General features: G+C 71.9%; 51 protein-coding genes, 3 tRNA genes and 1 pseudogene (2 of these 55 only partly in view). 31 read left to right on the top strand and 24 right to left on the bottom strand.

Translation table 11 applies throughout. The annotated features are described in order from the left end of the window. Window positions 1-781, bottom strand: the 5' portion of a protein-coding gene (locus ACH4SL_RS19355; RefSeq protein WP_398447008.1) for an FkbM family methyltransferase. It extends 143 nt beyond the left edge of the window; only the first 781 of its 924 coding nucleotides appear in the window; its start codon is at window positions 779-781; the stop codon falls past the left edge of the window. A gap of 105 nt (window positions 782-886) precedes the next feature. On the opposite strand from ACH4SL_RS19355, the gene ACH4SL_RS19350 reads away from it, so the two are divergent. The 7 genes from ACH4SL_RS19350 to ACH4SL_RS19320 all read left to right on the top strand — a co-directional run bounded on the left by ACH4SL_RS19350 (window position 887) and on the right by ACH4SL_RS19320 (window position 9520). Further along, the gene (locus ACH4SL_RS19350) at window positions 887-1462 is read left to right on the top strand and encodes a hypothetical protein (protein ID WP_398447006.1); all 576 of its coding nucleotides are present in this window, start codon (window positions 887-889) and stop codon (window positions 1460-1462) included. A gap of 1396 nt (window positions 1463-2858) precedes the next feature. Then, entirely contained in the window at window positions 2859-3986 is a 1128-nt protein-coding gene (locus ACH4SL_RS19345) for an NADAR family protein (protein WP_398447004.1), read from the top strand. 613 nt (window positions 3987-4599) lie between these two features. After that, window positions 4600-5340, top strand: a complete 741-nt coding sequence (locus ACH4SL_RS19340) for an SDR family oxidoreductase (protein ID WP_398447002.1) — start codon at window positions 4600-4602, stop codon at window positions 5338-5340. A gap of 253 nt (window positions 5341-5593) precedes the next feature. Further along, window positions 5594-5908, top strand: a complete 315-nt coding sequence (locus tag ACH4SL_RS19335) for a hypothetical protein (protein WP_398447000.1) — start codon at window positions 5594-5596, stop codon at window positions 5906-5908. 243 nt (window positions 5909-6151) lie between these two features. Beyond that, complete coding sequence (locus tag ACH4SL_RS19330) at window positions 6152-7012, top strand: DUF1906 domain-containing protein (protein ID WP_398446998.1); 861 nt, start codon at window positions 6152-6154, stop codon at window positions 7010-7012. 229 nt (window positions 7013-7241) lie between these two features. Beyond that, window positions 7242-7766 carry a SigE family RNA polymerase sigma factor gene (locus ACH4SL_RS19325; protein WP_398446996.1) on the top strand — a complete coding sequence of 175 codons (525 nt, stop codon included), beginning with the start codon at window positions 7242-7244 and terminating at the stop codon, window positions 7764-7766. 101 nt (window positions 7767-7867) lie between these two features. Continuing rightward, entirely contained in the window at window positions 7868-9520 is a 1653-nt protein-coding gene (locus ACH4SL_RS19320; protein WP_398446994.1) for a long-chain fatty acid--CoA ligase, read from the top strand. A 24-nt stretch (window positions 9521-9544) separates the two neighbouring features. Here the strand turns inward: ACH4SL_RS19320 and ACH4SL_RS19315 are convergent, their stop codons facing one another. Then, complete coding sequence (locus ACH4SL_RS19315; protein ID WP_398447793.1) at window positions 9545-11104, bottom strand: PLP-dependent aminotransferase family protein; 1560 nt, start codon at window positions 11102-11104, stop codon at window positions 9545-9547. Between the two features lie 83 nt (window positions 11105-11187). Here ACH4SL_RS19315 and ACH4SL_RS19310 point away from each other — a divergent pair, with 83 nt between their 5' ends. Further along, a complete protein-coding gene (locus tag ACH4SL_RS19310) occupies window positions 11188-11697 on the top strand; it encodes a carboxymuconolactone decarboxylase family protein (protein ID WP_398446992.1) in 510 nt (169 codons plus the stop codon). Window positions 11698-11736: 39 nt separating this feature from the next. Here the strand turns inward: ACH4SL_RS19310 and ACH4SL_RS19305 are convergent, their stop codons facing one another. Together ACH4SL_RS19305 and ACH4SL_RS19300 are read right to left on the bottom strand one after the other, a co-directional pair. Further along, window positions 11737-15591 (bottom strand): PAS domain-containing protein, encoded by a 3855-nt coding sequence (locus ACH4SL_RS19305; protein WP_398446990.1) that lies wholly within the window; start codon window positions 15589-15591, stop codon window positions 11737-11739. Between the two features lie 346 nt (window positions 15592-15937). Next, window positions 15938-16363: an SSI family serine proteinase inhibitor gene (locus tag ACH4SL_RS19300; protein ID WP_398446988.1), complete on the bottom strand. Its 426-nt coding sequence runs from the start codon at window positions 16361-16363 to the stop codon at window positions 15938-15940. Between the two features lie 303 nt (window positions 16364-16666). On the opposite strand from ACH4SL_RS19300, the gene ACH4SL_RS19295 reads away from it, so the two are divergent. From ACH4SL_RS19295 to ACH4SL_RS19285, 3 genes and pseudogenes are all read left to right on the top strand, one after another. After that, window positions 16667-16760, top strand: a tRNA-Ser gene (locus ACH4SL_RS19295). A 204-nt stretch (window positions 16761-16964) separates the two neighbouring features. Further along, window positions 16965-17037 (top strand) — tRNA-Arg (locus ACH4SL_RS19290). A gap of 155 nt (window positions 17038-17192) precedes the next feature. Further along, a pseudogene (locus tag ACH4SL_RS19285) lies at window positions 17193-17528 on the top strand (CPCC family cysteine-rich protein); the annotation flags it as partial. 109 nt (window positions 17529-17637) lie between these two features. On the opposite strand, the gene ACH4SL_RS19280 reads toward ACH4SL_RS19285, so the two are convergent. Beyond that, window positions 17638-18705 carry a hypothetical protein gene (locus ACH4SL_RS19280; protein WP_398446986.1) on the bottom strand — a complete coding sequence of 356 codons (1068 nt, stop codon included), beginning with the start codon at window positions 18703-18705 and terminating at the stop codon, window positions 17638-17640. A 52-nt stretch (window positions 18706-18757) separates the two neighbouring features. Further along, window positions 18758-19483 (bottom strand): flavodoxin family protein, encoded by a 726-nt coding sequence (locus ACH4SL_RS19275; RefSeq protein ID WP_398446984.1) that lies wholly within the window; start codon window positions 19481-19483, stop codon window positions 18758-18760. Window positions 19484-19677: 194 nt separating this feature from the next. Here ACH4SL_RS19275 and ACH4SL_RS19270 point away from each other — a divergent pair, with 194 nt between their 5' ends. Next, window positions 19678-20571, top strand: coding sequence for a LysR substrate-binding domain-containing protein (locus ACH4SL_RS19270; protein WP_398447791.1), 894 nt, complete (start codon window positions 19678-19680; stop codon window positions 20569-20571). Between the two features lie 57 nt (window positions 20572-20628). Here ACH4SL_RS19270 and ACH4SL_RS19265 read toward each other — a convergent pair whose 3' ends face one another. The 3 genes from ACH4SL_RS19265 to ACH4SL_RS19255 all read right to left on the bottom strand — a co-directional run bounded on the left by ACH4SL_RS19265 (window position 20629) and on the right by ACH4SL_RS19255 (window position 23552). Continuing rightward, a complete protein-coding gene (locus ACH4SL_RS19265; protein ID WP_398446982.1) occupies window positions 20629-21702 on the bottom strand; it encodes an alpha/beta hydrolase in 1074 nt (357 codons plus the stop codon). Window positions 21703-21897: 195 nt separating this feature from the next. Further along, window positions 21898-22482 carry a DUF4291 domain-containing protein gene (locus tag ACH4SL_RS19260; protein ID WP_398446980.1) on the bottom strand — a complete coding sequence of 195 codons (585 nt, stop codon included), beginning with the start codon at window positions 22480-22482 and terminating at the stop codon, window positions 21898-21900. 158 nt (window positions 22483-22640) lie between these two features. Continuing rightward, on the bottom strand, window positions 22641-23552 hold the full coding sequence (locus tag ACH4SL_RS19255) for a class I SAM-dependent methyltransferase (protein WP_398446978.1): 912 nt from the start codon (window positions 23550-23552) through the stop codon (window positions 22641-22643). Between the two features lie 96 nt (window positions 23553-23648). Between ACH4SL_RS19255 and ACH4SL_RS19250 the strand changes: the two genes are divergently transcribed. From ACH4SL_RS19250 to ACH4SL_RS19170, 17 genes are all read left to right on the top strand, one after another. Beyond that, on the top strand, window positions 23649-24296 hold the full coding sequence (locus ACH4SL_RS19250; protein ID WP_398446976.1) for a TetR/AcrR family transcriptional regulator: 648 nt from the start codon (window positions 23649-23651) through the stop codon (window positions 24294-24296). A gap of 755 nt (window positions 24297-25051) precedes the next feature. Then, window positions 25052-25648, top strand: a complete 597-nt coding sequence (locus ACH4SL_RS19245; RefSeq protein ID WP_398447789.1) for a histone deacetylase — start codon at window positions 25052-25054, stop codon at window positions 25646-25648. Beyond that, window positions 25645-26514, top strand: a complete 870-nt coding sequence (locus ACH4SL_RS19240) for a PhzF family phenazine biosynthesis protein (RefSeq protein ID WP_398446974.1) — start codon at window positions 25645-25647, stop codon at window positions 26512-26514. The genes ACH4SL_RS19245 and ACH4SL_RS19240 overlap by 4 nt, the downstream gene beginning before the upstream one ends. Before the next feature lie 5 nt (window positions 26515-26519). Then, a complete protein-coding gene (locus tag ACH4SL_RS19235) occupies window positions 26520-27038 on the top strand; it encodes a GNAT family N-acetyltransferase (protein WP_398446972.1) in 519 nt (172 codons plus the stop codon). A gap of 458 nt (window positions 27039-27496) precedes the next feature. After that, complete coding sequence (locus tag ACH4SL_RS19230; RefSeq protein WP_398446970.1) at window positions 27497-28339, top strand: response regulator transcription factor; 843 nt, start codon at window positions 27497-27499, stop codon at window positions 28337-28339. 188 nt (window positions 28340-28527) lie between these two features. Beyond that, window positions 28528-29973 (top strand): sensor histidine kinase, encoded by a 1446-nt coding sequence (locus tag ACH4SL_RS19225; protein WP_398447787.1) that lies wholly within the window; start codon window positions 28528-28530, stop codon window positions 29971-29973. A gap of 25 nt (window positions 29974-29998) precedes the next feature. Further along, a complete protein-coding gene (locus tag ACH4SL_RS19220) occupies window positions 29999-31609 on the top strand; it encodes a glycosyltransferase (protein ID WP_398446968.1) in 1611 nt (536 codons plus the stop codon). Beyond that, entirely contained in the window at window positions 31606-33753 is a 2148-nt protein-coding gene (locus tag ACH4SL_RS19215; RefSeq protein ID WP_398446966.1) for an ArnT family glycosyltransferase, read from the top strand. Before ACH4SL_RS19220 ends, ACH4SL_RS19215 begins: the two co-directional genes overlap by 4 nt. Before the next feature lie 162 nt (window positions 33754-33915). Continuing rightward, entirely contained in the window at window positions 33916-35544 is a 1629-nt protein-coding gene (locus ACH4SL_RS19210) for a recombinase family protein (RefSeq protein ID WP_398446964.1), read from the top strand. Then, window positions 35541-36110, top strand: coding sequence for a hypothetical protein (locus ACH4SL_RS19205; protein WP_398446962.1), 570 nt, complete (start codon window positions 35541-35543; stop codon window positions 36108-36110). Before ACH4SL_RS19210 ends, ACH4SL_RS19205 begins: the two co-directional genes overlap by 4 nt. 1862 nt (window positions 36111-37972) lie before the next feature. Then, window positions 37973-38245 (top strand): hypothetical protein, encoded by a 273-nt coding sequence (locus ACH4SL_RS19200; protein ID WP_398446960.1) that lies wholly within the window; start codon window positions 37973-37975, stop codon window positions 38243-38245. Between the two features lie 14 nt (window positions 38246-38259). Beyond that, on the top strand, window positions 38260-39126 hold the full coding sequence (locus ACH4SL_RS19195) for a hypothetical protein (RefSeq protein ID WP_398446958.1): 867 nt from the start codon (window positions 38260-38262) through the stop codon (window positions 39124-39126). A 42-nt stretch (window positions 39127-39168) separates the two neighbouring features. Further along, the gene (locus ACH4SL_RS19190; protein WP_398447785.1) at window positions 39169-39507 is read left to right on the top strand and encodes an HNH endonuclease; all 339 of its coding nucleotides are present in this window, start codon (window positions 39169-39171) and stop codon (window positions 39505-39507) included. Window positions 39508-39726: 219 nt separating this feature from the next. Beyond that, on the top strand, window positions 39727-40350 hold the full coding sequence (locus ACH4SL_RS19185) for a transfer protein spdA (RefSeq protein ID WP_398446956.1): 624 nt from the start codon (window positions 39727-39729) through the stop codon (window positions 40348-40350). A gap of 826 nt (window positions 40351-41176) precedes the next feature. Then, entirely contained in the window at window positions 41177-41419 is a 243-nt protein-coding gene (locus tag ACH4SL_RS19180; protein ID WP_398446954.1) for a hypothetical protein, read from the top strand. A gap of 5 nt (window positions 41420-41424) precedes the next feature. Further along, the gene (locus ACH4SL_RS19175) at window positions 41425-41940 is read left to right on the top strand and encodes a DUF6879 family protein (protein ID WP_398446952.1); all 516 of its coding nucleotides are present in this window, start codon (window positions 41425-41427) and stop codon (window positions 41938-41940) included. Window positions 41941-41946: 6 nt separating this feature from the next. After that, entirely contained in the window at window positions 41947-42795 is an 849-nt protein-coding gene (locus tag ACH4SL_RS19170; RefSeq protein ID WP_398446950.1) for a helix-turn-helix domain-containing protein, read from the top strand. Window positions 42796-43078: 283 nt separating this feature from the next. Here ACH4SL_RS19170 and ACH4SL_RS19165 read toward each other — a convergent pair whose 3' ends face one another. The 3 genes from ACH4SL_RS19165 to ACH4SL_RS19155 all read right to left on the bottom strand — a co-directional run bounded on the left by ACH4SL_RS19165 (window position 43079) and on the right by ACH4SL_RS19155 (window position 46519). Then, window positions 43079-43300: a GntR family transcriptional regulator gene (locus ACH4SL_RS19165; RefSeq protein ID WP_398446948.1), complete on the bottom strand. Its 222-nt coding sequence runs from the start codon at window positions 43298-43300 to the stop codon at window positions 43079-43081. 1052 nt (window positions 43301-44352) lie between these two features. Continuing rightward, the gene (locus ACH4SL_RS19160; RefSeq protein WP_398446945.1) at window positions 44353-44814 is read right to left on the bottom strand and encodes a PPOX class F420-dependent oxidoreductase; all 462 of its coding nucleotides are present in this window, start codon (window positions 44812-44814) and stop codon (window positions 44353-44355) included. Between the two features lie 199 nt (window positions 44815-45013). Then, entirely contained in the window at window positions 45014-46519 is a 1506-nt protein-coding gene (locus ACH4SL_RS19155; protein ID WP_398447783.1) for an MDR family MFS transporter, read from the bottom strand. A 265-nt stretch (window positions 46520-46784) separates the two neighbouring features. On the opposite strand from ACH4SL_RS19155, the gene ACH4SL_RS19150 reads away from it, so the two are divergent. Next, window positions 46785-46982, top strand: coding sequence for a hypothetical protein (locus ACH4SL_RS19150; RefSeq protein WP_031512536.1), 198 nt, complete (start codon window positions 46785-46787; stop codon window positions 46980-46982). Between the two features lie 57 nt (window positions 46983-47039). On the opposite strand, the gene ACH4SL_RS19145 is transcribed toward ACH4SL_RS19150, so the two are convergent. The 8 genes from ACH4SL_RS19145 to ACH4SL_RS19110 form a co-directional block, all read right to left on the bottom strand. Beyond that, window positions 47040-47879 carry an RNA polymerase sigma factor SigF gene (locus ACH4SL_RS19145; RefSeq protein WP_031512534.1) on the bottom strand — a complete coding sequence of 280 codons (840 nt, stop codon included), beginning with the start codon at window positions 47877-47879 and terminating at the stop codon, window positions 47040-47042. A 174-nt stretch (window positions 47880-48053) separates the two neighbouring features. Then, window positions 48054-48893 carry an RNA polymerase sigma factor SigF gene (locus ACH4SL_RS19140; protein ID WP_398447781.1) on the bottom strand — a complete coding sequence of 280 codons (840 nt, stop codon included), beginning with the start codon at window positions 48891-48893 and terminating at the stop codon, window positions 48054-48056. 230 nt (window positions 48894-49123) lie between these two features. Continuing rightward, entirely contained in the window at window positions 49124-49417 is a 294-nt protein-coding gene (locus ACH4SL_RS19135) for a Dabb family protein (RefSeq protein WP_398446942.1), read from the bottom strand. A gap of 19 nt (window positions 49418-49436) precedes the next feature. Then, on the bottom strand, window positions 49437-49601 hold the full coding sequence (locus ACH4SL_RS19130) for a hypothetical protein (protein ID WP_398446939.1): 165 nt from the start codon (window positions 49599-49601) through the stop codon (window positions 49437-49439). 256 nt (window positions 49602-49857) lie between these two features. Continuing rightward, a tRNA-Ser gene (locus ACH4SL_RS19125) sits at window positions 49858-49944 on the bottom strand. 42 nt (window positions 49945-49986) lie between these two features. Further along, a complete protein-coding gene (locus ACH4SL_RS19120; RefSeq protein WP_398446937.1) occupies window positions 49987-50433 on the bottom strand; it encodes a nucleoside deaminase in 447 nt (148 codons plus the stop codon). Window positions 50434-50564: 131 nt separating this feature from the next. Beyond that, window positions 50565-51107, bottom strand: coding sequence for a hypothetical protein (locus ACH4SL_RS19115; RefSeq protein ID WP_398446935.1), 543 nt, complete (start codon window positions 51105-51107; stop codon window positions 50565-50567). 303 nt (window positions 51108-51410) lie between these two features. Next, complete coding sequence (locus ACH4SL_RS19110) at window positions 51411-51629, bottom strand: hypothetical protein (protein WP_398446933.1); 219 nt, start codon at window positions 51627-51629, stop codon at window positions 51411-51413. A gap of 156 nt (window positions 51630-51785) precedes the next feature. On the opposite strand from ACH4SL_RS19110, the gene upp reads away from it, so the two are divergent. Then, window positions 51786-52421: a uracil phosphoribosyltransferase gene (gene upp, locus ACH4SL_RS19105; RefSeq protein ID WP_398446931.1), complete on the top strand. Its 636-nt coding sequence runs from the start codon at window positions 51786-51788 to the stop codon at window positions 52419-52421. Window positions 52422-52701: 280 nt separating this feature from the next. Here upp and ACH4SL_RS19100 read toward each other — a convergent pair whose 3' ends face one another. From ACH4SL_RS19100 to ACH4SL_RS19085, 4 genes are all read right to left on the bottom strand, one after another. After that, on the bottom strand, window positions 52702-53370 hold the full coding sequence (locus tag ACH4SL_RS19100; RefSeq protein ID WP_398446929.1) for a LytR C-terminal domain-containing protein: 669 nt from the start codon (window positions 53368-53370) through the stop codon (window positions 52702-52704). Window positions 53371-53391: 21 nt separating this feature from the next. Further along, window positions 53392-53688 (bottom strand): type II toxin-antitoxin system VapB family antitoxin, encoded by a 297-nt coding sequence (locus ACH4SL_RS19095; protein ID WP_398175350.1) that lies wholly within the window; start codon window positions 53686-53688, stop codon window positions 53392-53394. Window positions 53689-53790: 102 nt separating this feature from the next. After that, complete coding sequence (locus tag ACH4SL_RS19090) at window positions 53791-54675, bottom strand: LysR family transcriptional regulator (protein ID WP_398446927.1); 885 nt, start codon at window positions 54673-54675, stop codon at window positions 53791-53793. A 60-nt stretch (window positions 54676-54735) separates the two neighbouring features. Then, a protein-coding gene (locus ACH4SL_RS19085) for a caspase family protein (RefSeq protein WP_398446925.1) crosses the window boundary here: on the bottom strand, window positions 54736-56252 show its 3' end. The gene runs 3166 nt beyond the window's last position; the window shows 1517 of its 4683 coding nt (coding positions 3167-4683); the start codon falls outside the window, past its right edge; the stop codon is at window positions 54736-54738.

Genomic DNA, 56252 nt, shown 5'->3' with positions numbered 1-56252 from the left:
AGACGTGGAAGCCGTGTTCGCGCATGGTGGCGAGCAACTCCTCGACGGAGTCACCGAGCTGGGCCATACGGTCGGGCGTGACCTCGACGGTGATCTCGGCGTCGGGCCGGAGGCGTTCCAGCAGCGGGGCCATGCCGCGTACGACGCTGCCCTCGGCACCCTCGACGTCCACCTTGATGACGCGGGCCTTGGCGATCTCGTCGGCGTTGAGCACGTCGGGCAGCGGGTAGGCCTCGATGTCGAACCGCGACTCCACCGGCCCGTCCCACGGCACGATGCTGTTGGCGCCCATGTTGGCGGAGCTGGCGAGGATGAAGGTCAGTGTCTGCCGCTTGTCGGAGACGGCGGTCTGGACGACGCGGATGTTGCCGCAGCTGTTGATCCGGGCGTTCAGCTCAAGCTGGTCGGTGAAGTCGCGCGAGGCCTCTATCGCGACCACCCGTCCCTGCGGGCCGACGAGTTGGGAGGCCAGGACGCTGAAGTACCCGATGTTGGCGCCGACATCGACGAAGGTGTCCCCGGGGCCCAGCCGGTTGCGCAGCCACTGGGTCATGCGCGGCTCCCACACCCCGAAGAGGTAGAGGTAGCGCTGGATGAGGTCTTGGGTGTCCACGGCGAAGCTGGCGCCAACTGCCGTCGCGGTGATGCGCCTTCGCGGCTCGTCCTTCAGCCGCGGATTGAGGTAGCGCCCGGCGAGCAGTCCCTTCCCGACCGTGCCCGGCGCGCTGCGGACGTACCACCGCCCGAGCGTGACCAGGGCCTCTGATGTGGGGTTGCTCATCCGCTCGCCTCTCCAACGCCGTCTTCGCCGCACCGTAACACCGTGCCCCGCGGGGCCCCCTAAAATCCTCAAGACGTCTTGATGACTCGGGGGCGGGGGAACGCCATGGGCACGTCCGAACAGCTCTTAACGATCGCCGCCGTCCTCCTCGGCGCCATGACCACGTACCTCACCAACTACTGGACCGAGCGCCAGAAGATCCGCCGCGAGCAGCTGACCCGCTGGGACGACCGCAAGCTCGACGCCTACGAGAACTACGTCGACCGCGTCCGCGCCGCCGTCTTCCTCGCGGTCGAGCTGTACGAGCACCGCGAGGGCATCCGCGCCAGCGACGACCCCGAGCCCCAGCTCCGCGCCCAACTCGCCGACGCCATCCGCTTACAAGGCCGCGCCTTCGAACGCATCATGCTCCTGGCCGGCGACGAGGTCATCGAGGCGGCCCACGACCTCAACGCGGCATCCCGCGCGGTCGACTGGCAGGCCACCGGCAAGCAACCCGGCACCCTCACTGACTGGCGCGACCGCAACCGCGAGGTTTTCGCGGCGATCAACGCCTTCCACGAATCCGCCCGTGTCGACCTGGGCGTAAGTGGCTCCGTGCTTGGTGGAGGTCATCAGGAACGTGACCTGCTCTTGCCCCCGCATCCACGCGGAGCCTCAGACGGTGCAGGGCTCGACTAGGTCAGCGCAGTTCACCGGTGTCGTCGTCGCGACACCTTGCGTCTTCGGACGTTGATGGGGGAACTGAGTTACTTCCACGAACCGCTAGTAGAAGCTTTCGCCACGAGAAAATTAACGGAGGGAGTTGGTCCAGGATTCCCTTGAGTACGAAGATCGAGATCGACAGGGCGCCTGACCAGGCAAGAACCCAAAGAATCACGATCGAATCCACTGGTTCGGCCGCCTTTCAGATAAGGAGGGGCCGAACTCAAGCGAGCGCGCTCAGTTCGACCCACTGATAGTGGTTCGAACTGAGTTCCACGCCGACGCCGAAACTCAGGTAGTAAAAATCAACAAAACTACAGGCAAGACATTACTGATCAACTTGCACGCACGTGTCGTGTGCTTGACGGCAAACGTCCCGGGTCGTTGTAAACGGGGCGTGAGCACCACCAATTTGGTCAAGTCGTCGGACCTGAGCCTGGTGGCCGTCTGCATGGACAGGGTAGCTCAACTGTCGCTGACGGAGGTGTAGTTGGACATACCGGCTCGTTGTGTTGTAGATGGCTGACCAACAGGACGGCCCCAGGCGACGCTGTGGGACGGCCCGGCCGTTTCGCGCATGCCATCTATGCGGGGCTGTGAGGAGTCGCGCGCCTGAGTCGACCCTCGAATCGCAGCGCCAGGGTCGGCGGGTGCCCGAGTTGCATGTCGACGGCACTGAATCCATGGCGGTGAGACGGGCCGGGCGCTGGGCCAGTTTATGGTTGCGGCGAATTCGATGGCCCACGGCGGTCCATTTTGGCGACTATTGTACTAGATTGCTGCTCATTTTCCTTTTTGTGGCTTTTGGGTCGAGGATTTTGGTGGGCAGGGACCCGAGTTGGCGGATTTCACGGACAAGCCAATGCACCCCGGTGGTCGCCGCCCAGTGGACCAGGCGTGGACCGTGCAACCGCGTACGGTGAGCGAAAGAGCACTACATCGCAAGTCGGCCCATTAGCGAATCCGTCTTGAAAACCGTCGTGGCAGCGATGTCACCGTGGGTTCAAATCCCACAGCCTCCGCACAGCTAGCAGTACGAGCAGGCCAGAGCGGGTGCCCCGGAGTCCGGGGCACCCGCTCTGTGCGTTCGCCGTCCCACGGCGGTCCGCTGCGGACCGCCGTGCACCACTGCGTGTGGGGACCAGGCGTGGACCGGATTGGTTCGCCCTGTACTCCGGTTAGGGCCCTCGTCTGCGGCAGATGGCGAGAACTACATCGCAGCACTGCGCAACGGCCCCAAGGACGGCGAGTGCGCACACCTTGCTGTGGTCGTGGACGCGGCCGGAGGCGATCAAGTGCGCTGAGCTGTCTGAAATAACCCCAGCCGGAACATCCCGATCTTGGGGGAGTGCGAACAACTACCCTGCTGCGCATGGCGATAGGACAGCGGACATGGCGGAGCGTGGACGGCGAGCGCATTGAGGGCACCTGGCGGCATGCCTTCATTCGCAACGGCGGGAAGTACTTCCTCACCGACCTGCTGATCTACGCCGACGGAATGGTCGACTGCTGGGGGCTGGAGACCCTGGAGGGCTTCGCCGGCAAGCTCGCCTCCGGATGGGTCGCCACAGAGCTACCCGAAGGCGCCCGGGCGTCGGCCCACCACCTCGCCTCGTGGACGTTCGCCGAGCCGAAGAGCTGGCTGACCCCCGAGATGCTGCTCGGCGAGGTCCGCGACGACATCGACAACCTCAACGGCCGTCCGAACTCCACCCGCCGCTGTCTCGCCGCCGTCGACGTCTTCCGCCGGCAGCCGACCGAGGCCAACCGGACCGCTGTTCGCGATGCCTACGAAGCTATCCCGGAACACCTGCGGAGATATGCCCTGGGTGACATGGACCGCAAGGACTTCCCGCTCCGGGTGATCGTGACCGGTCCGGGGAACCAGATCGAGCTGTGGAACGGGAAGACCGTCGATGTCACTGAGGAGATGCACGCCTCCGCCGTGGAGTACTTCGCGGAGCGCGAGCAGCTTCGGAAGCAGCACGAGACAAAGACACCCGCGGACGGCCCGACTGAACCAGTCGAGAGCAGCGTTCATGTCAACCAGGTGGTTTACCCGGGCGGTTGGCCCGAGGACCCGGGCATCCTTGTGCTGCGCAACGAGTTCCCTGCGCCGATCGTCACGGGCGGCCGGACCTACCCCACGGTTTCGCACGCCTACTGGGCGCTGGCGGTTGCCGATGAACACCGACAGACCGAGGTCCTTGGTGCAGAAAGGCCGTATGACGCGCAGAAGCTCGCCGAGGATTCCACCCTGCGCGACGACTGGCCCCAGGTTCGCGTCGCCGTCATGACCCAGCTGCTCCGCGCGAAATTCCAGCAGCACCCCGAGTTCGCCGAGACGCTGATGGCCACAGGTGCCACCCGATTGATCTACACCGAAGTCGGATCGGCCTTTTGGGGGCAACGCGGGCTCGAGGGACGGAACTGGATGGGCCGACTGCTGGAGCTGACCCGCTCCGAACTCGTCGCCGCCAAGCTGAGCATCCTGCAATGACCGATCGGAGTGGCCCGGCTGCTCCCGGTCCCCACCGTCTCGGGCTGCCCCCCGTCCTCCCCGCTCCTGCGGGGCTGTGGTCAACCTGTGGTCCGCTCGCGGCCGGTGACGAGCGGGACGTGCGGTTGGCGAGGCCCACGCGTGCGGGACAGAGCGCGCGGGCCGGTCGGCGTCACAAGTCCTGACGCGTACGCTCCCGCGTTGAGCCAGGCTCCGATGGCGGGGAGTGCTTCCGGGCCGTAGTCGCCGGTCAGCTCGGTGGCGAGGTCGGCGACGGGTTTACCCCGGAGCGTCGCGCGCCACGCCGTGTCCGTGCTCGCCGTCGCGCGGGTGATGGCGTGGGGGCGGGCGCAGGCATCGGTTGCCGCGGCGAGGGGGCCCGGAGCTGCTTGGCGGGATAGCTCGCGAAGACGTCGTGCAGCTCGGCCGGCCGCGCCGCCGGGACGGGCTCGCTCGCGGTCGTCCGCACGACGGAGCAGGGCAGCGCGCCCACTCGGCCCTGGCGGAGATCTTCACGTCCGCCCTTCGCCGCCGTGCGGAGGCGCGGTGCTTCCGCTTGACTCGGACAACGGAGGTCCGAGTCAGTGCGCGGGGCGCGCGAGAGGTGGCAGCGATGAAGTTCACCGTCGTCGGCGGAACGGGGCTGATCGGCTCCAAGGTGGTCGGGATGCTGGCGGACGCGGGTCACGAGGCTGTGGCCGCGTCGCCGTCCACCGGGGTTGACGTGATCACCGGCGAGGGGCTCGACGAGGCCCTGCGGGGGGCCGGGGTCGTGGTCAATCTGACGAACTCGCCGACCTTTGACGACAAGTCCGCCGGGTTCTTCCGCACGTCGGTGGGCAACCTGCTCGCGGCGGGCGAGCGCGCCGGGGTGGGGCACCAGGTGGTGCTGTCGATCGTGGGTGTCGACCAGGTGCCGGGGCTGGACTACTACCGGGCCAAGGTGCTGCAGGAGGAGCTGCTGCGGCAGGGGCCGACGCCGTACTCGATCGTGCGGGCCACGCAGTTCTTCGAGTTCATGGACGCGGTGCTGTCGTGGACCTCCGACGAGCGGACGGTGCGGCTGCCCGCGACGCCGGTCCGGCCGATGGCCGCCGCGGACGTCGCGGCCGCCGTCTGCGAGGTCGCGACGGGGGCGCCGCTGAACGGCGTCCGGAACATCGCGGGTCCGGACGTCTTCACGCTCGACGACCTCGGGCGGCTCACGCTGGAGCTGAAGGGCGACGGCCGCGAGGTCGTCACCGACGGGACCGCGGGGATGTTCGCGGCGGTCGACGGCGACGCGCTGATCGGCGGCCCGGACGCCCGGATCGCGCCCACGCATTACCGCGACTGGCTCCAGAAGAAGGCCTGACCTGCGGTTTCGTTGGATAGAGGGGAGGCGCGCGCCGCGCCTCCGCAGTGATCCGGAAAGACGCATCAGGGGTGTTTGCGGACAGATCGTCACGCTTGGGAGGGAAAAGGAGTACGCGGGCGCATCGGGCGGAGTGCGCTGGGCAATCTGATCTTGGCGACGCCGTCAGAGGGGCGGGAGGAGTGGTCGGCCGGCCGCTCCGCCGCAGACAGCAGGTCCGAGTCGGGAATTCTGTTTCCTGGGAGGGAACACCATGGCAAGCATCCGTACCGTCCGTGTCCTGGCCGCCGTGGCGGCGCTGCCCGTGGCGGCGGTGCTGTTCGCGGCGGGCACCGCCGCGGCGGACGACGGCGCTTTCGCAGGTGGCCAGTCGGCCGCGACGGTCGTGAGCAATTCCGGGGGGAATGTCGTCGGGGACAACTTCGGCAATGTGACGACGACCCAGCAGGTGGCCACCGGCCCCGGCGCGTCGAACCAGGACAACCAGGCGAACGTGGCCGGTTCCGGGTTCACCGCCATCGACCAGGACGCCGCGAACGTCCACTTCTCGCCGCTCTGGTTCGGGTGACCCTCCGATCGACCCGGCCCCGGTGTGCGAGGCGCTCGCCGGCCGGTTGAGTCGGGTCCGGGCGCGCGACGGTCCCCCCGTGCCGTCGCGCGCCCACCGGGGGGCTGTCCACAGGCTGTGGACAAGTAGTGCGGGGAGGGGGTGGTGGGGCCCGAGGGGGCAGGGGGGCGGAATCCGCCGCAGACGGGTGTGCGGCGGCGTGTCTGCGTGTACCGCGGGCCTTGCCCGCGTTGACTCGCTGAAATGAGCGACAGAAGTGGATTCATCCGTTATGTCCGCCGCCTCCTGGTGGCCACCCTGACGATGACCGGCCTGCTTCTCCCCGCGATGAGCGCCGCCGCCGCGCCGGACGCCCTATGGGCGAACCGCGGCGACACCGCGCCCCGGATCTTCCAGGGGCGCGGCTTCGACACCTGCCAGGCGCCCGACCTGGCGACGATGAGCGCCTGGCGCGCCTCCACCGCCTACCGCGCCGTCGGGATCTACTTCGGCGGGCGCGCCCGCGCCTGCAAGAGCCAGCTCCACCTCACGACCGACTGGGTCCGGCAGACCACGGCGGACGGCTGGAGCCTGCTGCCCATCTACGTCGGCTCGCAGAGCCCGTGCGTCAACGGCACCAACAAGAACCCGTACCGCATCGACCCGCTCCTCGCCGCCGCGCAGGGCGGCACCGAGGGCGGGGACGCGCTCGCCGCGGCGAAGGCGCTGGGCCTGGGCAAGGGCAGCCCGCTCTACCTCGACATGGAGGCCTACGACATCCAGGACGCGGACTGCGCCGCCGCGACCCTCGCCTTCGTGCGCGGCTGGGACCGCGAGGTCCAGGCCGCCGGCTACCTCGCGGGCTTCTACAGCAGCGCCGACTCCGGCATCCGGCACATGGAGACGGCCCGCCGGGCGGGTGTCGGCGACCTGCCGGACGTCGTCTGGTACGCCCGCTGGGGCGTGGACGCGACGCTCACCGACGAGCCGGTGCTCGCCGCCGACGCGTGGGCCTCGCACGCCCGGATCCACCAGTACACGGGCAGTGTGACCGAGACGCACGGCGGCAAGCAGCTCACCGTCGACCGCGACCTGATCGACGCGCCGGTCGCGATCGTCGACTGACCGCCACCCCGCAGGTGAGCCACCCCCCGGAGGCGCCCGCGGGAGGGTGCCGGATCCGCGCCGGTGGAGCGGGTTGCCGTACAACTGAGGGTGTACCCCCCGTCCGACCCTGAGGCCCGGCTCCCCCCTCGGGGGGTGGGGCAAACCCCCGGCCTACGACCTGAGGGTGATCTCCTTTCGGCACCTGCGGCCGATCCGCGCGGGCCACCCCGGCGCCTAGCGTTGAGCCATGACCACGCCTGTGTGCACCCGCGCCGGCACAACGCAGTTCACGGCCTACGTCCGCACCAAGGGCCCGACGCTGCTGCGCACCGCGCGCTCCCTGACCCCCAACCCCGCCGACGCGGAGGATCTGCTCCAGACGGCACTGACCAAGACCTACCTGGCCTGGGACCGGATCGACGACCACCGGGCCCTCGACGGCTATGTGCGGCGCACCCTGGTCAACACGCGGACCTCCCAGTGGCGCAAGCGCAAGGTCGACGAGTTCAGCACGGACGAGCTGCCCGAGCCCACGACGGCGGGCACGCCCGACCTCACCGAGCAGCAGGCCCAGCGGGACGCGCTGCTGCGCGCGATATCCCGGCTGCCCCCGCGCCAGCGCGCCATGGTCGTGCTCCGCTACTACGAGGACATGAGCGAGGCCCAGACGGCCGAGGCGATGGGCGTCTCCATCGGCACGGTCAAGAGCGCCGTCTCGCGCGCCCTCGGCAAGCTCCGCGACGACCCCGAACTGGAGCTGTGCGTGGCCTGAGGCCGCCGCGGCCCCCCGCAGGGGGTAGTGACATACCACCCGGTATGCCAGCACAATCGGGAAACCCTCGCCGATCCCGTGAGCCCCGCCGGAGGCCCGTTGTGCTGAGCACCATGCAGGACGTCCCGCTGACCGTGACCCGCATCCTCGTGCACGGGACGCTGGTGCACGGCAGGTCGCGGGTCACGACGTGGACGGGTGACGCCGAGCCGCAGCGCCGGACCTTCCGGGAGGTCGGGGTGCGGGCGGTGCAGCTCGCGAACGGGCTGCGGGACGGCCTCGGCGTGGTCGAGGGCGACCGGGTGGCGACCCTCATGTGGAACAACTGCGAGCACATGGAGGCCTACCTCGCCATCCCCTCCATGGGCGCGGTCCTGCACACCCTCAACCTGCGGCTGCCCGCCGACCAGCTCACCTGGATCGTCAACCACGCCGCCGACCGGGTGCTGCTGGTCAACGGCTCGCTGCTGCCGCTGCTCGCCCCGCTGCTGCCGCGCCTGGAGCCGCTGGAGCACATCGTGGTTGTCGGCCCCGGCGACCGCGCGCTGCTCGACGGCTGCCGCCCCGCCGTGCACGACTACGAGGAGCTGCTCGCCGGCCGCCCCGCCCGCTACGACTGGCCCGAGCTGGACGAACGCGCGGCGGCCGCCATGTGCTACACCTCCGGCACCACGGGCGACCCCAAGGGCGTCGTCTACTCGCACCGCTCCGTCTACCTGCACTCCATGCAGGTCGGCAGCGCGGAGTCGATGGGCCTGACCGACCACGACACCAGCCTGCCGGTCGTGCCCATGTTCCACGTGAACGCGTGGGGGCTGCCGCACGCGGCCTTCATGAGCGGGGTCAACCTGCTCATGCCGGACCGCTTCCTCCAGCCGGGCCCGCTCGCCGAGATGATCGAGAGCGAGCGGCCCACGCACGCCGCCGCCGTCCCCACCATCTGGCAGGGTCTGCTCGCCGAGCTGACGGCCAAGCCGCGGGACGTCAGCTCGCTCACCCGGGTGACCATCGGCGGTTCGGCCTGCCCGCCCTCGCTCATGAAGGCCTTCGACGAGCAGCTGGGCGTACGCCTCTGCCACGCCTGGGGCATGACGGAGACGTCGCCGCTCGGCACGGTCGCGCTGCCGCCGGGCGGCCTGGAGAGCGAGGCGGAGGAGTGGGCGTACCGCATCACGCAGGGCCGCTTCCCGGCCTCCGTCGAGCCGCGGCTCATCGGCCCGGACGGCTCCGTGATGCCGTGGGACGGCGAGTCGGCGGGCGAGCTGGAGGTGCGCGGGCCGTGGATCGCGGGGGCGTACTACGGGGGCGCGGGCGCGGAGCCGCTGCGGCCCGAGGACAAGTTCAGCCCCGACGGGTGGCTGCGCACGGGGGACGTCGGCGTCATCTCGCCGGACGGCTTCCTCACCCTCACCGACCGCGCCAAGGACGTCATCAAGTCCGGCGGCGAGTGGATCTCGTCCGTCGAGCTGGAGAACGTGCTGATGTCCCACCCGGACGTGGCCGAGGCAGCGGTCGTCGCGGTGCCCGACGAGCGCTGGGGCGAGCGCCCGCTCGCCACGGTGGTGCTGGCCGAGGGCGCGAGCACCGGCTACCAGGAGCTGCGGGACTTCCTCGCCGAGCGGATCGCGCACTGGCAGGTGCCCGAGCGCTGGGCGGTCGTTCCCGCGGTGCCGAAGACGAGCGTCGGGAAATTCGACAAGAAGGTGATCCGCAAGTCGTACGCCGACGGCGAGCTGGACGTCACGCGGCTCTGAGGTCCCGCCCCGCAGGCGGCGGCCTCAGCCGGACGGCAGCACCCCGCACAGCGCGGCCAGCGCGGCCGTGAAGGAGTGGTCCGGCGGGGCCGCGTACCCGACGACCAGGCCGTCCGCCGGGATGCCCGACCCTGACCCGGTCCGGGACCGGGAATCTGACGCGGACGTGGACCCGGACAGGGACCCGGCCCCGGCCCCGTCGCCCGACTCCGCGGCGGCGGGCAGCGCGTCAGGATGCAGGTAATCCCGCAGTGCGCCCAGCGCGATGCCCTGGAAGGCCGCCGCCCTGGCCACCGCCGCCTCCGTGCCCGGCGGGAGGCGGAGCACCGCGTGCAGGCCCGCCGCGATGCCGGTCACCCGGATGTGCGGCGCCTGCTCCGCGAGCACCGCGGCGAGTTGGTCGCGGCGGCGCCGGTAGCGCTGCCGCATGCCGCGCAGATGCCGGTCGTAGCCGCCCGACTCGATGAAGGCGGCGAGCGTCAACTGATCGAGCGCACTGGCCCATTGCTCCCGCTCGCCCTTCGCCGCGACCACCTCCGCCACCAGGTGCGCGGGCAGCGCCATCCAGCCCAGCCGCAGCGCCGGGGTGAGGCTCTTGCTCACCGAGCCCAGGTAGACGGTGCGTTCGGGGTCCAGTCCCTGCACCGCCCCCACCGGCTGCCGGTCGTAGCGGAATTCGCCGTCGTAGTCGTCCTCCAGGACCAGCCCGTCCGCCGCCCGCGCCCAGCCCACCGCCGCCGCCCGGCGGTCCGGGTGCAGGGCCGCGCCGGTAGGGAACTGGTGCGCGGGTGTGAGGAGTACGGCCCCCGCGCCGGACGCCGCGAGCCCCGCCGGATCGGCGCCGCGGCCGTCGACCGGAAGCGGCGTGGTGCGCAGGCCCGCGCCCGTGAGCAGGCGGCGGTGGAAGGCCAGCCCGTACGCCTCGACAGCGAGCGGCGCCGACCGCAGCCGCGGCAGCGACGCCAGCAGCCGCAGCGCGCCCGCCGTACCCGAGCACACCACGATCCGCTCCGGCGACGTCCGCACGCCCCGGGCCCGCGCGAGGTAGTCCGCGAGGGCGCGCCGCAGCTCGATCCGGCCGCGCGGATCGCCGGGCCCGAAGGCGTCGTTGGGCGCCGCGTCGAGCGCGCGCCGGGTCGCCGCGAGCCAGGCGGCGCGCGGGAAGGACGCGGTGTACGGGATGCCCTCGCGCAGGTCGTGCACCGGACGGGAGCCGGGCGGCGGCGCGGCGGGCGCGGGCGGCGGGCCGCTCGGTGCGATCGGCGGCGCGGGCCGGTCGGCGACCCGCGTGCCCGAGCCCTGGCGGGCGGACAGCCAGCCCTCGGCGACGAGTTCGGCATACGCCTCCGCGACCGTGTTGCGGGCCATCCCGAGATCGGCGGCCAGCGAGCGGTACGGCGGCAGCCGGGTGCCCGGCGCGAGGCGCCCGCCGCGTACGGCCTCGCGCAGCGCCGTCGTCAGCGCGGCCCGCCGCCCGCCGCCGCCCCGGCCCCCGCCCCGCGCGGCCAGCTCCAGATGCAGGTCGCGGCCGAGCCCGCCGGCCGCCTCCGCCCATCCGGGACCGGCGTCCGCAGCCGTATTCACGTCACCCGACAGCGAATTGACCCGCGTATCGTCCACGAAATTGCACTCTACGTCAGGTCACTGCGCTCCCTAGGCTCATATGCATGACGACGACAACGACGCAGCAGCCCGCCGGCACCACCGCGACCGCCCCCGCCCGGACGCTCGAACTCGCCCAGCACGCCCCCGCCGCCTTCAAGGCGCAGATCGCCTTCGACGCCGCCGCCCGCGCCGGGCTCGACCCCACCGTCGCCGAGCTCGTCGAGATCCGCGCCTCCCAGCTCAACGGCTGCGCGTACTGCCTGCACATGCACACCAAGGACGCGCGCAAGCACGGCGAGAGCGAGGAGCGGCTGTACCTGCTCGCGGCCTGGCGCGAGGCCCGGCACTTCTACACGCCCAAGGAGCAGGCGGCGCTCGCCTTCACCGAGGCGGTCACGCTCGTCTCGCAGGGCGGGGTGCCGGACGACGTCTACGACGAGGCCGCGGCGCATTTCGACGAGACGGAGCTGGCGCACCTGCTGGCGAAGATCATCTCCATCAACACCTGGAACCGGATCGCGATCACCAGCGCCCGCCGCGCGGGCGCGGACCTGCGCGTGGCCCGCGGCTGAGCCTCGCCGGAGCGGGGGCTCACGTACCGGCCCGCCGTCTCACGTACCGATCTTGCCCAGCAGGTCGACGATCCGGGACTGCACGTCCGTGCTGGTGGAGCGTTCGGCGAGGAAGAGGACCGTCTCGCCGGACGCCAGCCGCGGCAGCTCGGCCGGGTCGATGTCGGCGGAGGTGTAGACGACCAGCGGCGTGGTGTTGAGCCGCTGGTGGCCGCGCAGCCAGTCGACGATCCCCTGCCTGCGGCGGCGGATCAGCATCAGGTCCATCACCACCAGGTTGGGGTGGACCTGCGCGGCCTTGGTCATCGCCTCGGCCTCCGAGCCGGCGTGCGCGACCTGCATGCCGCGCCGCTCCAGCGTGGCGGCGAAGGCCTGCGCGATCGGCTCGTGGCCCTCGACGAGCAGCACCCGCGGCGGGTGCTGCTCGCTGTCGCGCGGGGCGAGCGCCTTCAGCAGCACGGCCGGGTCCGCGCCGTACGCCGCCTCCCGGGTCGCCTGCCCGAGACCCGCCGTGACCAGCACGGGGACATCGGCGGCGGCTGCGGCCTGGCGCAGCGCCTGGAGCGCGGTACGCGTGATCGGCCCGGTCAGCGGGTCGACGAAGAGCGCGGCGGGCGGCTCGGCGACCTGTGCGTCGACCTCCTCGCGCGATCGTACGATCACCGGACGGTAGCCGCGGTCGGTGAGCGCCTGGCGCGTCGAGACGTCGGGCTCGGGCCACACCAGCAGCCGGCGCGGCTCGTCCAGCGGCTCCTCCAGCCGGTCGTCCGCCATGTCGGTGACGTCGACCGCGCCGTTCGGCCCGTCCAGCGGCTCCGGCCCCTCCGCGGCACCGGCCGCGGGCGCGCCTATGGCGTACGAGCGGCCCGGCGGCTGCACGGGCGGTACGGCCACGGCCGCGGGCGCCGCGGGAACGGGACGCAGCAGCGCCGTCTCCTCCTCCGCGGAGGGAGCGGGCGCCGTCGGCTGCGCGTCGGGACGGCGTACGGGCAGCTGCCCGCTGTCCGGGTCGGCCTGCGGGTGCTGGCGCGCCTGGCTCTCGCCGCCCGGACCGTGCGGCTGGCTCGGCACCTGCTGGATGAGGCTGCGGGTGGACGGCGCGTCGTCGGCGGTGCGGTCGGGGCTCAGCCGGCGGCGGCGCCCGGAACCTCCCGCGGCGACCTCGGCGGGCAGGCCCTGCGGGTCCGTCTGACCGTTCGGGCCCGGCGCGAAGACGCCCTGGCCGAGGGTGCGGACGCTTATGGCCCGGCCGTACGTGCTGTGCGTCGGGTCCTGCGGCTGGCCCGCGGCCGGGCCCGGGAGCTGCGGCGGGGGCGAGGCGAGGGCGGGGCGGTTGCCGCCGCCGTTGCCCGGGGCGGCGGGCCACTCGGTGGCCGGCGGCAGCGCGGGCGTCTCGGCGGCGGGGGCCGCGGGGGACGCCGGAGGCGTGGGGGCCCCGGGCTGGCCGGGCGCGCTGGGCCAGGCCTGCGGGGTGGCCGGCAGCGCCTGCCCGGCGTCGGGCCACGACTGGGGGGCGGGCTGCTGCGCGGGGACGGCGTGCGGCACGGGCTGCTGCGCGGGCTGCTGTGCGGGCGCGGGCACCGGGGGCTGCGGCTGGGGCGGTACGGGGGCGAGGCCGGAGCCGGGGGCCGGGACGGGTGCCGGGGTCTGGGGCTCGGCGGGCGCGGTGGTTTCGGGGGCCTGGGGGATCTCGGGGGCGCGGTGGGCGGCGCGGCGGCGCGCGTTCTGGCCGCCCTGGCCGTTCTGGCCCGTCTGGCCGTTCTGGTCGGCGTGCGCGCCGGCGTCGCCTGCCGGGTCCTGGTGGCCAAGCGGGCTGCTGCCGCCGTTCTGCGGGCCGGGCGGGAGCTGGTGCTGCTGCGCGCCGGGGGTGTCCTGGGCCGCCGCCGGGAGGGCGTTGGGGATCGGGACGGGCGGCAGCTCGGCGCGCTCGGCTCCGGGGGCGGTGGCCTGCGGCTCCTCGGCGCGGGCGCGGCGGCGGCCGGTCGGCTGGGGCTGCGGGGGCTCCGCGGAGGCCACCGGCGCGGCGGGCACGGGCTCGGGGCGGCCCTCCGGACGGCGGAGCGCGCGCCGGCGTCCGGTGGGGGCGGCGTCCTGCTCGGGGGCGTGGGGGGCGTGCGGCTGGCCGAGGGCGTGCGCCTGCGGGTGGCCCTGCCCGGCGGGCTGCCCCTGCGCCGCGGCCTGCGCCTGCATCTGGGCCTGGCCCTGTGCGGACCAGGCGGCCGCGTCGCCGCCCGGCTTGCCCGTACCGTCGGCGCCGGGGCCGTGCGTGCCGCGTACCGGCTCCGTCGAGACCGGCATCACGGTCGTCTCGGACTCGTGGGGCGCGTTCCCTTCGCCGGACGCGCGCCGGGTGCCCCGGGGCGCCGCGCCCGCGCCGGAGTGCGCCGGCTCGGTGTCCGAGGCCGCCGCCCGCGTACCGCTCGCGTCGTCCGTGGAGCCGCTCTTGCCGGCCGGCACCTCCAGGACGTACGCGCTGCCCGCGCCGGGGACCTCGTGGGTCTGGAGGACGCCGCCGTGCCGCTCGACGATGCCGCGGGCCAGGGGGAGGTGGACGGGGTCGCCGCCGGGGTGCGGGCCGCGCACGTCGATGCGGATGACCTCGCCGCGCGGGGCCGCGGCCACCACGATCGTCGAGTCGCCCGCGAAGGCCTGCGCGTTGCCGGCCGAGTCGATGCCCGCGACGTCCGCGATCAGGTGGGCCAGCGCCTGCGCCATGCGCTCGCCGTCCACCGCGGCCCGGATGGGCGGCGCGTGCACCGCGAACTGCGCGCGCCCGGGGCCGATGAGCTCGGTCGCGCCCTCGACGGCCGCCGCGATGACCTGGTCCAGGCCGACGTCCGCGCGGCGCAGCTTCTCCTCGCCGCGGTCCAGCCGCTGGAAGGCCAGCACGTTGTCGATGAGCGTGGTGATGCGCGCGTAGCCCGCCGCGAGGTGGTGCAGTATCTGGTTGGCCTCGGGCCACAGCTGCCCCGCCGGGTCGGCCGCGAGCCCCACCAGCTCGCTGCGCAGCTCCGCGAGCGGGCCGCGCAGCGAGGTGTCGAGCAGCGCGCGCAACTGCGCCGTACGGGCGGCGAGTGCGTCGAAGGACGTGCGGTCGGTGAAGGTCATGACCGCGCCGACCAGCTGGTCCCCGTCCCGCACCGGCGCCGTCGTCAGGTCCACCGGGACCGCGGTGCCGTCCTTGCGCCACAGCACCTGGCCGCGCACCCGGTGCTTGCGGCCGCTGCGCAGCGTGTCGGCGAGCGGGGTCTCCTCGTACGCCAGCGGGCTGCCGTCCGGGCGCGAGTGGTGCGCCAGCGGATGCAGCTCCTTGCCGCCCAGGTCGGTGGCCCGGTAGCCGAGGATCTGCGCGGCCGACGGGTTGACCAGCACGACCTTGCCCGCGGTGTCCACGCCGACCACGCCCTCGGCGGCGGCGCGCAGGATCATCTCCGTCTGCCGCTGCTGGCGGGCGAGTTCGGCCTCGGTGTCGACCGTGCCGGTCAGGTCGCGGACGACGAGCATGAGCAGTTCGTCACCGGTGTAGTGCGGCACGCCGTCGCCGTACTCGGCGTACGGCGTGCGGCCGTCCTCCAGGTTGGCGCTGGTCACCTCGACGGGGAATTCCGTGCCGTCGGTGCGCCGGGCGACCATCCGGGTCGGCTTGGTGCGGGTGTCCTCGGCGGCCTCGCGCGGGCTGCGCATGGAGCCGGGGATGCGTTTCGAGTCGAATCCGGGCAGCAGGTCGAGCAGGCCGCGGCCGACGAGCGCGGTGCCGGGCGACTCGAAAGTCTCCAGCGCTATCGCGTTGGCGTTCACCACCGTGCCGTTGACGTCGACCAGGAGCAGGGCGTCCGGGAGGGCGTCGAGTATGGAGGCGAGGCGAGCAGCGCCTCGGGATGGCCTGCTGCTCACGAGACGCGTCCTCTCTGGTCACCGCACTGCTCTCGCCCCGGGCGCCGGCACCGCACACGGCCGGCCTGCCGCCCGCCTGCACCGGCCGGCGACGTCGGCCGTCCTTGGCCGATTTCCGGGCGGCCCATCTTGCCGCCACCCCCGGGTCATGTCACTAGAGCGAGTGTACGTGTCGGCCACGGGGGCGGGGCGGCGGATGCCCATGTGGGGCTGTGCGTATAGGGGTTCGGATGTGTGCGGGGCTTGTGTGGCGTCGGTCACGGCGCACGCGGCGCGCGGCGGGGGCGCGCGGTCGCGCCGCGCGCCCGGTTCGGGCGGCTCAGGTGGCTCAGGCGGTTCGGGCGGCTCAGGCGGCGAGGGTGCGGGGGCCGCCCGCGGTGGGCGCGGGGAGCGCGGGGATCATGCGCTTCCAGCGGGCGACCTCGCAGCCGTTCGTACGGCGGTAGGTCTCGTCGACGGGCTCGCCCCGCCACACGCCCGTGACGTGCGCGGTCTGCGGGCCGCCGTAGATCATCGAGCACATCTGCCCCGCGGGCACGGGGGCGAGCGGCCCGCCCAGCTCGTCGAGCTGCCGGCACGCGTCGAGCTGCTCGGCCCGGACCGCGGTGCCGCAGCTCAGCGTGAACGTCCTGACCTGCCCGCTGCCGTCGTCGTACGCCACCGAGAGCCGGTCGGCGCCCCCGCCGAGCGCGGACCAGGGCAGGCCGACGGCGACGGCCTGCCCGCCGGCCAGCACACCCCCGGCGAGGGCGAGCCCGAGCGCCCCGAGCACCCGGACGCGGTGCCGCCCCCGGGCGGCACGGGGACGGCTGACGCGAGAGCCTGCACGGCGGTGTGCGGCACGACCACTGACAAGAGCCATACCCATCCTTTACCGCCGCGATACGCCCGGAGGGGTCCATTTCACCCGTTCGTGGGCGAGCCGCGCCGCACGATCCCGGCGGTTCACCCGCCCCGATCGCCCAACCCCTTTGCTCTGCCGACCGGCGGCCTTGTACCGTAGTCAGCGATTGGTCGCAGCCCGCAGGGCTGTGCCATCATCTGCACACGCGCCCGCTCACGCGGGTCGCGCGTTGGAGGCGTCGCCTAGTCCGGTCTATGGCGCCGCACTGCTAATGCGGTTTGGGCTTTACCGTCCATCGAGGGTTCAAATCCCTCCGCCTCCGCCACCTCCCCGGAACCCCGCCCGTCCCTCCCGGACAGCGGGGTTCCGCCGTTTCCCCACCCCCTTCCCCCGGCCTGCCCCGCCACCCCCTCCCGGACCCTCCGCCGCAGCTCAGCCCCCCTCCCCCTTATCGATTTCACGTCCCGCCCCACCTCATGTAATGTTGTTCCCGCAACGCCGACCGGCCCAAAAGCCGCGAAGTAGCCCCGCACTCGTAGCTCAACGGATAGAGCATCTGACTACGGATCAGAAGGTTGCAGGTTCGAATCCTGCCGAGTGCACAGAGGTCAAAGCCCCCGCCGGATCGTCCGGACGGGGGCTTTGTCGTGCCGTACAGCAGCGAAGTACAGCAGCCGGCTCGCCGGCCCGGGAAGGCGCAACGGGGTGGCCGATTCCGTAGTCGCCGAAGTCCGGCGGCGGACCGTACGCCTGCCCCTGCTGCCACCTGCTGACCCTGGAGTCGCAGTGCAACTGGGAGATTTGCGTGGAGTGCGGGTGGGAGGACGACGGCCAGGACGACCTCAACGCGGACGAGGTATGGGGCGGACCGAACGGATCACTGAGTCTGACCGACGCCCGCAACGAGTACGCGGATCACATTGCAAGCCTCGGGTCGGAGAACCACGCGTCAGTGGCAGTCGGCGGTGAAGGGCTGTGGGCGACTGCCGCCCGACAGTTCACGCGCGAGACGAGGGGCACTGGCAAAGCCTGGCAGACCGTCCGCAGTACAGCAGCGAAGTACGGCAACCTCACCAAGCTCTTTCGCCGTTGATCGGCTCCCGGTGTACTCGTGGTGACCTGTTTCGCCGAGTGCACAGCAAGCCGAGAGGCCCCCGGAGGATCTCCGGGGGCCTCTTGCGTGTGCCCGGGGCGGGGCGGGGTCAGGACGGGCTGTCGGGGGAGGTGTGGGTGAACCAGGTGTGGGCCTCGTCCGGGGGGAGGACGCGGGTCAGGGTGGCGGTGCCGGGGAGGTGGGGGAAGAAGCGGTCGGCGGTCCAGGTGCGGGGGTAGGACGGGGTGTCGAGGACGAGGAGGCGGCGGCCCGCGACCACCGGGATGTCGTCGGGGAGGCCCTCGTTCCAGATGCGGGTGCCGTCCGGGGTGAGGAGTTCGAAGGCGCCGGTCGCGACGGCCCCGCTGCGCCCGCGGGCGGGCTCGGGGTCCGTGGCCAGGCGGACGCTCTCCGCGGAGGGCGGGGTGCCGGGCACATGACCGGCGCCGATCAGGACGTGGGCGAGCAGTGTGTGGAGCTGGAAGTTGTCGCCGATGCCGCCGATGCGTATCTCGAAGCCGGTCTTCGTGGGCCGGTGCAGGACGATCACGGGCTCGTCGTCCAGCACCGCCAGCGCGTAGGCCAGGCACTTGAGGTCGTGCCGGTCGAGGGCGGTCAGCTCGCGGCAGGCGGGGAGCAGGGCGGCCGCGTGCAGGCGGCGTACTTCCGCGCTGCGGCACAGCACCGCGAGCGCGGGGGGCTGCCATTCCTCGACCGAGCACCAGGCCAGCGCCAGCCGCGTGGCCTCGTGCGGGTCGCCGCCGAGGCGGCTCAGCAGGGCGTCGTCGATGATCTTCTCGTCCGGCTCCGGCAGCTCCTCGCCGGCCGCGCCGGTGGCCGTCCAGCGGCGGGCGAACTCCAGCGCGTCGAGCAGATCCTGGCGGACGCCGTCGAGAATCGGCCCGGCGCAGGCCACCGGGTCCGCCCCGCGCTCCACGCAGAAGCCGGCCGCCTTAGCCAGCATCGGCCGCGGGCCGGTCGGCGGGAAGGCGGGGAGCAGCGCGGCCAGTCGGGGCCCGGCCGCGACGCGTGCGTCGTCCGGGGCCGACTGCACGCCGCTGATCACGGCGGTGAAGGCGCGTTCGGTGCGGCCGCCGTCGCGCGCGGCGACCGCACCCTCCAGCTCGGTCACGGCGGGGGCGAGGCCCGGGGCCTCTTGCTTCCTCTTGAAGATCACCGGCACACCCTAGGGGCGGAGCCGGACCCGCCGCCTCCGGGCGTTCGCGGGGTCAGGCCACCGGGGCGGCCGCGGGCTTCCTGAGGGACGCGGACAGGGTGCGGGCCTCGTGTTCGGTCATGCGAGTCGTGGTGTAGGGGACGGCGTTGACCCAGCGCTGGGACAGGTGGGCGATGCGTTCGCCGTAGCGCTCGGCCGTGGTCAGGTCGCCGGGGGAGCAGCCTTCCTCCGGGCCGAGGTCGGTGTGGTACTGGGCCATCAGGCCGAGCCAGGAGCCGAGGCGGTTGACGTCGTCGCGGGTGCCGCCGCTCCAGTTGTTGCCCGGCATGTCGGCCACGCCGATCCACTGCATGCCCATCTGGGCGCCGAAGACGGCCAGTTGCTGCAGCACCGCGAGCTTGTCGCCGCTCTGCGACGCGGACGTGGTGAAGCCGCCCGCCAGCTTGTCCTTCCAGCCCTGCGTCGTGAACGGCGTGAACGCCGCTTCCATGAAGGCCTTGAGCACCGCCGACACGCTGCCCATCAGCGTCGGGCAGCCGAAAACGATCGCGTCGGAGCGGCCGAGCAGTTCCTCCGCCTCCGCGTTGTGCCAGCGGCCCGCCGTGACGTCCTCGGGCCGCAGGTCGACGAGGTGGACCTGCGCGCCGGGGACGGTACGGGCACCGGCGGCGAGGTGCTCGGCCAGGAGGCGGGTGCGGCCGTGCACGGAGTGGACGACGACCGTCACGGTGACGGTGGGGACTACGCCGGAGCTGGGGTCAACGCCGTTGGCTGTCATGTCTGTTCACGCTTCCTGCTGGCGGGGCGGGTGCCGCTCCCGGCCGGTGGCGGCGGGAGGCGGGCGCTGCTTGCCCTGCCATCACAACCCGCGCGCGGCGCACCATCAACGAGGGATTCCGGCATGCAGCGATCGGCCGCACCGATCGATCGGCGCCGGTGCGGTCACCGCACTAGCCTTGCGGTGTGGACAGGATGGAGCTGGAAGCCTTCGTCGCGGTCGCCGAGGAACTCCACTTCGGCCGCGCCGCCGCACGTCTGCACCGCGGCCAGCCGACGGTGAGCGACGCGGTCCGGCGGCTCGAAACCGCCCTGGGCGGGCGGCTGTTCCACCGCACCAGCCGCCGGGTCGCGCTCACCGAGCTGGGCGCCGCGATGCTGCCCGACGCGCATGCCGCGCTGGCCCAGCTGCGCCGCTTCCAGCAGCGCGGTCGCGCCCTGGCCGCCGGTGATCGGAGCAGTACCACCCTCGTCGTCGGCCACGCCGAATACACCGGCCAGCAACTGCTGCTGGAGTGCCTGCCGCGGCTGCGCGACCGCTTCCCCGACGTCGCGATCGTGCCCGAGCCGATGCCGACCACGGCCCAGCTCACCGCGCTGCGCACCGGCACGATCGGCCTCGGGGTCGGCTGGGCCTCGGACGGGCTGACCGGCGTACGCGCTCGGGTGCTCTCCGCGGAGCGCTTCATGGCGCTCGTGCCTGTGGGCCATCCGCTCGCGGGGCGGGCGGAGTTGAGCGCCGCGGAACTGTCCGCGACGGGCCTGCTCACCTGGCCGCACCAGATCAACAGCGGCCTGTGCGACCGGCTGCTGGCCGCCTTTGACATCGGTGGCGCCGACCTGCGCATCATCCGCACCGCCGACAGCGTGCACGCCATCGCCGCGCACGTCGCCGCCGGGGCGGGCATCGGCATCACCGTCGGCTCCGCGCTCGACCACACCCCGCCCGGCCTGCGCGTCATCCCGCTGACCGGCCCTTCGACGACCGCCGACCAGGTCGTCCTCACCCCCGCGGAGCCCACGGCGGCAGCCCTGGCGCTGCGCGAACTCCTGCTGCACGCGGCCGCGGAGGCGCAGGCCGCGGCGTGACACGGGTGGGCGGCGCGGCGGTTGCGCCGCAGAGTTGCGGGCTCGGCGGTCGCGGTCTTAGCGGTCGCGGTCCCGGCGGACCGTGGCCCAGCGGGCGAACGCCTCGACGGCGTCGCTGATGGCGTGCAGGCGCAGCGACGGGAGGACGTCGAAGTTGTGCTGAGTGCCCGGGAGTTCGGCGAGGACGACGGGCGCGGCGGACGTACGGGCGAGGTCGGCGGCGAAGGCGCGGGCGTCCGCGGCCAGCACGAGGGTGTCGAGGGAGCCGTGGACGAGCAGGAACGGCGGTGCGGCCGGGTGGACATGGGCGTGCGGGGTGGCCCGGTCGCCGCCCACCTCGCCGTAGTAGCCGTAGAAGCCGATCGCGGCGGACACCGCGTCGTCGGTGAGCGCGACGGTCGCGGCGAGGTGCGCGCCCGCGGATCCGCCCGCCACGACCAGGAGTTCGGGGTCGGCGCCGAGTTCGCGGGCATGGGCGCGAAGCCAGGCGACGGCCGCGCGGGCGTCGGCGAGCGAGTTCGGATAGGGGGTGCGCAGGCGGTAGTTGGCGCTCGCGCACACCCAGCCGTCCGCCGCGAGGCGGTAGAGGAGGGGGAGTCCGCCGATGAGCTTGCTGCCGATCGTGAAGCCGCCCCCGTGGAAGTAGAGCAGGACGGGTGCGCCGTCCGGCCGCCGGCGCGGGAGGTAGACGTCGAGGGCCTGTGAACGCGCCGTGCCGTAGCGGCGGTTGCACAGTCGGCGGACACCGCGGCGCGGGACGAGGAAGGGCAGCAGCACGCGGAGCAGGGGAAGCGGGCGGCGGGGGACGCGCAGGTCCGGCACCTCCGCGAGAGCCGCCTCCAGGACGCCCCGCGCGGACCGGGTGCGTACGGCGAGCGCGGCCATGCCGCAGGCGACGGCGGCGGTGAGGGCGGCCGCGAGCCACCACGTCGGGCCGCCGACGTCCGTGGCCAGCGTCTCGTAGGTGCTGAGGGCCAGGACGGCCAGGCCCACGAAGGGCTGCTCGTTGACGAACCAGCCGAGCCAGAACCACACGTCGGACGGGCTCGACCGCCGGGGCATGGGCGGCCGGAGCGCGGCGAACGTGCACAGCGCGAGGATCGCGAGCGAGGTGACGAAGCCGGTCTGCACGGCGCGTTCAGCCCTCGGCGGGCGGCGCTGCCGGTACGGGCACGCGGGCGGGTGGTCCTCCGGCGGGCCCGTACGCGGACGGGCCGGTGGTCCGTGTGCGGCTCATTGCGCGTCCCCCTGCTCAACCGGCCCTGGTGGGGCCATCCTTGCCTGTCGGCGGCGCGCCGGGAAGGCGTCGGCGGAGGGCCGCCGGGGTCAGCGGTGGAGGTGCGAGACGTCCGCGGGGTAGGGGCTCTCCCGCGGGAGGAGGGCGCGGGCCGCGTCGAACTCGCCCGCGCGGACGTGGGCGTGGATCGTACGGGCGAGGGGTGTGGCGTCGGTGACGGCGACGGTCCACTCGTCGGCGTAGCGGCGTACGGCCTCGCCGGACAGGCCGAGTTGCAGTGAGCGGTACGGCAACGGGCGCAGGTGGAGGTCGCGTTCGGGATCCCACTGGACGCGTGCGGGAGAGCGCTTCACCTCCCGCTTCCAGGAGGCCCGGTCGGCGTGCAGGCCCGGCTCGTAGTGCGACAGGCAGGCGTGCGCGAGCGCCCATGCGAAGCCCTCGCGGGTGATCTCGACGGCGAGGACGGTCTCCTGGCCCTCCTTGGTGCCCCACCCGCAGCGGTACATCATCCACAGGAACGACGGCTTGATCCACGTCATCCGGTCCCTCTTCCACTCCGCCGGGAAGCGGCCCTCCCGCACCGCCGCCAGGCCGATCCCGGGCCGGTACGCCTGGTAGACGGTGACGGTGGAGTCGGTGGCGAGGGCGCGGACGCGGTGGGTGGGCTCTTGCATGGGGTCAGAGTGGGCTGCGGGATGCGGCGGCCGCCAGTGAATTAGCCGTGCGCGCAACGGGCTTCGCGGTCGTGTCGGGGCGCGGGTGCCTCCGAGCGCCTCCGGGCGTTTCCGGGCGCGGAACGGCGGACGGCGGTGCGGGGGTGGAAGGTGCGGTGTCAGGACCGCAGGACCGCGGTTGTCGCCAGGGTGGTGAACGGCATCGTGAAGGCGCCGCCGAGGGCGTCGATCGCCGCGCCGACCTCGGCGAGGATCGCGGACAGTTGGGCGGGGGCGAGTCGGGTGAGGCCACCGGTCGTGGGGAGCAGGGCGAGCCATTCGTCGCGTGTGTACGGGCGCTGCCAGTCGTAGCGCCAGTGCTCGGGGGCGTCGAAGGAGCCGGTGGCGCGGACGGCGTCGCCGAACGAGGCGTAGAGGGCCTGGTAGGCGTCGAGCGGGCGGCGCGCGGGCTGGGCGCTCAACGGGGAGTCGGGGACGGCACGGCGGAAGGCGGCGGCGAAGGGCTCGGCGACCTCGGGCGGCGGCTCGTAGACGTGCCCGAAGACGGCGAGCCGCCCGCCGGGGCGCAGTACGGCGGCGGCGCGGGCGGCACCTGCGGCGGGGTCCACCCAATGCCAGGATTGGGCGGCGACGACGGCGTCGAAGGTGCGGCCCGCGGGCTCCCACGTCTCGAACGCCGCGACCTCGACGGGCAGCCCGCGCGAGCGGGCGAAGTCGGCCATGCGCGGGTCGGGTTCGACGCCGAGCACGGTGCATCCGGCGGCCTGGAACTGCCGGGCGGCGATGCCGGTGCCGCAGCCCACGTCCAGGACGGCGGGGCGGGCCGAGCCGTCGCCGGAGGCGGGCGCGGGCGCGTACGCGTTCGCGGGCATCCCGGCGACGATCCGGGCGACGAGCGCGTCGGGGTAGCCGGGCCGGGCCGCGTCGTACTGCCCGGCGTTCTCGCCGAAGGACTCGGCCATACGGCGGGCGGTGTGGGGGGCGGGACCGCTGGCCGTGTCCGGCGCGGGGCGCGGGGAGCCCGTGGTGGGCCGGGCCTGCTCAGGGGGCTGTGCCGGTAGAGTGGGCATGTGCCCACCTTAGTGGGCGCATGCCCACTGGGCAACAATCGGCCGTCAGGGCGACGTCCGACAACGGACCGCCCGCGGGCGAGAGGGGAGCGGCGCATGCCGACCGGTGTGCATCTGCGCGACGCGCGGCAGCAGCTCTTCGACGCCGCCGAGCGCATCCTGCTGCGGTCCGGGCCGAACGGCCTGACCAGCAGGGCCGTCACCGACGAGGCGGGCTGCGCCAAGGGGGTGCTGCACCGGCACTTCGCCGACTTCGACGCCTTCCTGGCCGAGCTCGTCCTCGACCGGGCGGCGGAGCTGGAGGAGCAGGCGCGGGTGCTGCGCGCGTCGGCCGGGGAGGGCAGCGTCGTCGACAACCTCACCGGGGCGCTGACCGCGCTGTTCGGGCCGGTGCCGGTGGCGATCATCCCGCTCATCACCTTCCGGGACGCGCTGCGGGCGCGGCTGCGGGAGGCCACGCCCGGCGGCGGCATCGCGGTCCTGGGCCAGGCCACGGAGGCGGTCGGCGCGTATCTGGCCGCCGAGCGCGACCTCGGCCGGATCGCCCCGGGCGCGGACGTGGACGCGCTGACGCTCTCCCTCGTCGGCGGCGGCCACCTGATCTTCGCCGACCGCGAGCGCCGGGCGGACGCGCCCCCGGACGGCCCTGAAGGCCCGGAAGCCCCCGACCGCGCGGCCGTACGCCGCCTCGTCACGGCGGTCACGGCGGCGGCGACCGTGCGGGGTGCCTCCCGGCGGGGGTGAGGTGACCGCGGGGGCGACCGTGCGGGGTGTCCCCGGCGGTGGCGGCTTGTCCGCGAAGGCGCTCGGGGCGCGCGGGGTGCGGTGAGGTGACCGCGGGGGCGACCGTGCGGGGTGTCCCCGGCGGTGGCGGCGCGCCTGCGGGGGCGGGTGCGCTCGGGGCGCGCGGTGCGGTGGGGTGACCGCGGGGGCGGGTGTGCGGGGTGTCCCCGGCGGTGGCGGCTTGTCTGCGGGGCTGGGGGCGCTGGGTTCGCGGGGGTGTGGTGACGTGACCGGGGCGCTGGGCGCGCTCGGGTCGCGCGGGGTGCGGTGAAGTGCCTGCGGGGCCGACCGTGCGGGTTGCCCTCGGCTGTGGCGGCGCGGCTGCGGGGGCGGGTGCGCTCGGGTCGCGCGGTGCGGTGAGGTGCCTGATGAGCTGGGTGCGCGGGGTGTCCCCGGCGGTGGCGGCTTGTCCGCGGGGCCGGGTGCGCTGGGTTCGCGGGGGTGTGGTGACGTGACCGCCGCTTCGGGCGCCTTCGGCGCGCGCGGGGTGCGGTGACGGACGGGCCCGTCGTGCGGCGGGCCGGACCGGGCCCCTACCCCGAGCGTCAGGGAGCCTGGCGCCTCCGTGGCGTACGCGTCGCGCCGCCCGTCCGGTGCCCTCGGCTGATACGGATGTCGGCGGAGGCGGAAGCGGGGCCGGACCGGAGCGGCGAAGGGGCGTGGGCGTGGGCGAGGAGGCGGGCGGGCTGGTCTGGTACGTGGCGTACGGCTCCAACATGTGCGCCGAGCGGCTGCGCTGCTACCTCGCGGGCGGGTGCCCGCCCGGCGGGTCGCGTACGTACGCGGGAGCGCGCGACCCGCGCATGCCCGCGCGTTCGCGCCCCGTGGAGCTTCCGGGCGCGCTGTACTTCGCGACGCGCTCCCCCGTCTGGCACGGCGGCCGGGCCTTCTACGACCCCGACGCCCCCGGTACGGCATGGGCCCGCGCCCATCTGCTGACCGCCGCGCAGCTCTCCGACATCGCCGCGCAGGAGATGTACGGGCCGCCCGGCCGCGACCTCGACCTCGCGCCCGTCCTCGCCACCGGCCGGTACGCGCTCGGCCCCGGCCGCTACGAGACCCTCGTCAGCCCCGGCACCCTGGAGGGCCACCCGCTGCTGACCTTCACCGCGCCCTGGCACCTGGACGACGTCCCGCCGGTGCCGCCCTCGGCGCCCTACCTGCGCGTCATCGCCGCGGGGCTGCGCGAGAGCGGCCGGGACCCCGCCGCGATCGCCCGCTACCTCGCCACCCGCCCCGGCGCCGCGGGCCACTGGACCCCCGCGGAGGTGGCCCGCGCCCTCGCCGCGCCGGGTGGCAGCATGCCCGTATGAGCCGCGGGTGGGGCGTGACGGTGGTGCGGGCGTGCGTGCGCGGCGCGGCGGGCGGCAGCCCCACCGCGGTCGTGGCCGAGCACGAGGCCGCGGGAGCGGCGGACGCGGACCGCGCGGCCGTCGCGCCCGCGGCGGGCGTCTCGCACGCCGTCTTCGTCGACCCCGCACCCGGCGGCGCCCGCCTGCGCTTCTTCACCGCCGAGGGCGAACTGCCCGCCTGCGGCCACGGCACGGTGGCCGCGCTGGCGTATCTCGCCGCCCGCGGCAACGGCCGCTTCCTCGGCGAGCTGCACGCCGGGGGCGCGGCCTTCGCGGGCCGGGCGGTACGGGACGGGTCCGGCTACCGCGCGGACTTCCGCACCCGCCGGGTGGAGCTGCGCGCGGCCGCGCCCGACGAGGCGGCGGCCGTGGCGGACGCCCTCGGGGCGCGGGCCCCGCACGGGGCCGTGATCGCCTCCCTCGGCCGGGCCCGCATGCTGCTCCCGGTGGCCGACCGCACGGCGCTGCGCGGCCTCGCCCCCGACTCCGCCCGCCTGCGCGCCGCGTGCGACCGGCTGGGGCTGCTGGGCGTCTACGTCCACACTCCGCCGGACGCGTACGGGCGGCTCGCGGCGCGTATGTTCGCCCCGTCCATCGGGGTGCCCGAGGACATCGCGAACGCCAACAGCACCGCGTGCCTGGCCGCCTGCCTCGCGGACCGCGGCGTGCCCCGGATCGCCGCCGACATGGGCGACGCGCTCGGCGCTCCCGCCACGATCACCGCCGCCGCGGAGACCGGGCCGGGCCCGCGGCACGTACGGGTCGGCGGCCGCGCGGTGCTCGCGGCCGCGACGGGGGGCCGTTGTCAGACCCTCCCCCTATCGTGATCTTCATGACGGAGAACGTGGCACGAGTGGACCTGGTGGGCTGGGGCAAGGACGACTTCTGGCTGCTGGAGCGGACCAACACGCCGGAGATGACGGACCATCTCGGCGGCCCCGAGAGCGCGGAGGCGCTGGAGGCGCGGCACCGGCGGTATCTGGAGCTGGCGAAGGGAGGCATGTTCAGGGTCGTGACGGCCGAGGGCGAGACGGCCGGGTCGATCGGCTTCTGGGAGCGGGAGTGGCGGGGCGGCCCGGTGTGGGAGGCGGGCTGGAGCGTGCTTCCCGAATTCCAGGGGCGCGGGATAGCCGCGGCGGCTGCGCGCGGGATCGTCCGCGTGGCGCGGGAGGCGGACGGCAATCGGTATCTGCATGCGTTTCCGAGCGTCGACCACCCCGCGTCGAACGGGGTCTGCCGCAAGGCGGGCTTCGAGCTTCTGGAGGAGGTCTCCTTCGAGTACCCGAAGGGCAGCTGGATGACGTGCAACGACTGGCGCACGGACCTTCAGGCCGCGCCGGGTCAGCGCTGACCGCGCCGGGGGTTGCCCCATGCGGTGGGGCTTCGCGGCCGGCCCGCCGCGGGGGTGCCCGCGCCTGCGGCGCGGGTGTTTCCCACCCCCACCACCCGTGCGGGTGGTAGCGACAGCTGACGTCCCCCTGCGGGGGTGCACCGCCGTCGGGGGCGAACCGCGGTCCCTGAAAACGGCACCCCCACCGGCGGGCAGCCGCCGACGAGACGTCGGGAGGGGGACGATCCGGGGGTGCCCCCGCAGGAATGCGCACCCCGCCGGGGGCCGGACACGGGTGAGGTCGGACGCGCATTCCGAGGAGGTACCCCCGGAGTGGCCCCCGACCCACCCACCGCGCAGGAGCGCCAGCCCCCAGCGCAAGCCCCTGCGCAAGCCCCACCCGCCGAGCGCAGCGGATTCTCAGAGGATTCACAGATTCGGCCAAGACGGCTTTCATAGGGGCCCCACAGGGTGGGGGCATGACGACGACACCCCCCGCTCCCGCCGCGCAGGGCGCCGCGGCCGGTGGTGGCGCGCTTCGCGCCGCCAGGAGCTCCGTGAGCCACAGCGCCGCCACCACCACCGTCAACCCGGGCGTCAGCGCCAGCGACCTCGCCCGGCCCGACGGCTCCCCCGTCCGCGTCCTGGTCGTGGACGACGAGGCGCCGCTCGCCGACCTGCTGTCGATGGCCCTGCGCTACGAGGGCTGGAAGGTGCGCACGGAGGGCGACGGTGCGAGCGCGCTGCGCGCCGCGCGCGAGGACCGGCCGGACGCGGTCGTGCTGGACGTGATGCTGCCGGACATGGACGGGCTGGAGGTCCTCGCCCGGCTGCGCCGCGAGACGCCGGACGTGCCGGTGCTGTTCCTGACGGCGAAGGACGCCGTCGAGGACCGGATCGCGGGCCTGACGGCGGGCGGCGACGACTACGTCACGAAGCCCTTCTCCCTGGAGGAGGTCGTCGCGCGGCTGCGCGGCCTGCTGCGCCGCTCGGGCGCCGCGGCCGTACGCAACGAGTCGCTGCTGACCGTCGGCGACCTGGTCCTCAACGAGGACAGCCACGAGGTGAGCCGCGGCGGCGACAACATCCACCTCACCGCGACGGAGTTCGAGCTGCTGCGCTACCTGATGCGCAACCCGCGCCGGGTGCTGAGCAAGGCGCAGATCCTCGACCGCGTGTGGTCGTACGACTTCGGCGGCCAGGCCAACGTCGTCGAGCTGTACATCTCCTACCTGCGGCGCAAGATCGACGTCGGGCGCGCGCCGATGATCCACACCCGGCGCGGCGCGGGCTATCTGATCAAGCCGGGGGAGCCCGCGTGACCCTGCCGCGCCCCGGCAGGTCCACCCGCGCGGGACGCCCGCGCCCGCGGTGGTCGCTGCGGCGCCGCCTGGTCGCGTCGTGCGTGGCGCTCGTCGCCGTCGTGTGCGCGGTGATCGGCGCCGTCACGATCTTCGCGCTGCACGACTTCCTGTACGGCCAGCTCGACGGCAAGGTGCACGACCTGGCGATGCGCGCGTCCGGCCGCCCCGGCGGCGGTCCCGGCGGCCCGCTCCCGGGCACGGACGGCGTGAACGGCACGAACGGCGGGAACACCCCCCGCGCGGACCGCACCCCCGGCGGCGCCGGGGACGTCCCGCTCGGCTTCCTCATCGGCGGCGGCCAGCCCCGCGAGACGGTCGGCGCGGTCGTGACGTCGTCCGGCGCGGTCGCGCAGGCCGCGGTGAGCGCGACCGACGCCACCGGCTCCTCCGGCTCGTCCGGCGGCGCCCTGGTCGCCGCCGCGCTCACCGGTGAACAGGCGGCCGCCTTCGCGGACGTCCCGCGCGACGGCCATCCGCACACCCTCGACGTCCCCGGCCTCGGCGGCTACCGCGTCGAGTCCGCGCGGCCCGGCACGGACGGCAGCACCGTCCTGGTGGGGCTGTCCACCCAGGGCACCGAGGACACCCTGTCGACCCTGATGTGGGTCGAGGTCTCGGTGTCGGCGGCCGGGCTGGTCGCCGCGGGCCTGGCGGGCGCGGCGCTGATGCGTATCGCGCTGCACCCGCTGCGCCGGGTCGCGGCGACCGCGACGAGGGTGTCCGAGCTGCCGCTGGACCGCGGTGAGGTCGCCTTGCACGAGCGCGTCCCGGAGTCCGACACCGACCCGCGCACCGAGGTCGGCCAGGTCGGCGCGGCGCTCAACCGCATGCTCGGGCACGTCGCGTCCGCGCTGCACGCGCGGCAGGCGAGCGAGACCCGGGTCCGGCGGTTCGTCGCGGACGCCAGCCACGAGCTGCGCACCCCGCTCGCGTCGATCCGCGGCTACGCCGAGCTGACCCGGCGCGGCCGGGAGCCGGTGGGCCCGGACACCCGGCACGCGCTGGGCCGTATCGAGTCCGAGGCGTCCCGGATGACGACCCTGGTCGAGGACCTGCTGCTGCTCGCGCGGCTCGACGCCGGGCGCCCGCTGGACCCCGTGCCGACCGATCTGTCCCCGCTGGTCGTGGACGCGGTGAGCGACGCCCGCGCGGCGGGTGGCGGCCATCTGTGGCGGCTCGACCTGCCCGACGACCCGGCCGTGGTCGACGGCGCCCCGCAGCGGCTGCACCAGGTGCTCACCAACCTGCTGGCCAACGCCCGCACCCACACCCCGGCCGGCACCACCGTGACCGCCCGCGTCACCCCGCTGCCCGGCGGCGCCGTACGGCTCCAGGTCGAGGACGACGGCCCCGGCATCCCCGCCGACCTCCAGCCGGTCGTCTTCGAGCGTTTCGCCCGTGGCGACGCCTCCCGCACCCGCACCCCGCAGGGCGGCGGCAGTACGGGCCTGGGCCTGGCGATCGTGCAGTCCGTGGTGGCCGCGCACGGCGGCTCCGTGGAGCTGGCGAGCGCCCCCGGACGTACCGTCTTCAGCGTCACACTGCCCCCTTCGCACTCACAGGTCGCCCCCAGCCTCAGCACAACGTCGTGACAGGGCCCGAGCCGAGCCTCGGAGTATGCGAACCACACTCGGCAATCTGCCCCCCCGGCAGCACCTGCCGGTCGCGGACGCGGCGCCCGCCGAGGGCGTGGGCGGCGCGGCCGCCACTCCGGTGCTGGACGTCGTCATCCCCGTCCACAACGAGGAGAACGACCTCGCCCCCTGCGTCCGCCGCCTGCACGCCCATCTGTCGGGCACCTTCCCGTACCCCTTCCGCATCACGGTCGCGGACAACGCCAGCACCGACCTGACCCCGCTGGTCGCCGCGGAACTCGCCGCGCAGCTGCCCGAGGTGACGTCCTTCCGGCTGGAGCAGAAGGGGCGCGGCCGCGCCCTGCGCACCGTGTGGACCGCGTCCGACGCGCCCGTGCTGGCGTACATGGACGTCGACCTGTCCACCGACCTCAACGCGCTGCTGCCGCTCGTCGCCCCGCTCATCTCCGGGCACTCCGACCTCGCGATCGGCTCCCGCCTCGCGCGCTCCTCGCGCGTGGTGCGCGGCGCCAAGCGGGAGTTCATCTCCCGCTCCTACAACATAATCCTGCGCGGCTCGCTCGCCGCGCGCTTCTCCGACGCCCAGTGCGGCTTCAAGGCGATCCGCGGCGATGTCGCGCAGCGGCTGCTGCCGATGGTCGAGGACACCGGATGGTTCTTCGACACCGAGATGCTCGTCGTCGCCGAACGCGCGGGGCTGCGCATCCACGAGGTGCCCGTCGACTGGGTCGACGACCCGGACAGCAGCGTCGACATCGTCCGCACCGCGCTGGACGACCTGCGCGGTGTCTGGCGCGTCGGCCGGGCGCTCGCCACCGGCCGGCTCGCCCTGGACCGGCTGCGCCGCCCCTTCGGCGACGACCCGCGCGACCGCGACCTGTCCGGCGTGCCCGTCGGGCTGGCCCGCCAGCTCGTCGGCTTCTGCGTCGTCGGCGCCCTCAGCACCCTGGTCTACCTCGCGCTCTTCTCCCTCTTCCGGCTCGGCACGGGCTCGCAGGGCGCCAACGCGCTCGCCCTGCTGCTGTCCGCGCTCGGCAACACCGCCGCCAACCGCCGCCTCACCTTCGGCGTACGCGGCCGCGACCGCGCGATGCGGCACCAGGCGCAGGGGCTCGTCGTCTTCGCGATTGGCCTCGCCCTGACCAGCGGCTCGCTCGCCGCGCTGCACACGGCGACGGCCTCGCCCTCGCACGGCAGCGAGCTGGCCGTCCTCGTCGCGGCGAACCTCGCGGCGACCGTGCTGCGCTTCCTCCTCTTCCGCGCCTGGGTCTTCCCCGACCCGGCGGGCCCCGCGGCTGCCGCCGCACCCTCCCCCGGGAGCCCCGCGGCCGCCCCCGCACCCGGCCCGGACGCCACGCGGCACGGCTCCGCACCCGCCGCCCCCGGGACGGCGCCCGACGCCCGCCCGTACGGCGACGCGCCCGGCACGTACGACCCCGGACCGGCTGCCGCTTCCCGCGGCCCCGCGCCCGGCGCTCCCGCAGCCGACCCGTCCGGCGCCGCCCCGGGCGCGAGCCCGTACCGCACGCCGCCCCGCGCCGGGGCGTACGGCGACACCTCCCACGGCACCGCGGACGGCGTGCACGCGCCGGACCGCGGGGTCCCGAACCCCTCCGACAGGAGTCCGCGATGACCGCGACGACCGGCTTCCCCCACGCGCCGACCGCCGCCCACCCGGCCACGGCGCAGGCGCGCGCGGCCCGCCTGGCCCGCCGGATGTGGCGCGGCCGGGCCGCCGACCCGGTGTGGGCCCGCCCCGCGCTGCTCGCGCTGCTGCTCGGTACCCTCGTGCTCTACCTGTACGACCTGGGCGCCTCCGGTTACGCCAACTCCTTCTACTCCGCCGCCGTCCAGGCCGGCAGCCAGAGCTGGAAGGCCTTCTTCTTCGGCTCCTCCGACGCGGCGAACGCCATCACCGTCGACAAGCCGCCGGCCGCGCTGTGGCCGATGGCCCTGTCCGTACGGCTCTTCGGCCTCGGCTCGTGGCAGATCCTGGTGCCCCAGGCGCTCATGGGCGCCGGCACCGTGGCGCTGCTGAACGCCGCCGTACGCCGCCGCTTCGGCGCCGGCGCGGGCCTGCTGGCCGGGGCGCTGCTGGCGCTCACGCCGGTCGCCGCGCTCATGTTCCGCTTCAACAACCCCGACGCGCTGCTCGCGCTGCTCATGGTCGCCACGATCTACTGCGTGCAGCGTGCGCTGGAGCACGCGAGCACCCGGTGGCTGCTGGCCGCGGGCGGGCTGCTCGGCCTCGCCTTCCTCACCAAGACGCTCCAGGCCTGGCTGATCGTGCCCGCGCTCACCCTCGTCTACGCCGTGTGCGCGCCCGCGCGGCTGCCGCGCCGGCTGCTGCAACTGCTCGCCGCGGGCGGTGCGATGGTCGTCGCGGGCGGCTGGTGGGTCGCCATCGTCGAGCTGTGGCCCGCGTCCTCCCGCCCCTACATCGGCGGCTCGCAGGACAACAGCTTCCTGTCGCTGACCTTCGGCTACAACGGCTTCGGCCGCATCACCGGCAACGAGACCGGCAGCGTCGGCGGAGGCGGCGGGGGCCGCGGACCCGGCGGGGGCGGTGGCGGCGGCATGTGGGGCGAGACCGGCATCGGGCGGCTCTTCAGCTCCGACATGGGCGGCCAGATCGCCTGGCTGCTCCCCGCGGCCTTCGCGCTGCTGCTCGCGGGCCTGTGGCTCACCCGGCGCGCACGCCGCACCGACCTGATCCGCGCCGACCTGATGCTGTGGGGCGGCTCGCTGCTCGTCACCTTCGTGACCTTCAGCTTCATGTCCGGGATCTTCCACCAGTACTACAACATCGCGTTGGCCCCCTACATCGCCGCGGTGTGCGCGATGGGCGGCACGCTGCTGTGGCGGCGCCGCGGCTCGCTGCCCGCCGCGGCGGCCCTCGGCGCGGTCGTCGCCGGTACGGGCGCGGTCGCGTACGTGCTGCTGGACCGCTCCCCGAACTGGCACCCGTGGCTGCGCGCCGTCGTCCTCGGCGCGGGCGTCCTCGCCGCGGCCGCGCTCGTCGCGCTGCCGTACGTGCGGAGCGCGGGCGTGAGCGCCGCCGCGGCCGGGCTCGGCCTCGTCGCCGTGCTCGGCGGGCCCGTGGCGTACACCCTCGACACGGTGTCGACCCCGCACGAGGGCTCCATCGTCACCGCGGGTCCCGCCGTCATGTCCGGTGGCTTCCCGGGTGGCGGGGGCGGCGGCCGCGGCGGCTTCCCGGGCGGGATGCCGGGTGGTATGCCCGGCGGCCAGGGCTTCCCGGGTGGCCAGACCGGCCAGGCCGGCCAGGGCCGGCAGGGCTTCCCCGGCGCCCAGGGCGGGCAGGGCACGCAGGGCGCCCAGGGGCAGGGCCAGTTCCCGCCCGGCATGGGCGAGGGCGGCTTCCCCGGCGGCGCCGGTGGCGCCGGAGGCATGGGCGGCCTGCTCAACGGCACGCAGGTCAGCGCCGAGATGACGTCCCTGCTCAAGGCGAACGCGGGCGCGTACACCTGGGTCGCCGCGGCTGTCGGCTCGCAGAACCAGGCGAGCTACCAGCTCGCGACCGGCAAGCCCGTGATGTCCATCGGCGGCTTCAACGGCAGCGATCCGTCTCCGACGCTGGCCCAGTTCAAGGAGTACGTCGCCGAGGGCCGCATCCACTACTTCATCGGTGGTGGCGGTATGGGCGGCGGGAGCATGGGCGGCTCCGCCGCCGCGTCCGACATCGCCTCGTGGGTCGCGTCCACGTTCACCGCGAAGACGGTGGGCTCGACGACGGTGTACGACCTGACGTCGTGACGTCGTAGCCCCCGACCGGGGCAGCCCGCGCGATTGCGCCACGGGCTGCCCCGGTCCGTGCGTTGCGCGACCGTCCGCGCGCTGTGGCTGAGCGCGCAGTTCCCCGAGGTTCTGGCCTAACGGTCCACCCCGAGCGAGTTAACAGACTCACCCGGGGAACACATGGACACCGCAACTCTCCCGCGTCAGAACCGTACGAAGACCTGCATCATCTATGTCCGGCTCAGCCGGGCCGACGACCTGAGTACGTCGATCAAGTCTCAGGTGGCCGAATGCCGGGCATTCGCGCTGTCGCAGGGGTGGCGCGTCCTGTTCGTCGCCGACAAGGACAACGGCGTCAGCGGCGCTACGAAGCTCACGGACCGGCCCGGCATGGCGGAAGTCCTCCCCCAGCTCCCGAAGGCTGACTATCTGCTTGCCGCCAAGCTGGACCGGTTCGCGCGTCACACGCTGGAACTCCTCACGCTGACCGAGCTGTGCAAGGAATCCGGCGCGTCCCTCGTGACCGCTGACGGCATGATCAATCCCCAGACGGCAGAGCTGATCCTTACCATCTTCGGCGCGCTGGCAGCGTGGGAGCGGGACACGATCAAGGCGCGCATCCTGGCGGCCAAGGAACACATGCGGCGCGTCGGCCGGTGGATGGGCGGAGAGGCCCCGTACGGCTACCGGCTGATCAAGCGCGACGGCGGGACCTATCTGGAGATCGACCCCGAGGCGGCGGCCGTGCTGCGGGGCGTGGTCGAAAAGCTGTTGGACGGTTCCTCGCTGAACGCCATTGTCCGGGCGCTCAACGAGTCGGGCACTCTGTCCCCCGCCGACTACGCCCGGAAGCGCAAGGGGCGGAAGGTTCGCGGGACCAAGTGGAGCGGGACCGCCCTGCGGGACATCCTCCTTTCCCCGGCCATGCGCGGGCACCTGGTGCAGTCCACCCCGCAGCCGGGCAGCAAGCGCAAGCGCGGGGCCGTGTCCGCTGTTCTGGACGACAAGGGCAACCCGCAGCAGGTAGGCCCCGAGCTGATCGACGCGGACACCCACGATGCCGTCAAGACCGTTCTTGCAAGCAGGGCGACCAAGCACCGGGCGACCGGACAGCGCGCCGGTAAGGCTCCTCTCTTGCACATCGCGGCGTGTGCCGAGTGTGGCGGGCACCTCTACCACCGTCGCCGGATGGACGGGGACAAGGACCGGTCCCGCTACACGTGCCAGCACGGAGCGCGGGGCGGACACGTCGCTGTCGAGATGAACGCGCGCAAGCTTGAGGCCCTGGTGGAAACCAAGTTCCTCGGGTTGCTCGGCCGGGCCGACATGCTGCGTGAGGTGGTGGCCGAGGGCCGAGACGTGAGCCGCGAAATCCGCGAGACGGAAGCAGCGATCGACTCGCACACCGACGGTTTGAACATGCTCCCGGAGGGTCGGGCCAAGCGCCGTACGGCCGCCCAGCTCACCGAACTTGAGGCCAAGTTGGTTGTCCTGGAAGCGGCGCAGCGGGAGCAGGAGAACCCCGCCGTTTCATGGGTGCCGACCGGCCGGACCATCGCGGAGGAGTACGCGGCGCGGGACACGGACGGGCGGCGGGAACTCCTGGAAGCGTTCGGCGTCCGTGCGGTGATCTCCCCGAGCAACGGCGCGCGCAGCTTCGACCCGTCGCGCGCAGACGTGCGTATCGACGGCCCGGCATGGGTGCGGGAGAACGACCCGGCTACCGCCGAACTGATCGCAATTGCCATGGACGAAATGGAGGTGGACCCAGCTACGGCCGAAGCGATCGTTGCGGAGATGGCAGCGTGAGCCGCGCTGTAATCCTCGCCGACGTGTACGCGGCACAGCGGGGAGAGGCGTACCCGGAATCCGCCATGGCCGAGGAGATAGACCGCTGTGCCCGAGTCGCTTACGCCGACTTCCGGCGCTTCCCCCGGGACGAGTGGCTAGCCATGGGCCGGGCCGCAGCGTGGGAAGCGGTCATGCGCTACCGCAACCGGGGGAACGGCGTAGAGGGCTGTTTCGCGTACGCGTACCGGTGGGTTCAGTACACGTACCTTGCCGCCGCGCGCAGGGCCGCACAGGACCCCGTACCGCTGTCGTATGAGCCCGAGGCACCCGCGCTTGTCGGCACGGCCCACAGCGGGCGGCCAACGCCGAGGGAGACCTACGTTCGCGCGCTGGTGTCGTCGCTCGGGCCGAAATCCTCTCGGATCATCGAAGCCACCTACGGCATAGGCGAACCGGCGACGGACGCCGAGCTAGCCGAGGAACTGAACACGACCCCGCGCAGCGTTCAGGCTCTCCGCTGTCAGGCAACGGCCAGACTGCGCCGACTGGCACGGCCCGCGCTAGGCATGCAGACGGCCGCGTAAGACGCTCTGAGAGGCCCGGTGGGCAACTCCCCGCCAACTCCCCGCCGGGCCTTTCCCGTGCCCTCAGACGGCCGCCTACGGATTTGCTGACACTGCGTCAAATATGCGCCGTCCCTTAACTCGCACCCCTCGTGGAGAACGAAACACCGCACAGAGAGACCAGCAAGGAGGGAAGCGGTGCCGCTCACAAACACAATGACTCTGGAAACGCTCGCTCAGCGGATGGACGCATGGGCCAGCGAGACGGACACCAAGCGGGGCCGTCTGGTCCGAGCATTCCGTAAGAACCTCGGGAACTCCGCAGACCTACAGGCGGCACGGCTCGCACTGCTGCTCGAATATGCGGCAATGCCCGCCTAAGACTTTCTGTCCCCGCCCCCCAAGAAAAGCCCCCACTCTTACCCCTGCCTCCGGGTGGGGGTTTTTCTTGAACTACTTTCGCGGACCTTAGCGGAGCAGCGCCGGACTTCCGCGAACCATCAACCAAGTCAAGGAGTAAAACCGATATGACAGACGAGACTTTCGAGGGACAAACGCGGACTAACGAAGGACTTTCGCGGAGCCGGTCCGACCGAAAGCCCGGTTTCGCGGACATACGCGAGGCTATACAGCGCGCCGAGGCCGCTGCATGGGAGGCCATTGCATCCGGTCACCCGATGGCCGGTGAGATCCACCAGGCAACGCGGGAAGCGCTGGAATTGGTGAACGCCACCCTGTTCCCCTCGGGCCACTGCTCAGGTCCCAACTGCCTAGAGACCGTGCCTGACAAGGGCTTTGGCCGTCCGGCGCTCTACTGCTCGGCTCGCTGCAAGGACCGGGCCGCATACCAGCGGAAGCAACAGCGCACACAGCGCGAGGGCTGAGCCGGTTCTCTAGTTTTCTTTCTTTTATGTAGGTGTGATGTTTCTAAGTGTAGAAGACACAGTAGGTACAGAGACGCTATAGAACTCTAAGGAGCTATGGGGTCACTGTGTCATCTGCACTGCGAAACGTCACGCCTCCCGTGGCAACTGTGAAGGAACAAAAATGGGCTACTACTCGTGGCAGCAACAAGAGGATCAGTGCGTGGTCTGCGACCACAAGCTAGGCGGCCGACAGGAACGCTATTGCAGCAACGCTTGCCGACAGGCACACAAGCGCATGTCCACGCTGACTCGTGAGGTACTGGCCAAGCGCGAGTGCGATCAATGCAAGCGAGGCTTTTACCCGGACACCAAGCGTCAACGGTTCTGCTCCCCCGACTGCTCGCTGTTCGCCGCCGATGAGGCGGTCAAGGAACGCGAGGAAGCCGTATGCCATCTGGACGGATGCGAAGAGAACTGCGGTTGGGATGGCGCAGGCCGAGCCCGTCGCTATTGCTCTCCGGCTCACCGCACTAAGGCATACCGACTCCGCAAGCGGGCTGAGAGTGCGCCTGAGAGCCGTTGAAGGGTCGGCCGGGGAGTTGTCCCACCGGGGCCGAGATAAGCGCTCACGGGGCCACACAGGACTTTATATCGAATGCGTAACGCTAGCGTCGCCTATGTCCGAGTGCTACCGCTATGCGGTTAACCAACTCACCTCGTGAATCGTGAACGTCGAAAGTCGTTCTCGGGATTGGCTGCGTCCTGTGTGTTTCCTTTCGCGTGATGATCGGTCGGGTAGGCGTCCGCGTCTCTCCGGCCCGGCCGGTCATCATAGGAACGTTCCTAGGTACCGCCTTCCCTCTGCGGCTGCTCCCGCCTCCCTAAATTCTTCGGTGAGTTAGTCTCTCGCGCGCACTGCGGCGGAGCGCTTACCGGTGGGCCCCCTTGCCCGCTGTGGTCTGAGCAGAGACCCGGCGAGCGAGGGGGCCTTTTTGTATACCCGAAAGGAAACGCGCTATGGCAGTGCACGACATGACGGCCGAGGGCCGGGGTTCTATCTCTCGGCTTGACACGGCGGCAGGGCAGGACCCGGCGGACCGCAATTCGGCGGACGCCGTGGACGACATGCACGCGGAAATTGCCGACCTGATGGATTCGGGCATTTCTGTCTATGAGGCTCGGGCCGCTGTCAAGGAATCCCAGTCGATCACCGATGAGGAACGCGCCGAGGCTCACCGCGAGGGTTACGAGCTTGGCCGGAAGATCGCCCGCCGCAAGTTTCGTTACTGAAAGGACACGCAGACATGGAAAAGATCACGCCCGACCACCTACTAATGAGCACGACTTACCAGGTTGACACTAGTCACCGGCATGATGCGCTAGCGCCAAAGATTGCTTTCCAGCGGTGGCAGGCAGTACAGGACGCAATCGACAAGAGCGAGAGCCTGTACGACCGCTGGTACGAACTATCGTACGCGCTGGAGGATGCCCGGCAGGAAGCTCTAGCAGCTAGTGCTAAGGCCCACGCCGAGGGCAAGAACGCACCGGCCGGTACCGCTGCAAAGGTGTTTCAGGCCGAGCTAGACCTAAATGGTTGCTTCGAGGCTTTCCGCGCCTCCCGCCGGGCAATCGTTACGGCTCGCAAGCCCTATGACGCGCTGTGGGAGGACCCGGCATTCCTCGCCGCGTACCGAGAGACCGTGGCTGCCGAATTCGTCAAGCGCCGTGAGGCCGTGCGCGCAGCATTCGCCGAGCTGGACGGGAACCTAGCTGCTCTAGGGTCGCTTTACGGCTCGCTCGGTGACCTCACGCTTAATGGGCTGCTGCGCGACGACGTTTCCGCGCTGACGTTCGACGGTAAGCCGATTGAGCACAGCAGCGTATTCCTTGCCCCGCACCGCAGTTGGACTGCACCGAAGCTTGCCGAGGCAATGAGCGAGGTTCGCCGGTTCGTGCGCAACGACGACCCAGTAACCGGCGGGACGCTGCTCGCTGGGGATCTGGACGATATCGCCAATGCACTGCCTGAGCTTGCCGACAAGCGATACGACGAATGGCAGGACGAGCTAACACGGACCGAGGCCGACCGATACGGCGTGATCATGAACGCCAGCACGGGACGTCGAACTGTCGGTAGTTCTCGCGTAGAAAATGGCAGTTATAGCGCGTAGCCAAAAAAGCAGGGCCGGGGTCATCGGACAGCCTCGGCCCCGCTGTCGGGAAGGAAACACCCTATAGGTTGGGAAAACAGCAACCGGGAATCTCGGCTACCTGCCAACTGGCACAAGCTACGGGCCCGGGTCAAGCGGCGGGACGGCGGACTATGCAAGTCATGCGGTCGGCCCGGCACGCAGGTTGACCACATCATCCGAGGCGATAATCACGCGCTAGAAAATCTGCAATTGCTCTGCGAGCCGTGCCACACGCGCAAGACGCAAGCTGAATCAGCAGAAGCGCGCCGAGCACAACGACCCCGCCGTGAAATTTCAGGCCGTCCCGGGTTCATGACAGAGCCCATGCCTGATTACTGGTCGCGCGTTGCGCGAGAGTGATTCGGATCGTCAGAGTCACACTGAGTAACTTAATTCCTGAGCCTTTGCCTTCAATTCCAAGGTAACGGGGTGGGGGGTGACCCCCTTTCGGGAACCTTTTTCACCGCAAGCGTATAGCAGTTCAAAACCGGTACGGGTTTCCAAGTCGCCCAAGCTTCAATTCCAAGGTAAGCCCCCGGCCGGCCGCTACCTTCCGTAATCGAACCTAGGAACGTTCCTATGAGACTGACCGTGGCCAATGCTGCCCGATACGCCGCCCTAGTCGCGGCCATGCTCATTAGCTTTACGACACAGCGGGAGCTAGCGCAGACGCACGGCGTACCCGTGTCCGTCGCCTTTGCCGTGCCGGTGGCCATTGACCTATTCATGGTGTGGGCCGTCCGGTCGCGTCGGGATATTTCCCTAGCCGTGGCCGTTGCCGTGGCCGCCAATGTGGCCGGTGTCCTCACGGCCGAATCCTTGTCCGCTGTCAATACGTGGGTGTCCGCCGGACTGCATGCCGTGTTCCCGCTGACCGTCTGGCGAATGCACCGGGCGGAAGCCGCTACACGGCCCGCTGAGAGCCTGCCGGACATGGCCCCGGCCGAGGTGACACACGCCCCGCAGACGGGCGGACAGTGGCCGGACGCGGACTTGTGGCAGGACTTTGAAACCGACGCCGAGGCGGACAGCGCGGACGGCCCGCCGACTGACGACGATATCCGCGCCGCTGTGACCGTTCTGGAATCGCGCCATGGCCGCCCGCTGACCGGCGCTGCGCTGGCCGACCATTTCGGCGTGTCCGCTCGAACCGGCCGCCGTTACCTTGACCGCATCGGTTACAGCGCAAAGGCGGACGCATGATTTGCAAGCGCCTTAGCTGCTACCAGGAAACCAAACGTCGGAATAACGGCCGGACGCACAAGCAATATTGTTCCTCTCGGTGTCATAGATGGCAGCGCGCATACGACGCATTTTGCGTAGGTGGGGCCGCGCTAGGCCGTGACGCAGATACCGACCGTGCCCTGTTCCGGCAGGTGATAGCCGATGGAATACACGACACCTACGAATGGCCGCCACTGTTGGACGAACTAGTCAGCGCGTACGCGAGGGGATAAGCATGGAACCAATCCGCGTGATTCTCACCCCTACCGGCTGGGTTCCCTCCGACGCACCGGCACGGCCCGGATTCGTCGCGTGGCGCTTCCTACCGACACAGCAGGTACCCGCGCCGACCAAGGAATGGCCCGACCGATTGCCCCGACCGCCACGAGCGCGAGAGGGCCGAACGAGGAACTACGGCAAGCGTTGATGTTCGTTCAACTCAATATCGACCACTACGAGCGGAAGCGGTGCCGGGAGTGTGGGCGATTGTTGAGCGACCGCGCCTTTGCAATCGACCTTGACCAGCCGGACTATCGGTCTTCCCGCTGTGACGACTGCGAGGGTGCCGACTGGCTCACGCTCCCGAACATTTGGACCTAGGAACGTTCCTACATCCCCCGATGGCCTGACCGGCTGTCGGGGGATTTTGCGTTATGCGGCCGAGGTGGAGTCCATATCTGACGCGCCGTAATATGTCATGATCAGGCCAACTAACTTGGCTCGTTACGCGGTCTTGACGGATCTCACCTGCGGGCGAAAGTCTTGCAATCGGCTGCAATCGACTCGACAGAGGGAGAGGTCAGACATGAAGCTGCGGTTCCTCGGGATCATCCCGAACACCCCTGACACCGACTCACCCACCATCTGGCTGGACGAGGACACGGGGGATCTGCTGATCCAGTCGTACCGGGCCACCGAGGAAGAAGTGAAGGCGTGCCAGGAAATCGGGTCGATCCCTGGCCACAGCACGGAGGTTCCGAATCATGAGGTGATCATCCGTCTGCCCAAGGTAATGCGGAAGTACCTGCCGCCTCACGACAGCGAGTAGAGACGATGAACAACCCCGTACTTGAGGGATTGGCGAAAGCTCGCCGATCCGCTGTTCACCTGGAAATGCGCGACGCCTACCAGCCCAGTGACCCCGATTTCATCGAGTGGCAGAAAGGAAAGCGCCTGGACCCTGCCGCCGATCGGTCCGAGTGGTGGCGCCCGTTTCTTGACGTGGTGACGCAGACGACGGCGCGCGGTGTGGTCATGCGGCGGGCCCGCATCGTCTCGGAGCCGGTCACGGACTACATCCGGTACGAGCATGACGTGACGTTTCCGAATGTCGCAGCGGGGGAGTTGATTCGTTGGCTGCCCCGGCGGCGGGCCGCTGACATCCCCTTGCCGGGTACTGACCTGTGGATGTTTGACGGGGAAGCGGTACTGTTCACGTACTTCTCTGGCGTTGGGGAAGTCGTTGACCGGGAGTGGCGGACAGAGCCCGAGGTAATCCAACTGGTCTCGTCTGCCTTCGAGACGGTATGGGAACGGGCTACCCCTCACGAGGAGTACAAGCCGGTTTAGTGAGTCATGCCGCAATCACCATCTTCTAGCGTCCGTCAAGCCCGGCAACTCCTTGCCAACCGCCTTCGGGAATTGGTCAAGGATGCCGGGCTAGACGGCAAAGACCTGGCCGCACAGTGCGGATGGCATCCGTCCAAAGTGTCCCGCATCTCGACAGCGAAGACGCAACCCAGCGCCGACGACATTCGGGCGTGGTGCCGGGCGTGCGGTGCGGAAGACCAGACAGCAGACCTGATTGCCTCCCTGCGGGCCGTAGAGGACATGTGGGTGTCCTGGCGTCGGATGGAGGGCGCGGGGCTGCGACGGGCGCAGGTAGCGCGCTTGCCGCTCTACGAACGAACCCGCCGGTTCCGTGCCTACTCGCCGGGCCTATTCCCCGGCCTACTCCAGACGTTCGGCTACACCGAGGACGTGTTGCGCGCTGTCCAGCGGAGGCGGGTAAGCGTCGATGATGTGGCCGACGCCGTGGCCGCACGTATGGAACGTCAGCAAGTGCTCTACGAGGGGCAACGTACGTTCGCGTTCCTGGTCGAGGAGTCCACGTTGCGCAACGGGCTTGGCGGCGCGGACACGCAGACGGAACAGCTTGACCACCTGATGGACGTTGCCGCGCTGCCCAACGTCAGCGTTGGCGTTGTGCCGACAAGGCTCGGCCGGGCCCGCATGCCGGTGGAGGGATTTTGGATCTTCGACACGGCGCAAGTGAACGTCGAGCTTGTATCCGGCTACCTCACGATCACGCAGCCCAGCGAGGTAGCGGCCTACGCCGACACCTTCGCCGCGCTGGCCGATACAGCCGTGTACGGCGACAAGGCCCGCGCCCTGCTGATCAAGGCGCGTGACTCCCTCGGGTGATTGGCGTGCAATCGCGTGCAATCCGCTGTGAGTTGAGGTTGTGCCGTTCCTAGCGTGGTCGCCAAACGGATGACGCGAAGGGAACGGCCATGACCGACCCGAAGACGTACCCCGGTAGACCTGTGGAACTCCCGGACCGATCCGGTGAGTTGGAGCCGACCCCCGTTGAGGGGTGCGCCGGTTGCACCGAGCTGGTCAAGGTGCGCGACTGGGCGAGACAAAGTGGCGACGGAACCACGATCACGGATGCCAACGTGTTGATGCGACGGCACCCGGACGGGCACTAGATCACGAAGAATCCGCGCGGGATCACCTTGCGTAGTCGGCCCTCGGTGACCAGCACGCCGACCGCGCGGGACGCCGTGGACTGGCTGATGTCGTACTCAGCAGCGATGGCCACGGTCCCTGGGAACTTGTCGCCCGACTTCCACTCGTCCGCGTCAAGGCGTCGGCGTAGGTCGTCGGCCACCTGTCCGGCAAACGGGATCGAACGATCAAGCTCCATGTAGTCAGCGTGCGTGCTAATCCGCTGGTCCGCTATCGCAGTAGTCCACTAGTCAGCTAGTCTCGGTAGCTCAACAAAACGCCCCCGAGGCGGCCGGGCAAGGGCCGTTCCCCAGGGGCTGACCGAAGAATGGAGCTTCGGCTATGCGAACCCTACTGGCGCTGATCCTCGGATGGCTCATGCCCGCAAAGGGCACCCATCGAGCCGCACCGGAACCCACCACCGTCCCCACCCCCGCCCGCCGCGCTGTCCGGCCCATTCCCGCCCCACTGGACGGCCACGACGTAGCACTCATCCGGCCGTACCTCACGGCGTGGGAGGCCGAGCAAGAGCGGGGCCGACAGCGAGAGAGGCGACGGGCGGCCGTACTGGCGACGCTCGGGCAGGACTACCCGGCGGAGGTGCCAGCATGAGCGAGGCAAGCCCCGGCACAGGGGCGCCGCTGATGACCATTCGCGTAAGCCACGACGGCGGGAAGACGTGGGACCGGACGCGGGAGTACCGGCCGGGGCAGAACCTTCCCCCGCTGGTATCCGGTGAGTGGCCGCTCTGCCTGTGCCCGCGTTGCCGAGGCAAGAACGGCTAGACCCCACCGACCGGCCCCGCTCCGTGCGTCTCCCCCGTGGCGCACCAGGCGGGGCCTTCCACTGTCTGACCAGGGCCCGAGACAGGACCGGCACTAGTCAGCTAGTCTGTGGACCCTTAAGCCGCACACTCGCCCGCGCCCCTTGCGCGCCGGGGTGCCTCTCGCGGTGATCCGCGCGACCTTCCGCCGGTGGTGGGCTTGTCGCGCAGTTCCCCGCGCCCCTGATTGGTTGCCCTGCGCGGCATGCGCAAGCCCCTGACGGGCGCTTCACCCTGCGTGCAGAGGGCAAGCCACCAGGGGCGCGGGGAACTGCGCGCCCAGCCCCCACCGGGCGGAAAGGCGACATGCCACGCCAAGTGGCAACCACCTGGGGGCGCGGGGAACTGCGCGACAAGCCACCCACCTGGCGGTAGACGGCAGCGTGCCGTCAGGGGCAGATGCGGGCCCGTGCCCCCTTACCCGGCGGTCACGCCAAGCGCGCCGGGAAGCCCCCCGTGGCGACGGGGGACCAGCGTTCCGGGGTGACGCGGATCAGGGACTTGCCCTGGCGGAGCATCGCTTCGCGATATTCCGCCCAGTCGGGGTGCTCGCCGCTGATGTTGCGGAAGTATTCGACGAGCGGCTCGACGGAGTCGGGCACGTCCAGCACCTCCGCGACGCCGTCGACCTGGACCCACGGGCCGTCCCACTCGTCCGACAGGACGACGACGCTCACCCGCGGGTCGCGCCGTACGTTGCGGGTCTTCGCGCGCTCGGGGTAGGTCGAGACGACGATGCGGCCGGCGTCGTCGACGCCGGCCGTGAGCGGGGAGCCCTGGGGGCGGCCGTCCGCGCGGGTGGTGAGGAGGATCGCCCGATGCCGCGGGCGGATGAAGTCGAGGAGCTCTTCCCGCGAGACCGCGGTGTTGGTGGCGATGTTGGGAGCCATGTCCCGCACTTTACGTCGGTGCTCCCACGCCCGCCGGGCGTGGGAGGGCCGGAGGTCCCGGCGGGCGGCGTCGGCCGTCCCCTGCCTCGGCAGCCGCCGGGACCCGTCACCCGTACCTCCGCGGCCTGGACCTCTCCGCTGTGGGCTCAGGGCGGGTGGACGGGGGTTCATCGGATGGGCGCGGGGCGCGCCCGGGCGCTCAGTCCTCGGTGCGCTGCAGGCCGCTGCGGGTCTTGAGCGCGACCTCCTTGACGAAGATGACGAGCAGGAAGGACAGCAGCGCGAAGGGCGCCGCGTAGAGGAAGACGTCGCCGATGCCGTGCCCGTACGCGCTCTCCACGACGCCGCGCACCGGTGCGGGCAGCAGGGCGACGTCGGGGATGCCGCCGCTGTCGCCGGCGGCGGGCTTGATGTGGAGGGCGGCGAGGCCGTCGCTCGTGAAGTGCGTGACCCGGTTGCCGAGCACCGCGCCGAGCGCGCTGACGCCGATCGCGCCGCCGAGGGAGCGGAAGAAGGTCACGAGCGAGCTGGCGGCGCCGAGGTCCGCGGTGGTGACCTGGTTCTGCACGGCGAGCACCAGGTTCTGCATCATCATGCCGACGCCGAGGCCCAGCAGGGCCATGTAGACGCCGACCTCCCAGTACGGGGTGTCGTAGCGGATCAGGCCGAGCGTCGCGGCGCCCGCGGTGAGCAGCAGGCCGCCGGCGACCAGGAAGACCTTCCAGCGCCCGGTGCGGGTGATGATCTGGCCGGTCACGGTGGAGGAGACGAACAGGCCGGCGATGAGCGGGATGGTCATGATGCCGGACATCGTCGGGGTCTCGCCGCGGGCCAGCTGGAAGTACTGGCTCAGGAAGACCGTGCCGGCGAACATCGCGACACCCACGAAGAGGCTGGCCAGCGAGGTCAGGGTGATGGTGGCGTTGCGGAAGAGCCGCAGCGGCACGATGGGCTCGGCGGCGCGGGACTCCGTGTAGACGAAGAGCGCGCCGAGCACGAGCGCGAGGGGCACCATCACGCAGGACTGCCAGGACATCCAGGCGTAGTTCTGGCCGGCCAGCGACACCCAGATCATCAGCAGCGACACCGCGGCGGTGATGAAGAAGGCGCCCGTCCAGTCGATCTTCACCTGGCGCTTGACGACCGGCAGGTGCAGCGTCTTCTGCAGCACGATCAGCGCGATGATCGCGAAGGGCACGCCGACGTAGAAGCACCAGCGCCAGCCGAGCGCCGAGTCGACGATCACACCGCCGATGAGCGGACCGCCGACGGTGGCGACGGCGAAGGTCGCGCCGAGGTAGCCGCTGTAGCGGCCGCGCTCGCGCGGCGAGATCATCGCGGCCAGGATCACCTGGGTCAGCGCGGACAGGCCGCCGGCGCCGATGCCCTGGACGAGGCGGCAGCCGATGAGCATGCCGGGGCTGGTGGAGAAGCCCGCCACGACCGAGCCGAGCACGTAGATCACCAGCGAGAGCTGGATGAGCAGCTTCTTGCTGAAGAGGTCGGAGAGCTTGCCCCAGATCGGCGTGGTGGCGGTGACGGCCAGCAGCGAGGCCGTGACCACCCAGGTGTACGCGCTCTGGCCGCCGCCGATGTCGGACAGGATGCGCGGCAGCGCGTTGGAGACGATGGTGGACGACAGGATCGCCACGAAGAGCCCCAGCAACAGGCCGGAGAGCGCCTCCATGATCTGCCGGTGGGACATGACCGCCCCGTCCGGGGACCCCGGCGGGGCGGTGTGAGCTGAGGGTCCGGTCGTGCCGGACGGGTCGGGGAGCTGCTTGTCGCTCCGGGTCGACGGGGTCGCCATCAGGCCTCCACTTAATTGCCTGAAGCAACCATACGACCATATGGTTGTATAGGACAAGCGCTGTGGGAGGGCTGTGGCACACGCCACGTGCGTCACCGCCGCAGATGGGGGGCCTGCGGGGGGTGCGGCGGCCGGAGCCGACACGCTAGGGTCAGGCGGCATGTCGAGTAGCCAGCAAAGCCCTGAGAACAACTACGACCCGGCCGGCTCCACGCAGATGTTCCGTGCCTTCGTCGACGAGCAGCCGCAGGCCGTCGAGGTGCAGCGGGCGCAGGCCCGGCCGCGGGTCGGCCTGATCGTCGGCATCGTCGTCGCGGTGGTCGTCATCGTCGGAGTGGTCGTACTCGCCATGAAGTAGCCCTCGGTCCTCGGGCGCCTCGGCGCTCCCGCAGGCAGGCCCGACCACTCCGTCCCGTCACGCCTCGGCCGTCAGCCCTTCGCGGAGCTGGGCCAGCGTCCTCGTCAGCAGGCGGGAGACGTGCATCTGCGAGATGCCGACCTCCTCGCCGATCTGCGACTGCGTCATGTTCGCGAAGAACCGCAGCATGATGATCTGCCGCTCGCGCGGCGGCAGTTGCGCCAGCAGCGGCTTGAGCGACTCGCGGTACTCGACGCCTTCGAGTGCCGCGTCCTCGTAGCCGAGGCGGTCGGCGAGCGAGCCCTCGCTGCCGTCGTCCTCGGGCGGCGGGGAGTCCAGCGAGCTGGCCGTGTAGGCGTTCCCGACCGCGAGGCCGTCCACGACGTCCTCCTCGGACACGCCGAGGCAGGCCGCCAGCTCGCCGACGGTCGGGGAGCGGTCCAGGCGCTGGGAGAGCTCGTCGCTGGCCTTGGTGAGCGCCAGCCGGAGCTCCTGGAGCCGCCGCGGCACGCGGACGGACCACGAGGTGTCGCGGAAGAAGCGCTTGACCTCGCCGACGATCGTCGGCATCGCGAAGGTGGGGAATTCGACCCCGCGCTCGCAGTCGAAGCGGTCGATGGCTTTGATCAGGCCGATGGTGCCGACCTGGACGATGTCCTCCATGGGCTCGTTGCGGCTGCGGAAGCGCGCCGCCGCGTACCGCACGAGCGGGAGGTTCAGCTCGATGAGCGTGTCGCGTACGTAGGTGCGTTCCGGGCTGTCCTGCGGCACTTCCGCGAGGCGCAGGAAGAGCGAGCGGGACAGCGTACGGGTGTCGATGGCCTCGCCGTGATGAAGAGCATCGTGCGGTGCTGCGTCGGAGTCGAGCACCTTGGGACTGCCCACCTGTACGGACATGCCACCCCCTTGAGGTCGCGGACGGGTGTCGCGAGCGACGTCTTCCGGTTGTTCCTCCACTGGAATACCGGCTGAGCGCACGCGACAAACGCGGTATCCGCAGAATGTCACATGTCGGCAACACGCTGTAGCGCCATGTCGACATATCTGTGCAGGTGACTTAATCCTCTTCGGTTAGGGTTCGAGCTGGTTTGCGGACCGCAGCCGCGCGAAGCTGCGGGAGAGCAGCCGGGACACGTGCATCTGGGAAACCCCCAGCTCAGCGCTGATCTGCGACTGCGTCAGGTTGCCGAAGTAGCGCAGCAGCAGGATCCGCCGCTCGCGCTCGGGGAGCTGCACCAGCAGATGCCGCACCAGATCGCGGTGCTCGACGCCCGACAGGGCCGGGTCCTCGTAGCCGAGCCGGTCCAGCAGCCCGGGGGCGCCGTCGCCCTCCTGGGCGGCCTCCAGGGACGTCGCGTGGTACGCCCGGCCGGCCTCCAGGCACGCGAGCACCTCCTCCTCCGACAGCCCCAGCCGCTCGGCGATCTCGGCGGTGGTCGGCGACCGGCCGTGCAGCACGGTCAGGTCCTCGATCGCCCCGCTGACCTGCACCCACAGCTCGTGCAGCCGGCGCGGTACGTGCACGGTCCGCACGTTGTCGCGGAAGTAACGTTTGATCTCCCCCACCACCGTGGGCATCGCGAAGGTCGGGAACTGCACCCCGCGGTCCGGGTCGAAGCGGTCGATCGCGTTGATCAGCCCGATGGTGCCGACCTGGACGACGTCCTCCATCGGCTCGTTGCGGCTGCGGAAGCGGGCGGCGGCGTAGCGCACCAGCGGCAGGTTGACCTCGATGAGCGCCGCGCGCACCTGGGCGTGTTCGGACGTGCCCGGTTCAAGTGTGCGGATCTGTTCGAAAAGCACCTGGGTGAGGGCCCGTGCGTCCGCCGCGCCGGCGCTGGGGGTGCGTGTCCTGCCGCGGGGATAGGAGGTCGACGCGGTCGCCGCAGTCGACGCCGTACGGGCCGGCACCGGCACGTCACACCCCTCTTCGGTTCTTCGGTCTACTCGTCCGGCAAAAGCGGTCATAGCATCACAATTCATGTGTGGGGGTTCAAGCACCGCTTAGTGCCGTGTTGTACGACCGGGGCCCCGCCGCCGCCCGCCGCCGCCCGCCGGAAACGACGAAGCCCCCCGCCGGGAAGGCAGGGGGCTCGGGGGCCGCTCCGCGCGCCGCGGGCGCGGCCGCGGGGGGCGGGGCCTCAGAACTCGTAGTCGGCAATCACCCAGGTGGCGAATTCCTTCCAGGGCGCGACCGCGGCCTGGTGCGCCGGGTGCTCGACGTAGCGGCGCAGCGCATCGGCGTCGGCGGCCGAGGAGTTGATCGCGAAGTCGTACGCGATGGGCCGGTCGGAGACGTTCCAGCCGGTCTCCCACGACGCGATCTCGGGTACGAGCCCGCCCAGCTCGGCGAACGCCTGTGCGCCCGCCACCACCCGCGGCTCGTCCCGCGAGACACCCTCGTTGAGCTTGAACAGGACCAGATGCCGGATCATGCCACCCTCGCTCGACTCGTCAGTTGGCCAAGTCGTGCATGAACTGCCCGATGCTCTTGGCCGCGTTCGATATCCCGACGAAGCCTACTTGCACCAGGTCGGCGGCCCGGGAGGGCTGGTTGATGATCGTGTACAGCACGAAGATCACCAGCACGTACGTGGCGATCTTCCTCGCCTGCGCCATGCGCCTTGCCCTCCCCAGCCCGCAGCCCCACACCAACGGTCACAAGTGTGCAATCCACAGAGTCTATCCGTCAGATGGCGCAAGAAGGCGTCCGCCAGACCTTTGATCCGATGAACGGCTTCCCCGGTGATCCGGACCCGGAAACGTCCGGCGGCCCGACGCGTGGCCCGTCCCGGGGGCTGCCCCGGAAACGCCGAACGCCCGTCGTCTCACGGGGAGTCGACGGGCGTACGCTGCGCTGTGCTCGCGCTGGGAGCGGTAGCGGTGGGATTTGAACCCACGGAGGAGTTGCCCCCTCACACGCTTTCGAGGCGTGCTCCTTAGGCCGCTCGGACACGCTACCGAGAGAGAGCTTAGCCCACGCCGGGGCGTGCGCAGAAATCCGTTACCGGTCCAGTGGGCGGCCCGAGCGGAAGAAGGCGGTCAGGAGGGCGGCGGCGGGCTCGGGGAGGACGCCGGCGATCACCTCGGGGCGGTGGTTGAGGCGGCGGTCGCGCAGCAGGTCCCACAGCGAGCCGGCCGCGCCCGCCTTGGTGTCGGTGGCCGCGTAGACGACCCGGTCGACGCGGGACTGCACGAGCGCGCCCGCGCACATCGCGCACGGCTCCAGCGTGACCAGCAGCGTGCAGCCGGTCAGCCGCCACTCGCCCACCTCGGCGGCGGCCCTGCGCAGGGCCAGCACCTCGGCGTGCGCGGTCGGGTCGCCGGTCGCCTCGCGCTCGTTGCGGGCGCGGGCCAGCACGGTCGTGCCGTCCGCGGCCAGCACGACCGCGCCCACCGGGACGTCGCCGGTGAGCGGGGCCAGTTCCGCCTCCGCGAGGGCCAGCCGCATGGCGGGCGCCCAGGGGTCGCGTACGGGGTCGCGCGGACCCGGGGCGCCCCCGGGGGGCTCCCCGGGCGGTTCGCCCGGCGGCTCCCCTTGCTGGGGGGAGCCGGGTACGGGTGGGTGCGGTGGGTGTGCTGTCAGCGGACCGCCTCCAGAACCTCGCCGCAGCCCAGGGCGTCGGCGATCTCACCCAGCGCCTCGCCGGTGAGCGCGCCGTCGCCGCTGAGGGCCAGCAGCTCCTTGCGGCTCATCCCGAGGTCGGCCAGCAGGTCGGTCTCGCCGAGCGGGCCGACGGGCACGTGGTCCTCGGAGAGGCCGGCCACGGCCCCCTCCTCGTCCTCGTCCCCGCCGCCGTCCTCGGTGCCGTCGAGGTCGACGAGTCCGTCGAGGTCCTCCGGGTCGCGGCCCAGCACCTCGTCGGTGAGCAGGATCTCCCCGTACGAGCTGCGGGCCGCGGCGGCCGCGTCGGAGACGTAGATCCTCGGGTCGTCCTCACCGTCGACGCGGACGACGCCGAACCAGGCGTCCTCCTGCTCGATGAAGACCAGAACCGTTTCGTCCTCGTCGCCGGCCGCGCGGGCCAGATCGCTCAGGTCGGCGAGGGTTTCCACATTGTCGAGATCGGGCTCGCTCGCTTGCCAACCGTCCTCGGTGCGCGCGAGCAGTGCGGCGAAGTACACCGTGACTCTCCCACAGGTCTCAGGCCGTCCGGACCGGGTGGGGCCGCCGCCGACATCTCTCGGCATTCCACGGTCCCGCCCATCGGCATCGTGGCAGAAACCGGGGCGTTGCGAGAGGTCTTCGGCACTGCGACGTGCCAGGTCTTCGTCACTTCTGCGGGATTCCCGGGTCGCGTACCGCCATTGCGGGGGTCCGGTGGTCACCCGAGCGGCACCAACCGGTCACACTCCGCGCGCGCCGCGATCGTCCGCGGTCACCCGGACCCCGGACGCCCGGGCCCCGGATGCGCGCGCACGGGACCCTCACCACCGGAACGTGCGCATCCGCATCTGCTGCCGCAGACGTGCCGCCCGGGCCCGGCGCGGCTGCACCCGGTCGCGCAGCTCGCGCGCCTCGTCCAGCTCGCGCAGGAAGGAGGCGCGCTTGCGGCGCCGCTCCTGCTCGCTCCCGGCCTCGCCCGCGGGCTCCCGCGCGCGCTCGCGGCCCTGCCCTTCCGCCGCGCGCCCTTCGCGGTCCGCCATGGCGCCACCATCCCTGGGTCGCTTCACCCGGGTGACGCGCCCGGGCGTACAGACCCACTTTCCCCCGTTCGGGCGGTTTACCCCACCGGCCGCGCAGGAGCCGGGAGCGAGGCGGGGCTGGCAGGACCCCCGGGAGCTGCGGTTACAGTCGTCGCTATGCGTCTCCACGTTGTCGACCACCCGCTGGTCGCGCACAAGCTCACCACCCTGCGCGACGAGCGCACCGACTCCCCGACCTTCCGCCGGCTCGCCGACGAGCTGGTCACGCTGCTCGCCTACGAGGCGACGCGCGACGTCCGGACCGAGCAGGTCGACATCCGCACGCCCGTCGCCGCCACCACCGGGGTGCGGCTGTCCCATCCGCGCCCGATGGTCGTGCCCATCCTGCGCGCCGGGCTCGGCATGCTCGACGGCATGATGCGCCTGCTGCCCACCGCCGAGGTCGGCTTCCTCGGCATGGTGCGCGACGAGCACACGCTGGAGGCCACGACCTACGCCACCCGCATGCCCGAATCCCTGTCCGGCCGCCAGGTCTACGTCGTCGACCCCATGCTCGCCACGGGCGGCACCCTCGTCGCGGCGGTCAACCTGCTCATCGAGCTGGGCGCCGACGACGTCACCGCGCTGTGCCTGCTGGCCGCCCCCGAGGGCGTCGAGACGATGGAGGCCGCGCTCGCGGGCAAGCCGGTCACCGTCGTGACCGCCGCGGTCGACGACCACCTCAACGACCAGGGCTTCATCGTCCCGGGCCTCGGCGACGCGGGTGACCGCCTCTACGGGGCGGTCAGCTAGCCGCTGGGGCTTGAGGGGGTCCGCCCTTGCGCAGGGCGGTGCGCGTCCCCAGGCTGCGCCGCGGGGAGGATGCGCTTGCCGCGCGGGGCGAGCGTTTTTGGGGGCGCGGGGAACTGCGCGGCCGAGCCCCTACCGGGGCGCGGGTAGTCACCGGCCCGAAGGGGCAGTTCGGTCCGTACCGGACCACCGGCCGGTGGTGGGTTGCTCGCGCAGTTCCCCGCGCCCCTAAAACGCTCGCCCGGCGGCGCGCAGCCGCACCCCGGAACGCTCACCCCCAGCGTCAGCTGGACTTCGGCTTCGCAGACGGAGAGGTCGAGGCACCGCACGCAGGGGCCGGCGGCGGGGGATTCGCCGCCGTCACGCGGGCCTTGGCCGCATCCGCGGGGCTGGCCATCGCGGTGTAGGCGTTGCCGATCATGACGTCGACGTTCTTGTCCTTGCGCGCCGGGTCGATCTTCACGGTCGACCCGGCGATCTGCGTACCCGCCTCGCGGGCCGCGGCCTCCCCCGCGGGACCGGCGACGACCAGCGCCGTCTGGGTGACCTTCTTGTCGTACGGCGCCGAGGCGTTCCCGAACGACTTGACCTTGAAGCCGCGCTTGGCGAATTCGTCGGCGGTGGTCTTGGCCAGGCCGCCGCGCGTGGTGGCGTTGTAGACGTTCATCGTCACGCCCGCCGGCTGCGGCAGCGCCATCGGCTTGAGCGCGGGCGCCGGGCTCGCGGTGCAGGGGTGGCTCTGCGGAGCCGCGTTCGCCTTGGTGTCGCCGTCGTCGCCCTTGAAGACGTCGAAGAGCTGCAGCGCGCCGTAGCCGAACAGGCCCAGCACGACGACCGACGCGATGACCACGGCCACGATGCGGCCGCGCCGCTTGGGCCGCCGCATCCGCGGGTAGTGGTCCCCGGTGATTCGGTATTTACCGCCCATCCCGGAGGGCGTCAGCATGCTCATGAGCGCAGCGTAAGCGGATTGTCAGTCCATCTCCAGGACCCGGGCATGCAGCACTTGGCGCTGCTGGAGAGCGGCGCGTACGGCTCGGTGGAGGCCGTCTTCGAGATAGAGATCACCCTGCCATTTGACGACATGTGCGAACAGGTCGCCATAGAAGGTGGAGTCCTCGGCGAGGAGCGTCTCCAGGTCGAGCTGGCCCTTGGTCGTCACCAACTGGTCCAGCCGCACAGGTCGGGGTGCGACGTCCGCCCAGTCACGCGTACTCACCCGGCCGTGGTCCGGGTACGGCCGAGAGCTTCCGATGCGCTTGAAGATCACACGGAAAGCCTACCGGTCCCGCTTGTGCGGGCGCAGCACCCTGCGCTTCCCGCACTGTGTCAAGCCCTGGGGTGAGCTTGCCCGGCAGGTAATACGCGGACATTACGCCGTCGCGGCGTACAGGAGCGCGCGGGTCGAGGGGTGGGCGGCCGCGGAGGGCGGCCAGACGAGCCGGAGCCGCAGCGCGGGCAGCGGGCGGGGGAGCGGGAGGGCGGTGAGCGCGCCCGCGGCGACGTCGGCGGCGACCGCGAAGGAGGGCAGTAGCGCGACGCCCACCCCCTGCCGAGCCCAGGCCCGCATGACGGCGACGCTCCCGGCCTGCACACGCGCGACGCCGGGCCCGAAGACGCGGCCCGCGGCGAGGGCGAAGGAGCAGGTGGAGGCGGTGTTGACGAGCAGCCGGGCGTCGTCGAGGTCCGCGGGTGCCCGGCCGGGCGCGGCGACCAGGACCAGCGGGACGGGGTCGAGGTCCAGGAAGTCCAGCTCGGCGCCGGGCGGGACGGCGAAGCCGAGGTCCCCGAGGGCCGCCCCGGTGTCGAGCAGCAGCGCCGCGTCCAGCTCCCCGCTGCGTACGGCGGCGAGCAGCGCGTCCCGCGAGGCCTCCGCGCGCACCTCGACGGTGAGCCCGGGGCGCCGGGCGGCGAGCCGGTCCAGGATCCCCGGCACCAGCTCGGCGGCGATGGATTCCAGCGCCCCCAGCCGTACGACTGTGACCTGCCGCGCGGCGGCGTCCGCGGCGACCACCTCCTGCCGCGCCCGCTCCGCCTGCTCCAGCAGCCGCCTGGCCCACCCCACCAGCTCCGCCCCCGCGGTGGTGGTCCGCATCCCCCGCGCTTCCCGCTCGAAGAGCCGCACCCCGAGGTCCCCCTCCAGCGTCCGCACGGCCTGCGACACGGAGGAGGGCGCCATCCCCAGCCGCACGGCGGCCTCGGTGACGCTCCCGGCCTCCACGACGGCCTCGAAACTCCGCAGCTGCCGCAACTCCATCGGCTCCGCCCCCCGTCCCCGTGACCTGCGCTCCCCGGCCACCGTACCGGCGGGGGCCGGTCAGTCGTCCGCGAACCAGGCGGCGGCCTCGTTGGCGAGGCCCAGCCCCTGGGCGGCGGAGGCCACCTCGTGCAGTCGCAGCCCCAGCCGCAGGGCGACGGCCACGAGCGCGGAGAGCGAGATCTCGCGCGCGGCGGGCTCGGCGGTCCCGCCGTCCAGCGGGTCGAGCGCGCGTGCCACCGCCGGACTTCCACCCAGCGTCTTTTCCAGCAGCCGCTCCGCCCGTACGTCCCGCTCGAAGTCCTCGTCGGCCGGTGCGACGTCGTAGCCCAGGTCCGCGAGATCGCGGGCGATGTCCGAGCGTGAGCGGCCGGTGTACGCGGCCAGGGCGTAGACCTGAGGCGGGGTGACCGGGCCCCAGAACTCCGGGTCGGGAGTCCGGTAGTCGCTGAGAGCTGCCAGCTCGTCCGGTCCCAGTTGTGGCAGGACCGCGGGAGCGACGGAGACCGCCTTCCCGACCCGCGTCAGGCATTCGACGATGTCAGCCGCCGAGCAGTCGGTGCGCAGAGCCGCTTCGGCGATACCGACCACGGAGATCTTCTTCCCGTGCGGAGTCCACCGCCGCGGGTACAGGCCCGCACGGAGGAGGAGCTTGTGGTCCTCCGCGTGGAGCTCGCACGAGGCGACGGCACTCTCCGGGTCGATGCGGAAGCCGAGTTCGGCGAGGCGGTGTGCGGCCCAGGCCGTGGAGCGGCTGGTTCCCTGGGCAGCGGCGAATACGTGCGGGGACGGCACCGGCGCCTCCAGACCGGGCACCCTGCCCTCGCGGACCAGGAGCGAGCGGTCGTCGTCGTCCAGATCGTGCGGGTAGGTGTCGGCCGGGGGCAGGGAGAAACCCCACGCGCGCAGCCGCTGGGCGAGTGCGGGTACGGACAGGCCGGAGAGAGCGGCTGTGTTCAGGAGTTGCGGCCCCGACACGGTGCCGGGGTCCTGCTCGGGTGGGAGACCTCGCCCGTCCAGGAGGTTGATGAGGATCAGTGTGTCCTGGGGGGACCAGTCGGCATGGCGCCGGAAGCTGTCGGTGACCTGGAAGCCCAGCTCCCGAAGCCGTTTCGCCGCCGTCTCGGAAGGAACATCGGCACTGGCGGCGCTGATGCTGATCTGGGCGGCGTGCACCGTGGCCGCCGGCCTACGCAGAAGCTGGAACTGACCTATCGTGTTGAGCAGGCGGAAGTCGTCCACCCCGGCATCCTCGATCCCGCTCGGCGTTTCGGGGCGGTAGCCGAGTTCCCGCAAGCGCAGGGCGACATCGTCGGCACGGCGCCCGGTGGCCAGTACGAGTTCGAGTATCTCGTGCGCTGCCACGGGACGTTGGGGCAGCAGCCAGCTCGGAAGATGGTAGAGGCCGTGGATCCCGGTGTTCCGGAGATACGGCGACGGCCGGACACCCTGTTGCTGGTTGTCCGGACCGCGCATCCACATGTCCAGGTCGTCCTGCCAGTAGGTCGCGTGCCGCCAGGAGGGCACCAGAAGGGTCAGGTCCGACGGGCGGGCGACAGGCCGGGAGTCGTCCGCGC

Origin of the sequence: Streptomyces sp. NPDC021020 (assembly GCF_044333285.1) — a bacterium.
Taxonomy (GTDB): Bacteria; Actinomycetota; Actinomycetes; order Streptomycetales; family Streptomycetaceae; genus Actinacidiphila.
Note: the sequence above shows the minus strand (reverse complement) of the source record. Positions and strands in the feature narration are given on the sequence as shown.

Coding starts and splice junctions, on each gene's coding strand:
- ACH4SL_RS19270 (WP_398447791.1), top strand. CDS start 19,678: ATGGAGCTGGAAGCCTTCGTCGCGGTCGCCGAGGAACTCCACTTCGGC.
- ACH4SL_RS19170 (WP_398446950.1), top strand. CDS start 41,947: ATGCCGCAATCACCATCTTCTAGCGTCCGTCAAGCCCGGCAACTCCTT.
- ACH4SL_RS19240 (WP_398446974.1), top strand. CDS start 25,645: ATGAGCCGCGGGTGGGGCGTGACGGTGGTGCGGGCGTGCGTGCGCGGC.
- ACH4SL_RS19195 (WP_398446958.1), top strand. CDS start 38,260: ATGGAAAAGATCACGCCCGACCACCTACTAATGAGCACGACTTACCAG.
- ACH4SL_RS19145 (WP_031512534.1), bottom strand. CDS start 47,879: ATGTCCGTACAGGTGGGCAGTCCCAAGGTGCTCGACTCCGACGCAGCA.
- ACH4SL_RS19090 (WP_398446927.1), bottom strand. CDS start 54,675: ATGGAGTTGCGGCAGCTGCGGAGTTTCGAGGCCGTCGTGGAGGCCGGG.
- ACH4SL_RS19155 (WP_398447783.1), bottom strand. CDS start 46,519: ATGTCCCACCGGCAGATCATGGAGGCGCTCTCCGGCCTGTTGCTGGGG.
- ACH4SL_RS19275 (WP_398446984.1), bottom strand. CDS start 19,483: ATGACAGCCAACGGCGTTGACCCCAGCTCCGGCGTAGTCCCCACCGTC.
- ACH4SL_RS19135 (WP_398446942.1), bottom strand. CDS start 49,417: ATGATCCGGCATCTGGTCCTGTTCAAGCTCAACGAGGGTGTCTCGCGG.
- ACH4SL_RS19225 (WP_398447787.1), top strand. CDS start 28,528: ATGCGCGCGTCCGGCCGCCCCGGCGGCGGTCCCGGCGGCCCGCTCCCG.
- ACH4SL_RS19245 (WP_398447789.1), top strand. CDS start 25,052: ATGTGCGCCGAGCGGCTGCGCTGCTACCTCGCGGGCGGGTGCCCGCCC.
- ACH4SL_RS19220 (WP_398446968.1), top strand. CDS start 29,999: ATGCGAACCACACTCGGCAATCTGCCCCCCCGGCAGCACCTGCCGGTC.
- ACH4SL_RS19200 (WP_398446960.1), top strand. CDS start 37,973: ATGGCAGTGCACGACATGACGGCCGAGGGCCGGGGTTCTATCTCTCGG.
- ACH4SL_RS19150 (WP_031512536.1), top strand. CDS start 46,785: ATGTCGAGTAGCCAGCAAAGCCCTGAGAACAACTACGACCCGGCCGGC.
- ACH4SL_RS19335 (WP_398447000.1), top strand. CDS start 5,594: ATGGCAAGCATCCGTACCGTCCGTGTCCTGGCCGCCGTGGCGGCGCTG.
- ACH4SL_RS19325 (WP_398446996.1), top strand. CDS start 7,242: ATGACCACGCCTGTGTGCACCCGCGCCGGCACAACGCAGTTCACGGCC.
- ACH4SL_RS19345 (WP_398447004.1), top strand. CDS start 2,859: ATGGCGATAGGACAGCGGACATGGCGGAGCGTGGACGGCGAGCGCATT.
- ACH4SL_RS19110 (WP_398446933.1), bottom strand. CDS start 51,629: ATGGCGGACCGCGAAGGGCGCGCGGCGGAAGGGCAGGGCCGCGAGCGC.
- ACH4SL_RS19230 (WP_398446970.1), top strand. CDS start 27,497: ATGACGACGACACCCCCCGCTCCCGCCGCGCAGGGCGCCGCGGCCGGT.
- ACH4SL_RS19210 (WP_398446964.1), top strand. CDS start 33,916: ATGGACACCGCAACTCTCCCGCGTCAGAACCGTACGAAGACCTGCATC.
- ACH4SL_RS19250 (WP_398446976.1), top strand. CDS start 23,649: ATGCCGACCGGTGTGCATCTGCGCGACGCGCGGCAGCAGCTCTTCGAC.
- ACH4SL_RS19235 (WP_398446972.1), top strand. CDS start 26,520: ATGACGGAGAACGTGGCACGAGTGGACCTGGTGGGCTGGGGCAAGGAC.
- ACH4SL_RS19175 (WP_398446952.1), top strand. CDS start 41,425: ATGAACAACCCCGTACTTGAGGGATTGGCGAAAGCTCGCCGATCCGCT.
- ACH4SL_RS19100 (WP_398446929.1), bottom strand. CDS start 53,370: ATGAGCATGCTGACGCCCTCCGGGATGGGCGGTAAATACCGAATCACC.
- ACH4SL_RS19350 (WP_398447006.1), top strand. CDS start 887: ATGGGCACGTCCGAACAGCTCTTAACGATCGCCGCCGTCCTCCTCGGC.
- ACH4SL_RS19340 (WP_398447002.1), top strand. CDS start 4,600: ATGAAGTTCACCGTCGTCGGCGGAACGGGGCTGATCGGCTCCAAGGTG.
- ACH4SL_RS19185 (WP_398446956.1), top strand. CDS start 39,727: ATGAGACTGACCGTGGCCAATGCTGCCCGATACGCCGCCCTAGTCGCG.
- upp (WP_398446931.1), top strand. CDS start 51,786: ATGCGTCTCCACGTTGTCGACCACCCGCTGGTCGCGCACAAGCTCACC.
- ACH4SL_RS19330 (WP_398446998.1), top strand. CDS start 6,152: ATGAGCGACAGAAGTGGATTCATCCGTTATGTCCGCCGCCTCCTGGTG.
- ACH4SL_RS19160 (WP_398446945.1), bottom strand. CDS start 44,814: ATGGCTCCCAACATCGCCACCAACACCGCGGTCTCGCGGGAAGAGCTC.
- ACH4SL_RS19215 (WP_398446966.1), top strand. CDS start 31,606: ATGACCGCGACGACCGGCTTCCCCCACGCGCCGACCGCCGCCCACCCG.
- ACH4SL_RS19310 (WP_398446992.1), top strand. CDS start 11,188: ATGACGACGACAACGACGCAGCAGCCCGCCGGCACCACCGCGACCGCC.
- ACH4SL_RS19165 (WP_398446948.1), bottom strand. CDS start 43,300: ATGGAGCTTGATCGTTCGATCCCGTTTGCCGGACAGGTGGCCGACGAC.
- ACH4SL_RS19180 (WP_398446954.1), top strand. CDS start 41,177: ATGAAGCTGCGGTTCCTCGGGATCATCCCGAACACCCCTGACACCGAC.
- ACH4SL_RS19120 (WP_398446937.1), bottom strand. CDS start 50,433: ATGCGGCTGGCCCTCGCGGAGGCGGAACTGGCCCCGCTCACCGGCGAC.
- ACH4SL_RS19260 (WP_398446980.1), bottom strand. CDS start 22,482: ATGCAAGAGCCCACCCACCGCGTCCGCGCCCTCGCCACCGACTCCACC.
- ACH4SL_RS19255 (WP_398446978.1), bottom strand. CDS start 23,552: ATGCCCACTCTACCGGCACAGCCCCCTGAGCAGGCCCGGCCCACCACG.
- ACH4SL_RS19130 (WP_398446939.1), bottom strand. CDS start 49,601: ATGGCGCAGGCGAGGAAGATCGCCACGTACGTGCTGGTGATCTTCGTG.